Source organism: Anaeromicrobium sp. (assembly GCF_025210435.1).
Classification (GTDB): Bacteria; Bacillota; Clostridia; order Peptostreptococcales; family Thermotaleaceae; genus Anaeromicrobium.
The window spans coordinates 1-54265 of the sequence record NZ_JAOART010000072.1; the positions used below are offsets into that span (position 1 = coordinate 1).

Genomic DNA, 54265 nt, shown 5'->3' on the forward strand with positions numbered 1-54265 from the left:
TGAATCTTCGTATATAGGTTCATGAGTCATGTTGGAGTAGCATAGGATGTTGTGACGTTCCAGGGTTCCAAAGATTTTCAATATATTTTCCCTTAAAGGCAAGTTACTGTATAAAGAAATCTTAGTGTTACGAAATCTATATAGATTTATTATTTATAAATTTGCTTTATGTGGGCCTATTTGAGGAAAATATATTTGAATTTTTATCCATGTCAGTAGCCTGTCATATGCTAAAGTGTGAATTTTAAAACTAGGTTCACGTGTCATGTTAACTACCCCTTAGGATATGGTGACGCTGCAGATTCCTAAAATTCAAATATATTTATCCTTATAGGTAAGTTACTGTATTAATAAAGCTGAGTGTTGAAAGATCTATACTTTATTTTTCTACAATATTAACTATCCATTCTTTTTTTATTTCCCAAAGGGCAGCCTGTTTAACTCCAGAAATTACAATCTTTTCATCAAATAATCTACTCCAGCTTTTTTTGATTTTTGATTTTAACTGGGGATAAAAATTACTCATATAGGCGTCAAAATCATTTTCTATGTTGTATTTGGCCAATTCATCCGCAAATTTTTTTGCATCATCTTCATCCTTAGGTATATAGGAAAGATTTAATATTTTATTCCATTTTCCACTATCAAATAGTATGGCTTCATCCCTCTTTATTTCTAAGACTAAAACAACTGAGTCTTGAAAATGACCCACATATTTTGGGTCTGACCATGTCCAAATGGGAAATTCTGCTCCCTTAGGAGGAGGGAGTATAGATTGAGCATTTATTACAAACCAGTTATAGGCAGTGAGAAAAATTTTTGAAACTTTTTCGTATTTATTAGTTATGTATTCTTTTTTTACATGATATATACCCTCATTCATTATAGTATCTAGGACTATTTTATTTTGACAAGTCCACAACCTAATCACATCGTTACTCATGGTTTTATCCTCCTATAGTTTAATCTTCCTCGTATTGAATAATATCTATTATCCACTCTTTTTTTATCTCCCACAGGGTAGCTTGAGTAAGGTCACATAACCTAATGTTATGATCAAATAATCTATCCCAACTTTTTTTAATCTTGTCCCTAAGTAAAGGGTAAAAGTTTCCCTTGCTACTCATAATTAATGCAGATTCATCCTTAACACCGTATTTTTTAAGTTCTTTATTATGCTTTTTTTCATCCTCCCTATCTAGTGGCACATACCAATAATTTATAACATATCCCCATTTTTCTTGATCCGTAATGACTACATATTCCTCAGGAACTTCTAAATGAAGAACTACCGTATCTTCTGTAGGTTGGAGCATCATATTTTCTGTAGTAGATGACCAGATGGGATAATGGCAACCTTTCGGCAAAGGAACTATCTTTGATGCTCCTTGGGTATACCATTTATAAGCATTAAGATAAAAGGGAGAAATAGTATCAAATTTTTCTTTTATATATTCTTCTTTAACACGATATAGGCCCTGTTTTTTCAAGTCATTTAAGATTTCTTTATGCTGCCTAGTCCATAGTTGAATTTTTCCTTTGTTATGTTCATCCTTCACCTAAGGTCCCTCCTATTTATATTTTAAATAGATATTTTTCTGTAAATTCATTATATTTCATATAATCAGTATTATCAAATGATATAACAATTATGGAGAAAGTTTTTGTTAGAAATAAAAAAACTTAGAATATTACAGGGTGGACCTTAATATAATGTTGAGTAAGTAATGTTTTATATTTAGATAAAATGTTGAGATACATAAAGGAGGTACAAAGGTGTTGAGACAAAAAAAGGAAGTAGTTGCAATGGTTTTGGCAGGGGGACAAGGCTCTAGATTAAAAGAAATGACAAAAAACATTGCAAAGCCAGCTGTGGCCTTTGGAGGTAAATACAGAATCATTGATTTTACTTTGAGCAATTGTTCAAATTCACATATGGAGGCTGTTGGAGTTCTTACCCAATATGAGCCCTTTGAACTTAATGGTCATATAGGCAATGGCAGTCCCTGGGATCTTGACAGAATACATGGAGGTGTAAGTGTATTACCTCCCTATGTGGCACGAGATGGAGTAAGATGGTATAAGGGAACAGCAAATGCCATATACGAAAATATGGATTTTATTGATTCCTATGATCCAGAATATGTTCTCGTTTTATCAGGAGATCATATTTATAAGATGGACTATTCAAAGATGCTCAAATATCATAAAAAAAAGGGTGCAGAAGCCACCATATCCGTTATAGAAGTTCCCTGGGAAGAGACCTATAGATTTGGAATAATGAATGTGGATGAGAAGGGTAGAATTTACGAATTTGAAGAAAAACCTGAAAATGCCAAGAGCAACCTAGCTTCAATGGGAATATATATATTCAATTGGAAGATCTTAAAGAAATATTTAATAGAGGATGAGAAGGATGAACATTCTAAAAATGACTTTGGAAAAAATATAATTCCTAAAATGGTAGAGAGGGGACTTAAGGTTTATACATACAATTTCAATGGTTATTGGAAGGATGTTGGAACAATAGAAAGCTTTTGGGAAGCTAATATGGATCTATTAAAGGATGATAACAAGCTTAACTTATATGACCGAAAATGGAAGATTTATTCTGTTAACCCCCATACTCAACCTCATCATGTAAGTACCAGTGGACAGGTTGAAAATTCACTGCTAAATGAAGGCTGTATAGTCCATGGTAAAGTTAAAAGTTCCGTACTTTTTACAGGAGCATATGTAGGAAAAAATGCAAGGGTAATAGATTCAATAATTATGCCTGGTGCTAGGATAGAAGACCATGCAATCATTGAAAAGGCCATAGTTATGGAAGATGTAGTTATAAAAACTGGAAGGAAGATTGGGGATAAGAATTCAGATGTTGTTAAGGTAATAGATAAAAAATAAAATTTTACACAAATGGGTTTAAGGGGGAAATAGGATGAAAGATTTAATGGGAATAATTAATCTAAGCGAAAATGAAGAAGAAATTAAAGACATAACTTATAACAGACCCATAGCTACTGTTCCCATAGGGGGCAGGTATAGGGTTATAGATTTTACATTATCAAATATGATTAACGCAGGAATACATAATATATCCATATTTACTAGGGGGAAAAGTCGTTCTCTAATGGATCATATAGGTACTGGAAAACCCTGGGATTTAGATAGGAAAAATGATGGATTATTTGTTTTGAATCCTGTTTTTAATGTGAATAATGTTATTACCCATAGGGGTGATTTGGAGAATTTCAAAAATCATTTAGATTATATTAAATATAGCAATCAAGAATATGTACTTTTATCAAAAAGCTATATGATATGTAATATGGATTTTAGAGAAGCCTTTAAATATCACAAGGAGAGCTCAGCTCATATAACTATTATTTATAAAAAAATGACTAATAAGGATAAAAGATTTTTAGGTAGAAATATTTTAAACCTTGATGAAAAGGGAAGGGTTATGAGTATAGGTAACAATGCAGGTAACAGAAGGGAATATAACATATCTATGGAAATGTACCTAATGAAAAAGGAATTATTTTTAAATATTATTGAAGACAGTTTAACATTAGGTGATAGTGAATATATAAAGCAAGCCATATTTAAAAGAGTAGATACTTTAAATGTAAATGGGTATCCATACGAAGGATATTTGGCATGTATTAATTCCATTGAGAATTATTATGAAACTAGTATGGATATTTTAAATATGAATGTATCAAAGGAGCTATTTCACAAAGAAGGGCTAATATATACAAAGACAAAGGATGAACCGCCGGCCAAATATACACAGGATTCCCATGTTAAGAATTCTTTAGTTGCAAATGGTTGTATTATAGAAGGTACCCTTGAAAATTGTATAGTTGGTAGGGGAGTAAAGATTAAAAAAGGTGCTGTTGTGAAGGATAGTATTATTATGCAAAAAAGCATAATAGAGGACGGATCCCATATAAAAAACGCCATATTAGATAAGTATGTGCACATAACTGAAAACAAAATACTTGGTGGAGATAGAAAAAATCCATTAGTTATAAAGAAAGGAATAAGGATTTAATAATTAATAGGAGGATAAAACCAATGTTAAAAATACTTTATGTTGCTTCAGAAGCAGTACCCTTTATAAAAACTGGAGGCCTGGCAGATGTGGCTTTCTCACTTCCTAAGGCCCTTAAAAATATGGATGTGGATATAAGGGTAATAGTTCCAAAATACAAGGAAATAAAGGATGAATTTAAAGATAAGATGGAGCATATAACTAGTTTTCAAGTTCCCCTTTCCTGGAGAAGACAATATGCTGGAGTAGATTATTTAGAATATGAAGGAGTTCCCTTTTATTTTATAGATAATGAGGATTATTTCAAAAGGGATGGCATATATGGCCACTATGACGATGGAGAAAGGTTTTCTTATTTTTGTAAAGCTGTAATTGAATCCATGGAAAAAATAGGTTTCATACCAGATATTATACATTGTAACGATTGGCACACAGGGATCATACCCCTATTGTTAAAGGATCATTATAAAAAATATGGTAAATACAATCATATAAAAACTATTTTTACCATACACAATCTAAAATATCAAGGTGTATTTCCAAAGGAAATGTTAGAAGACGTATTAGGACTTGGAATGGAATATTATGATGAAGATGGTCTTGAATTCTATGGAGGAATAAATTTTATGAAAGGAGGTATTAAATATTCTGATTTAGTTACTACAGTAAGTGAAACCTACTCTAATGAAATAAAAGATCCTTTCTTTGGAGAAAGGTTGGATGGACTTTTAAGATATAGGGAAGATGATTTGTATGGCATAGTAAATGGAATTGATTATGAAATTTATAATCCCAATAATGATGAAAATATATTTGAAAAATATGATTTTAATTCTATAGAAAAAAAGGAAGAAAATAAAATTAGACTTCAAGAACAATTGAATCTACCTGTGAGAAAGGATGTTCCTATCATATCAATGGTTTGTAGACTGGCAAATATGAAGGGGCTAGATTTAGTGTTACATGTCTTAGAGGAATTATTATGTGAAGATGTGCAACTGGTCATATTAGGTACGGGCCAGGAAGAATATGAGTATAAATTAAAGGAATTTGAATATAGGTATCCTAAAAAACTATCTGCAAATATTCTTTTTAATGAGGAATTAGCCCATAAAATGTATGCAGCTTCAGATATGTTTTTGATGCCATCCCTATTTGAACCTTGCGGACTTGGTCAACTCATAGCTCTAAGATATGGAACTATACCAATGGTGAGGGAAACAGGTGGGTTAAATGATACTATTAAATCCTTTAGGGAAGATACGAAAGAAGGGAATGGTTTTAGTTTTACTAACTATAATGCCCATGATATGTTGTATACAATAAGAAGGGCTTTGAAATTTTATGAAAATAAAGAAGTATGGGGAAAAATTGTAGAAAATGCCATGAATCAAGAGTATAGTTGGAATAATTCAGCTAATAAGTATAAGGAATTATATTATAAAATATAATTTATAGATTTCTGATATATAAACTTGCTTTATGTGGGTTGATGAGGGGAAAAAGATTAAAAAATTAAGGAAGGAATCTTAATATGCTAGATTTAGATAAATATGCCTATGGGGGGAATGATTTAGGGGCCACTTGTTGTGAGAATTATACCATGTTTAAGGTATGGGCTCCAACTCAAGATAATATTAGGGTTATTGTTTATAATAATTATAGTGAAACCAAGGGTAGTATACATCCTATGAAAAAGGGAGAAAAGGGTATATGGCATCTAAAGTTAGATGGGAATCATAGAAATAAGTATTACAACTATATTCTAAAAGATGGTGAAAGGGTCACGGACCCATATACTAAAGGAGCTACTGCTAATGGTGAAAGGGGAATGATTGTAGATTTTAACTCATTAAATCCAGAGGGATGGAAGGAGCATAAAATTCCAAAGGTCATAAAATCATGCCAGTGTATAATATATGAAACTCATATTAGAGATTTTTCAGTCCATAAATCATCAGGTATGAAAAATAAAGGAAAATACCTTAGTTTATGTGAAGTGGGAACTAGAAATTCTTATGGCATGGCAACGGGGGTTGATCATTTAAAGGAATTAGGAGTTACTCATATACATTTATTACCCATATTTGATTTTGCCAGTGTGGATGAAAGAAAAAAAGATGGGTACAACTGGGGATATGATCCACATCTTTATAATGTACCAGAAGGGTCCTATTCTACTGATTCTTATGATGGAAGAAGGAGAATCTATGAGCTAAAAAAAATGATAATGACCCTCCATGAAAATAACATAAGGCTTATTATGGATGTGGTATATAATCATACCTATGAATTAGATAAATCACCCTTTAATATCCTTGTTCCAAAGTATTATTACAGAACTGATAAAGATGGGAATTTCACAAATGGTTCTGGCTGTGGAAATGAAATGGCCACAGAAAAATTAATGGTTAGGAAATTTATAATAGATTCTTTGAAATTTTGGGCTAAAGAATATAAGGTAGATGGATTTAGATTGGATCTTATGTCCCTTTATGATAAGGACACAGTTAAGGAAATTAAAGAAGAATTAAAAAAAATAAATCCTAGTATTTTAATTTATGGTGAACCTTGGACAGGAGGAATATCAGCTTTAGAATATGAAGATCAATTTAGAAAGGGAAGCCAAAGGGGCATGGAAATTGGCCTATTTAATGATGATTTTAGGAATGGCATAAAGGGAGATAACGATGGAACAGGTTTAGGTTTCATAAGTGGAGGATGGAACCTTGAAAATGAAATTAAAAAGGGGATTGTAGGAAGCATACATTATAGTGACGAAATATGGGGTTTTACAAAGGAACCTAATGAAACAATAAATTATGTTAGCTCCCATGACAATCTTACCCTCTACGATAAAATAGAAAAGGTGAAACCTTATGCTACTAAAGATCATAAGATTAAAATGAATAGATTGGCCCTATCCATAATTTTAACATGTCAAGGTATGCCCTTTTTACAGGGGGGAACGGAAATCCTTAGAACAAAATATGGAAATCACAATAGTTATAATGCTGGAGATGGGGTAAATGGTATAGATTGGGATAAAAAGGCTGAATATTTGGATACTTTTAATTATATAAAGGGATTAATAAATCTAAGGAAGAATCAAAAGGTCATGACCTTAGAGGAGGCTAAAGATATAAAAAAATATTTAACATTTATAGATTCTCCAAAGGGGTCTGTTGCCTATGTGTTAAATTCACCCTATGAAGGTGATTATAGGCATATATTTATTATACACAATGGAAACTTAGAAGAAATAACTATAACACTTCCAATTAAGGGTCAGTGGAAAGTAATAGGTAATGAATATGAGGTTAATGAATATGGAGTTTCAAAGGGAAATAAAACCTTTGTGGATCAAGTGAAGGTTAAGCCCTTATCAACATATATACTTGCGAATAAGTAAACGGGGGGGATTTAGATGGGAACTCATTTTAGGGGCTATTTGCCTCCTAGTTCCTTTGATATACATCTTTTTTATGAAGGGAAAAATTATAAAAGCTATGAGTTTTTAGGTGCCCATATAGTAGACTATAGGGGCATAAAAGGAGTAAGCTTTACCCTATGGGCACCAAGGCCTAAGGAAATAAGAGTAGTTGGGGATTTTAACAATTGGAATGGAGAAGGTTTTTCCATGAAAAAAGTTCATGATTCGGGTATATGGAATATATTCATAGGAGGAATTCATGAAGGAGACATATATAAATATGAAATACATACTATGGATGGTAGGGTCCTGTTAAAATCTGACCCCTATGGATTTTATTCGGAATTAAGACCAAATACGGCATCGGTAGTGATGAATTTAGATGATTACCATTGGAATGATGAGAAATGGATAAAAAATAGAGAGCTAAATCATAAGAGGCCTATGAATATATACGAATTACATTTAAGTTCTTGGAAAAGAAAATCAAATGGTGATTTTTATAGATATGCTGAAATAGCTGAGGAAATAATAGATTATGTAAAGGAAATGTCCTATACTCATATAGAAATATTGCCCTTAAATGAACATCCCTTTGATGGGTCTTGGGGATACCAAGGGACTGGGTATTATAGTATAACTAGTAGATATGGAGAGCCTAAAGATTTTATGTACTTTGTAGATAGATGCCACCAGGAGGGCATAGGAGTAATATTAGATTGGGTACCTTATCATTTTTGCAAGGATGAACATGGGTTATATAAATTTGATGGTTATGCCCTGTATGAATATGATGATCCCTTAATGGCAGAAAATATACAATGGGGTACTGGGTCCTTTGATTATACAAAGCCAGAGGTAATTAGTTTTTTAATATCAAATGGAATTTTCTTATTTCATATGTATCACATAGATGGCCTTAGGGTGGATGCCGTATCCCATATGATTAATCTAGATCATGGAAGCGAGAAAGGGGATTTTAAATTAAATAAATATGGCACAAAGGAAAATATTGAGGCCATAGAGTTTTTAAAAAGCCTTAATGAAGCTGTTTTGAAGGATTTTCCAAATGCTTTAATGATTGCTGAGGAATCAACAGCTTGGCCCTTAGTAACAGGTCCTACCCATCTAGGAGGATTGGCATTTAATTATAAGTGGAATATGGGCTGGATGAATGACATGCTAAGGTACATGGAAATGGACCCCATATATAGAAAATATCATCATGATTTAATAACATTTTCCTTTGTATATGCTTTTTCAGAAAATTTTATACTTCCTTTGTCCCATGATGAGGTGGTCCATGGGAAAAAATCACTTTTAGATAGGATGCCTGGAGATTATAATAATAAGTTTGGAAATTTGAGATTGTTATATTCTTATATGATAGGTCATCCAGGGAAAAAGCTATTATTCATGGGGGGAGAATTTGGACAATTTATAGAGTGGGATTATAAAAAAGAATTAGACTGGTGTTTACTTTCTTATCCTATGCATAAAAAGCTTAAAGATTTTGTAAAAGAATTAAATAGGTTCTATATTGAAGAAAAGGCCCTTTATGAAATTGACCATGAACAAGAGGGATTTTCTTGGATAGATCATCAAAATAGTGAGGAAAGTATTATAGCTTTTATGAGGAAGGGAAGGGAAAAGGGAGAATTTTTAATAATTGTTTGTAATTTTACTCCTGTAAAGAGGTGTGATTATAAAATAGGAGTTCCCTATGAAGGAGAGTATGAGGAAGTTTTTAATAGTGATTTGAAGGAATATGGAGGCTGGGGAGTTAGGAATGAAGGAATTATTAAATCAATGGATGAAAATTGGCACAATCAGCCATACTCCATTGAAGTGAAAATTCCACCCTTAGGAGCTTTGTTTATTAAGATGAAAAAGGAAAATAGTACTAGGGATCATTGTGATATTAAAAAAGTCTAATGATTTTGCTTAGAATGTGAAAGGAACGGACAGGGGCCGTTCTTTTTGTGTTGAAACTTGATTTACGTGAGCCTACTTCAGGAAAATATATTGAAAATTTTTTCCATCCAAGTCACCTGTCACATGCTAAAGTATGAATATTGAATATAGGTTCATGTTTCATGTTGACGTAGTAGATGATGTTGTGACGTTCCAGGATTCCAAAAATTTTCAATATATTTTCCTTTGTAGGCAAGTTACTGTATGGAGGAAACTTTATTTGATAAATTTATAAAAAATAGCGTAATTCTCACTTGGAAATGGTAATTCATATGTGGTAATATGGTTATATATAATGAACCTGTGGTTCAATATGTGAAACAAAAGTCAAGGAGGAGTTATAAGTGTATGAAATTGATTTAAATAGTGATATAGGAGAAAGTTTTGGTAATTATAAAATAGGATTAGATGAAGAAGTTTTAAAGTATGTTACATCTGCAAATATTGCTTGTGGTTGGCATGGTGGAGATCCAATTGTCATGGAGAAAACTGTAGAGATGGCTAGTGTAAAGGGCGTTGGTATAGGAGCCCATCCAGGATATTTAGATTTGATGGGATTTGGAAGAAGAAATATGGTAGTCCAACCGGATGAATTAAAGGCGTACATAAAATATCAGTTAGGAGCCCTTATGGCCTTTGCCATGGGTAAGGGGAAAAGAATTCAGCATGTAAAACCCCATGGTGCCATGTATAATATGGCTGCTAAGGAAGAAGATTTGGCAATGGCAATAGGTGAGGCTATTTATGAGGTAGACAAGGATATTATTCTTATGGGTCTTGCAAATAGTGAAATTATAAAAGCTGGGAAAAGGATTGGTTTAAAGGTTTGTAATGAAGTATTTGCAGATAGGGCATATAATCCAGATGGGACTTTAGTATCTAGAAGATTAGAAGGTGCAGTGATCCATGATAGGGATTTAGCCATAGATAGGGTCATTAGGATGGTTAAGGAAGGGAAGGTTACGGCCATAAATGGTGAAGATATAGAAATTAATCCTCAGTCAATATGTGTTCATGGTGATAACCCCCAGGCAGTTGAATTCGTTAAAAAAATCAGGCTAAGTCTAGAGAAAGAAAATATAAAAGTAAGGGCAATTTCAGAGTTTATTAAGTAGTAGGTATAGATTTACTATGTGGAAATAGGCTTTATTTGGGCCTATTTCAGGAAAATATATTAATATTTTATAATTAATTAGGGGGACGGTTCATGTATGAGGAGACAAAATATTTAGTATCAGGGGATAGAGCCCTGGTTATGGAATTTGGAGATGAAATAAGTGAAGAGATTAATAGGAAAGTAAGGGCCATGACCATAGGAATAGGGAAAGGGAATATAAAGGGAATAGGAGAGATAATACCCACATATCGTTCCCTCATGGTAAACTATAATCCTTTAGAAATAGATTATAAGAACTTATTAAAGGAGCTTAAAATCCTAGAGGACCAATTGGATAGTATACATATTCCTCCTCCTCAGGTAATGGAAATTCCCACATTATACGGAGGGCAGTATGGGCCAGATATGGATACGGTGGCAGATCATAATGGACTTACTTTTGATGATGTAATAAGAATTCATTCTTCAAGGGAGTATTTAATATATATGATAGGGTTTACTCCAGGTTTTCCCTATTTGGGAGGCATGGATGAAAGAATTGCCACTCCTAGATTAAAAAAACCTAGAATCAAAATCAGTGGAGGCACTGTAGGAATAGCTGGAGATCAAACGGGAATTTATCCCATAGATAGCCCTGGTGGATGGCAGTTAATAGGTAAAACTCCCTTAAAATTATATGATGTACATAGGGATACGCCTATTTTATTGGAGGCAGGAAATTATATTAAGTTTGTGCCAATTGATGAAAGGGAATATGAAAGAATAGAAAAGGAAGTAAAAAATAATTCCTATGAATATAACATATATCCTAAAGAAAGGAAGGACATATAAATGGGAAAAATAAAGATTATAAGCCCTGGATTTTTAACAACAATACAGGATAAGGGAAGATATGGATATGAGCAATTCGGTGTTCCTGTATCAGGGGTAATGGATAAATTTGCTTATAGAATGGCCAATATATTAGTTGAAAATAATGAGTCAGAACCAGTACTTGAGGTTACTATGTTAGGTCCACAAATAGAATTTGAAAGTGTAGAGACCATTTCCATTACGGGAGGAAATTTATCTCCTAAAATTAATGGTAGGGAAGTTTCCATGTGGACAAGTATAAAAGTTAATAGGGGAGATTTGTTGTCCTTTGGAGAAATAAAAGGTGGATGTAGAAGTTATATTGCATTTTCTAGTGGAATAGATATACCAGTTATTATGAGAAGTAAATCAACCTATTTAAAGGGAAAGATTGGCGGATATGAAGGAAGGCAATTAAAAACTGGAGATATATTAAATGTTCCATCAATAGGGAATAACTTTAAAAAGAAATTCATACCTGAGAAATATATCCCTAAATATAAGGGGCAGTTACATGTACGTGTGGTATTAGGGCCACAGGAAGATCACTTTACAAATAAAGGAATAGACACCTTTTTATCTAGTGAATATACCATAACCAATGAATGTGACAGAATGGGAATTAGACTCCAGGGAGGAGAGATTGAACACATGGATGGTGCGGATATTATTTCTGATGGAATTGGATTTGGAGCCATTCAAGTACCAGGCCATGGGAAACCTATTATTATGATGGCAGATAGGCAAACTACTGGTGGATATACGAAGATAGCCAATGTGATTAGTGCTGATCTTTATAAGATTGCCCAAGGTAAGCCTGGAGATAAAATAAGATTTGAAGAAGTTAGTGTGGAAGAAGCTCAAGGGATTTTGAGGGAAGAAGAAGAAAAGATAGATCTTATTAAAAAGGAATCTTTGTCTATTAAGATCATAAAGTCTAATGAATATGTTCTAAAGATCAATGGAAAAAGCTATAATGTGAAAGTTGAAGAAGTTCAATAAAAATTTATTATATTAATTATATAAGAAGAAATACCGAGGATTTTACCCTCGGTATTTAATATTTAAATTATTATCCTAGTTCCATCAAATTTTGTAAGACAAAATCCTTTGAAATCTTCATTATAGGTCTTCTTAAAATCGTGAAGGATACCAATGGCCACCGCTTCTCCTAACTTCATACCTTCAATTCCATCTGAACGCCAGTGAACACCAGCCGTATCACGACCAAGGGAAATATTAGAAGCAAGTTTGTTAAGTTCACCACCTATACTCAAGGGCTCACCTAAATATGGAAGCAATGATAAACCATCAGCACTAGCCACAACTGGATTAGGTATAATAAAATCTTCATTAAAGAAGGCCTTTAACATAGTAACACCTGCTCCTACAATAGAAGCATGACCAGCTGGATAGGATGTATGGGTAGGACAGCCTTCTGGATAGGCCATAGGAAGTAAATAGGTTCCATATTTATGAAAAACTTTAGGAATAGCCTTAGAGTTTAGTAATTCGGAATTAATAGGATAATTAGTCTTACCTATCAAATTATTATGGACACGACCTCCAAATTCTTCAGGACGCAATCGACGATGAACTAAAAACTTTTGAAACCAAGCGGCTTCAAGGGCTATCCTTGCTGACTTTCCAACGAAATCTAAAATATATGCAGCACCAAAGGTTACAAAGCCAACCTGAGTTTTTGAACATAAATAAGGATTTTCTTCACATAGGGCCCTTTCTCCAAAGCCTAATAAGATCAAACAAGCATTTAGTACACTTTGGTACGTAAAATCTCCATGAACCCACTCTCCCAAATCCCTACCACTTCGAATATAACGTGGTTTAGGGTCTAACTCAATTGGATTAGAAGGGGTTTCTCCATTTTGAATGTTTAACCATTCATCATAGGAAGTCATATAATCTTTTTTAGGTAAGGCTGTGGTATATTGTTGTTTAAGTTTTTTAGGTCCAAAGGGAACATCTATGGATAAAAATTGAGAAATAAAGGGACCAACTAAATCTCCTGGAGTATTACCACGAAATAATGTTTGTGGAGTAACCATACCACAATCCTTGGGCCCATGGTAATCTGAAAAATTGGACATATCATTGGCAGCCTCTTTGATTAAGCCATTAGTATCATATTCTGCAAAGGGTATATGACGAGTTAATGCTCTCCAATAATCTTCACCCATTTCACTGGCCATCCATGGACTACTAAAATTAGGTGGCACAGCCATTGTTAAATGATGTGAATTAGGGCCTTCTAAGTCAAAGGCATAGGAACCTTGAGGATTCACAAATTTACGAACACCACCTAAAGGTATGTGTTCAAACATTTGAGGATTACCCGTTGTTAGAGCCTTAATCCATATATTATAGGCACTCATGGAAACTTCACCTAGTTCATTGTGGGGCAGAGCCTTAGAGTAATTGGCAATTTTATTAGGGTATAGTTCTGAATCTCCATTACAAGGATGATTTGGAATAGGTAGATCCCTTTGGAAAGTGGCCGCATCTTCACGGATTTTGTATGCCTTTTGGCTATTTTGAAGAGAGGTCAATGGCCCTAGCTCACAGGAGTCACTTAAATATTTAGGTGATTTTTCTGTTTTACACATGTCCTCTACATGAACTTCATCCTTTTTCACTGTATCTTCTTCTATAATTTTAGCTTTTGATATACTATAATCATTTTCTTCATTTGGCATATCTGATTCAATAAACACGTTATACACCTTGTAACCTCCTTATGATAACCTAAGTAATAATTTATATAGATTTGGCAAATGGAAATAAGCTATAGGCGAGTTACTGTATGGGGAAAGCTTAGAGTTCATAAACCTATATAGTTATAGTATTAAAGAGTTGGGTATTATTGTGATTGTACTTATTGATTTTATTGAAAGTAAGTAAAAATATCTAGATATCAAACTTTACTTTAAAATAAAAATCATTATATGGATATTGTAATTTCATAGTATATTTTATTCACCATAGGCTAACTATGCTTATGAATTGAAAAAACTTACTCAAAAGAATATAATTAAACTACATGTTAATACAATTTTAATACAAAAGAGGAGGGATTACTGTTGAAAATAAGATTATTTTGTAAAAGTCAGTTAGAATTATCTCAAGCTATTAAAAACCTTATAGATAGTTATTGGGAAAATAAAATTGATGAAACCTCTTTGATTGAGCATGTACACAAAGCAATAGTAATCAATGAAGATAAGGCTTTTAAGGATGGCCAATATACAAAAGTATTACAATAAAGATACGAAAAGCGAAGACTAGAGTTGCTAGATAAAATTTAAAAAGATTAACAAATAGCAATTACGGGAAGAGGGGGATACTATGGACCAACCAAGAATATTGGACAATAAAGCACTTGGTAAAGTTGGAGATGTATTAAAAGAGAATTTAAGAAAGGGGTCAAAATTATCAGTAGTATCAGCATATTTCACAATATATGCTTTCAGGGAATTAAGAAAAGAATTAAGTAGAATAGAGGACATGAGATTGTTATTTGTAGAGCCAACCTTTACAAAACAGCAAAAGGAAGAAAAAAGAGAATTTTATATTAATAAAAATCATCGTGAAAAGCAACTTTCAAATAATGAATTTGAGATAAAAATTAGAAATAAATTAAATCAGAGTAGGGTAGCAAAAGAGTGTGCCAACTGGCTAAAGGAAAAAGCACAGATAAAGTCACTTATTAATCCTAATTCTGCTCATACAAAATTATTTCATATAAATAATAGAGAAGATGGATTGGTAATACAAGGAAGTTCGGATTTTACTACTGCTGGACTAGGATTCACTAATTCCACTAGAATGGATATTAATACTTGTATTAAAGGGAAAACGGCAACAAATCAAATGCTTTCATGGTTTGATGATATATGGAACAACGAATCTCTTGTAGAAGATGTAAAACAAGAAGTACTTCAACAAATGGAGACAATATATAAAGAGAACACTCCTGAATTTATTTATTTTATAACTCTTTATAATATATTTAATGATTACTTAGATGAGCTGAATGAAGATAATATTGTAAAAACTAAAACAGGATTTAAAGATACAAGCATATGGAATAAGTTATATAAGTTTCAAAAGGATGGTGTAATAGGGGCTGTTGATAAACTAGAAAAATATAATGGCTGTATCATAGCAGATAGTGTTGGTTTAGGTAAAACCTTTGAGGCATTAGCTATTATAAAATATTATGAATTAAGAAATTATAGGGTTTTAGTATTATGTCCTAAAAAATTAAGAGATAACTGGACCATATATACTGTAAATGATAAAAGAAACATTTTGGTTGATGATAGATTTAATTATGATGTACTTAATCACACGGATTTAAGTAGAGAAAAAGGTAAATCAGGAGAAATTAATTTAGAAACTATTAATTGGAGCAATTATGACCTAATAGTAATAGATGAATCACATAACTTTAGGAATAATGATGCCAGAAAAGACAGGGAGACTAGATATTCTAGATTAATGAATGAAGTTATAAAAAAAGGTGTGAAGACAAAAGTACTTATGCTTTCAGCAACTCCAGTTAATAATCGAATGAATGACCTTAAGAATCAAGTAGCATTCATAACTGAAGGTATTGATAGTGCATTTGAAGATGAAGGAATTGATAGTATTGAAAAAACATTGAGAAAAGCTCAAACTCTCTTTAATAGATGGATAGATTTACCTGATAATGAAAGAAATTTGGACAAATTCCTGGAAATGATGCGTTATGACTACTTTAAACTTCTCGATATAGTTACTATCGCTCGCTCAAGAAAGCATATAGAAAAGTATTATGATATGAAAGATATAGGGAAATTTCCAGAAAGATTAAAACCAGAAAATATTAAAGCAGATATTGATTTAAAAGATGAGTTTCCACCATTAAAAGATATTAATAAAAATATAAAAAGACTTAATCTTAGTGCTTACTCTCCACTGAAGTATGTGAAGAGAGAGAAAAGAGCAGAGTATAGTAAAAAGTATGATGTATCAGTTAGAGGTGGCACATCTGTATTCAAACAAACAGATAGAGAGCAAAGTTTAATTAATTTAATGAGGGTTAATCTTTTAAAAAGAATGGAGAGTTCAATTAATTCATTCGGCATGACTATAGCCAAGCTATTAAAACAAATTGATAGATTAGTTGAAAAAATTCACAATAAACAATTTCATTTTGATGCAAGTTTAAATATAAACGATATTCAGTTAGATGATGATTTATTAGAAGATTTATTGATTGGTAATAAGGTAAAGGTACTTTTACAAGATATTGACCTTATTAAATGGAAACAAGATTTAGAAGATGATAAAGAGAAGCTAGAAGACCTTTTGATAGAAACGGCTAAAATTAACTCTACACGAGATGCTAAATTAAAAATATTAAAGAATATTATTCAAAATAAAATAGAAAATCCAATTAACAATTCTAATAAAAAAATCATAGTATTCACAGCGTTTGCAGATACAGCTAATTATCTTTATGAAGAAATATCAAAATGGTCAAAGGAATATTTTGATGTTAATTGTGCCTTAGTAACGGGAAGTGGAAATAACCAGACAACAATGATTGGAATAAAGAAGGACCTAAATACAATATTGACTAACTTCTCACCTGTTTCAAAAGAAAGAGATAAAGTCAACAATCATGAGACAGATGAGATAGATATACTAATTGCTACAGATTGTATTTCCGAGGGACAGAATCTACAAGATTGTGATTATCTAATTAATTATGATATTCATTGGAATCCAGTACGTATTATACAAAGATTTGGCCGTATAGACAGATTAGGTTCTAAAAATGATGTTATACAGCTTGTAAACTTTTGGCCTAATATGGAGCTTGATGAATATATTAACCTAGAAGCTAGAGTAAGTGGTAGAATGGTGCTCTTAGACGTATCAGCAACAGGAGAAGAAAATATTATTGAACAAAGTGAAAAGAAAAAGATGAATGACCTTGAATATCGTAAAAAACAGTTAAAGCAACTTCAAGATGAAGTAGTGGATATTGAGGAGATGTCTGGTGGAATTTCTATTACAGATTTAACTATGAATGACTTTAAAATGGACCTGATGGAGTATATGAAAGAAAATGAAGATAGTTTAGAAAAAGCTCACTTTGGGATGTATGCTATATCTGAAATAGAAGATGAGTCTTTAAAAGACCAAATAAAACCAGGAATAATCTTTTGTTTAAAACAAGTTAGTAAAGTGGTTAAGGTAGAAGAAAATAATGCCTTATATCCATATTACATGGTTTATGTTTATGAAGATGGAACAGTAAGATATAACTATCTTCATACAAAGAAAATATTAGATTTTTATAAAAAATTATGTTCTGGTAAAAATCAAATATTAAGTGACTTAGTAGACACTTTCAATAAGGAGACAAATGATGGGAAGAACATGAATTATTATACTGAATTATTAGAAGAAGCTATCAATAGTGTAATTGGTAAAAAAGAAGAAAAAGGGATTCAAAGTTTGTTTACTAAAGGGGGAACAACTTTATTACAAGAGTCGATAAAGGGGCTAGAAGATTTTGAGTTAGTATCATTCTTGATTATAAAATAGGGGGATAAAATGTTTGATAAATTTATTAAAGAGCTTAATATTCCTGCTAAGTGTAGAGTAGGCAAGAAAATATTTAAAAAAGTCTTTTATGAGAATGCTAGTTTTAATAAAAAAGATAAAGAAATATTTACAGAAGAAATAAAGAGTATTGAATGGTTATTTTCATTAAAATCAGATACAATAAATATTCAGCCATATGTTGATGGGGATAAGGAATATGAAGAAATAGCCATTATTAAGGTAGATGTAATTTCATATAAAAGGATAAAAAAGATATGTGAAATTATTCAAAAGACAATACCTTACCCATTAATTTTAATATTTAATAGAGAGGACAAAATCTTGATAAGTGCTGCTTTAAAAAGAGTTAATAAGGCAGATGAAAGTAAAAACACAGTAGAAGAATATTTTTATACAGATTTGGTTGATTTGTCTAGCCCATCAGATGATGAAGAAAAGTTTTTACAGAGTTTAAATCTTAATAGTTTATCATTCACCAATTTTTATAACCTATATATGGATATCATCAATAGAATGAATTTACTTAATGTAACTAAATATGGAGAAAAATATGAAGTAGTTAGTGAGGAAAAGGCTAGAGATATTAAGAAAATATCTGATGAAATAGAAGAGACTGATAAGGAAATTATTGATTTGAGAAATAAGATGAAAAAAGAAGTAGGATTTAATAAAAGAGTGGAATTAAATATGAAAATTAAACAGCTTAAAGAACAAAGGAAAATTTTAATAGAAAAGTTGAAATAGAAAGGGAGAGCTAAGGTGGAGAGAATGGATGGAAAGAGTTTAGATGTTGTTAAGGACAATATTGATAAATTGAAAGATATATTTCCAGAGGTGTTTTGTGAAGACAAGGTTGATTTTGATAGATTAAAGGAAGTATTGGGAAAATATATAGAGGATAAAAATGAAAGATATAGCTTTAATTGGAATGGTAAATCAAAAGCTATAAGATTAGCTCAAGAACCTTCTATAGGAACGTTAAGACCAGTGAAAGAAGAGAGTAAGTATTGGGATAAGACACAGAATTTTTATATAGAGGGGGATAATCTTGAGGTATTGAAGTTACTACAGAAATCTTACTATAAGAAAGTTAAAATGATATATATTGACCCCCCATATAATACAGGAAAAGACTTTGTTTATCCTGATAACTTTAGGGACAATTTACAAAATTATTTAGAACTTACAGGTCAAGTAGATGAGGAAGGAAGAAAATTAGGTACAAATTCAGACACAAGTGGAAGATATCATACAGATTGGCTCAATATGATGTATCCTAGATTAAAGGTAGCTAAAAATTTATTAAAAGAGGATGGAATAATATTTATTTCAATTGATGAAATAGAGTTAAGCAATTTAGTTAAAATATGTGATGAGATATTCGGAGAATACAATCATGTAGCAGATTTTGTATGGCAAAAGAAAAAAGGTGGAGGTAATGATGCAAAACATGTTGCTGTAGAACATGAATATATAGTTATGTATGCAAAGAATGAAACCAAACTACATGATTTATTTGAACCTTATAAACCAGAATATTTAAAAAGATACAAAGAAGAGGATGAGAATGGAAAATTCTTTTGGGATACATTTAGACGTAAGTCAGGTAAACAATATTATCCAATAACATGTCCAGATGGAACTATACTGGAGTATGATGAAAATAATAATCCTATAAGCTGGTTACGTTCACAAAGTAGATTTATAGATGATTTGAGCAAAGAAGAAGTAAGATTTGTAAAAATTAGAGATAAATGGTCAATTCAGTTCAAGCAGAGACTGCCACAAGGGAAAAAGCCACGTTCAATTTTCTTTGAGGATTCTATTTGGGATAGTGAGGGAACAAATAGTGACGGAAGTAATGAACTATTAGAATTATTTAAATCTAATATATTTGACACACCAAAACCTGTAGCACTAATAAGCAAATTACTTGGATTTAATATACAAAAGAATGATATTGTGTTAGATTTCTTTTCGGGCTCGGGTACAGTTGCTCATGCTATACAAGAATATAATTTAATAAGTAAATCTAACGTAAAATATATTTTAATTCAGTTACCACAAATAATAGAGCCTAAGAATTTAATACAAAAAAATGCTTGTGAATATCTAGATTCTTGCAATAAGCCGCATCTAATTACTGAAATTGGGAAAGAGAGAATTAGAAAAGCGGGAGAAAAAATATTAGAAGAGAATAAGGATAAAGAAGGAATTGAGAATCTAGATATTGGTTTTAAAGTATTTAGATTAGATACTTCAAACATAAAAACGTGGGATGTGAACTTCGATAGTTTAGAAACAGGAATAGAGAAAATGGTTAATAATATCAAAAGTGATAGACGCCAAGAAGATGTATTGTATGAAATTTTATTAAAATATGGACTTGATTTAACATTACCTGTTGAAGAAATGAAGTTAGCTGATAAAACAGTATATTCATTTGGATATGGAGCATTAGTGATTTGCTTAGATAATGATATAACTTTAGAAGTTGTAGAAGAGATAGGTAAGTTCAAAGAGGATTGTGATACAGAGATAATGAGAGTTGTATTTAAAGATACAGGATTCAAGAATGATTCAGTGAAGACAAATGCAATGCAGATATTAAAGAGATACGGAATAGAGGATGTAAAAAGTATTTAGTAAAGGGGGGGGTGATGAATGAAATTAAAATTTGAACATTTAGATTATCAGAGTGAAGCGGTAGATGCAATAGTCAATATATTTGAAGGACAATCCATAAAGCGGTCAAACTTTTCTGTAGCTCCAGTAAAAAGAGGTAATCCTGACCAAATATATTATGATGATTATGGTAATCTTATTCAAGATAATAATAAGTACGATTTGGGTATAGGAAATAAATTAGATATTACCAATGATGAAATTCTTTATAATATTAAAGAAATACAACTGATTAATGGATTAGAACAAACTAAAAAGTTAAAAGAAAGTGATTACCACTTTTGTGTCGAGATGGAAACAGGTACAGGTAAGACCTATGTATACTTGAAGACTATATTTGAATTTAATAAAAAGTACGGATTTACAAAGTTTATCATAGTTGTACCTTCTATAGCTATAAAAGAAGGGACACATAAGAGTTTACAGATTACCGAAGAACATTTTAAATCCTTATATGACAATGTGATTTATGATTATTTTGCATATGATTCACAAAAGTTAGATCAGGTAAGAAACTTTGCCACAAGTGACAATATCCAAATTATGATAATAAATATTGATGCATTTAGAAAGAGTTTCACAGACCCTACAAAGGAGAGTAAAGCAAATATTATTCATAGGACTAACGATAGACTAAGTGGGTACAAACCAATAGAATATATCCAAGAAACTAATCCTATTGTTATTATTGATGAGCCTCAAAGTGTTGATACTACACCAAAATCAAAACAGGCCATTGCTTCATTAAATCCCCTTTGTACACTTAGATACTCTGCTACGCATAAAGAAAAGATGAATCTTATGTATAAATTGGATTCTGTGGATGCTTATGAGAGAAAGTTAGTAAAACAAATAGAAGTTGCTCATATTAGTGTGAAGGACAATCATAATAAAGCCTATATCAAACTAATTAGTGTGGACAATAAAAAAAGTCCTATAAAAGCAAAAGTTGAATTAGATGTTTTCAAAAATGGTAAAACAACAAGAGTACAAAAGACAGTCAAGCAAGGTGATGATTTGTTTGATGTATCAGGGGGAAGAGAAATATATAGTGGCTATATAATTAATGACATATACTGTGAAAAAGGCTCTGAATATATAGATTTTACAAGTAAACCTGATATTATAAGGTTGGGACAATCTATTGGTAATGTTGATAACGATGAAATAAAAAGAATGCAGATAAGAAAAACAATAGAAGAACATCTTAATAAGGAATTAAAATTAAAAAAAGAAGGAATCAAAGTATTAAGTCTGTTCTTTATAGATAAAGTTGCTAATTACAGATATTATGATGAAGAAGGAAATCGACAAAAGGGCAAATATGCTCTTATGTTTGAAGAAGAGTATAAAAATCTTATAAGAAAACCTAAATACAACACATTATTTAAAGATGTAGATATAGATATAGAAACAGAAGTAGAAGCTGTACACGATGGATATTTTGCAAAAGATAAAAAGGGAAAATTAAAAGATACTAAAGGGAATACTCTTGCTGATGAGGACGTATATAGTTTAATTATGAAAGATAAAGAGAAGCTGCTAAGTTTTACTTCAAAACTAAAATTTATATTCTCGCACTCTGCTCTTAAAGAAGGATGGGATAATCCAAATGTATTCCAAATATGTACTCTTAATGAAACAAAGTCAGAGATGAAGAAGAGACAAGAGATAGGTCGTGGACTTAGATTAGCAGTTGACCAAAATGGAGAAAGAAAATATGGTCATGAAATAAACACATTAACAGTCATGGCTAATGAGTCCTATGAAGATTTTGCAAAAGCTCTTCAGAAAGAAATAGCAGAAGAAGAGGATATCAAATTTGGAGTTATTGAAAAACATACTTTTGCTAATATTGCACGTAAAAAAGAAGATGGTAATTATGAATATCTAGGACAGAAATCTTCAGAAGCTATATGGAATGATTTAAAAGATAAAGGATATATAGATAAAGACGGAAAAGTTACTGATGGTTTAAAAAGAGATTTAAAGGATAACAAGGTAGAGGTAGCTGAAGAATTTAAAGAATCAAAAGATAAGATAGTTAGTATATTGAAAAAGGTAGCTGGAAATCTAAATATAAAAGATGCTGATAAAAGGGAAGAAATAGAACTTAACAAAGGTATATTTTTAGGAGAAGATTTTAAAAAATTATGGGATAAGATAAAATATAAGACTACTTATTCAGTTGAATTTGATACAGATAATCTAATAGAAAAATGTTCAGATGAAATAAAAAGAAATCTTAGAGTAGATAAAGCAAAATTAATATATGAGAAAGGACTACAAAAAATATCTGCAGCTGGGATAGAAACAAAAGAAGTAGTAAGAGAAGCATCAGTTTATTATGGTCATGACTATACACTTCCTGATATACTTACATATCTTCAAAATGAAACAAATTTAACAAGAAAAACATTAGTTAAGATACTAAAAAAATCAGATAGATTACAAGATTTTAAGAATAATCCACAAAAATTTATGGATGAAGTAAGTTTTATTATTAAGAATAAAATGAGACATCTAATTGTTGATGGAATTAAATATGAGAAAATTGGAGGTGAAGAATATTACTCTCAAGAATTATTTGAGGATAGAGAGTTGAAAGGTTATTTGAATGATAATATGATTGAAAGTGAAAAATCTGTATATAAATATGTAGTTTATGATTCAACGAATGAAAAGAATTTTGCACAAAGATTTGAAGATAATGAAAGTATCAAAGTGTATGCTAAATTACCTGATTGGTTTAAAATAGACACACCGCTGGGTACATACAATCCAGATTGGGCAGTTTTAGTTGATAAAGATGAAGAAGAAAAACTATACTTTGTATTAGAAACAAAAGCTAATATTTTATGGGAAGCATTACGTCCTAGTGAGGATGCTAAAATTCGATGTGGAGAAAAGCATTTTGAAGCATTAGGAAATACGGTGAAATTTAAGAAAGTTGATGATTTTAATGATTTTATTGAATCTGTGTAATAAGAATATGAAAAAATATAGTTTTTAATAAATTAGGGATGGAGATAATTTCATCCCTAATTTTATAAGTATTAAAACTGAATAATACTTTATTTAGGGAATGATATTTTTATGGTAAAATTAAATAGAAGTATGGGTTTTTCATTGAAATCTTTAACAATAAATATTGAAGGATTTAGGTATATTATAGAATATAAAGCAGTAGTACTTGAGAAAAAAGGAAAGTATAACTTCTAAAGGAAGGTGTTTTGGTTGATTAAGAGTTTTATCTTTGAAAATTTCAAAAGCTTTGCTCAGGCCACATTGGATATGGAACAACTAACAATTATGGTTGGAGCTAATGCGGGTGGTAAAACTAATGCTATAGAGGGGATTAAAATACTGTCAGAGCTTGTAACGGGCAGGGATATTTCGGATATATTAGACGGAACGAAAAACTCTAAAGGGTGGATTAGAGGGGGGAGTGAAGCTTGCCCAAGACTCAATTCTAATTATTTTGTGTTAGGGTGTATTGTAGGATATGATGAAAATACTGATTTAGAGTACAAAGTAAAGATTAAAGTAGATGAAAAAATTTATGTTAAGGAAGAAAGACTAGACAGGATTTCTTATACTGAAAAAGAGACTAGGAAGAAAAATATATTTAATACAAAGAATATTACAGAGTATGTGGGTGTTATAAGAGCTGAATATGATAACGGGAAGAGAGGACCAAATCCAATTATTGAGTGTATGGGTTTTTCTTCTGTAATTAGTCAGTTATCAACTAAAATACCTTTAAACGGTCAAATGGAGAAAACTATTGTTTCAGAGATTGGTCATGTTATTAAAAGGTTGAGAAATATATTGTTCTTTGATCCAGAACCAGCTAGGATTGAAGTATATTCAAGAATAAATGATGTTGAAATGAAGCCTGATGGTTCTAATTTGCCATCTGTTTTGAATCACCTATGCAAAGAGAAGGAAAAAAAAGAAAAAATATTAGATATAATGAGGTCTTTGCCAGAAAGTGAGTTTATAGATATTTCTTTTGATATAACATCAATTGGGGATGTAATGTTTAAGGTTGAAGAAAAAGTTGGAAAAAATAAATATGATATTGAAGCTGAAAAATTAAGTTATGGAACATTAAGGGCGTTATCAATAGTAGGAGCATTACTTCAAGGAGAAGAGAGGTCTATGATTATTATTGAAGAAGTAAATAATGGTATTCATCCGAGTCGAGCATCTAAACTTATAGATATTATATCCACCGTATCCCATGAAAGAAATATAGATACATTGATAACTACCCATAATACAGCTTTACTTAACGCAGTAAATAAGGAAAATTTACTAGGCGTTGTTATATGTTATAGAAATCTTTCATCAGGAAGTAGTAAATTTGTTTCTTTAGTAGATATAAATAAATATCCTCAATTAATGGCAAAGGGAAAATTAGGAGACTTATTAGAAAAAAATGAAGTTCACAAAGCAATAATCAATAAGAAAATACGAAAAAATCAATATGCTTGGATGGAGGAATAAATATGAATGTACATTTTATAGATACCTCTGTTTTAGTAAATATACTAGATATTCCAAATAGGAATTCCCATAGAGAAGTAGTATTAAAAGAATATGAGGGGCTCAAAAATAGCCAAACAGATACACTTCTTTTACCTTTAGCTACTATTATAGAAACGGGTAATCATATAGCACATATTCGTGACGGCAATATAAGAAGATCTAAAGGAAAAGCTATGGCACAAATGCTAAAAGATATGGCTAATGGAGTTGCTCCTTGGGATTATTATGAAGGTGAAATTACTAGAGACGATTTATTATATTTTTCAAAGAATTTTCCTGATATGGCCATGAAGGGAACTGGAATTGGTGATTTATCTATTGTATCAGCATATAATAAATATAAGGAATCTGTACCTGCTATAGGATTCATAAGAATATGGAGTTTAGATGGACATTTAGCAGCTTATGAAGAAAAAATGACTACAAAGCGAAGAAGAAAGAGATAGTATAAAAAAATCCCTTACAAGTGATTATGTAAGGGATTTTTAGCATATTTAGCATGGTAAAAACACCCTTAAATGAAATTTTATAATATTTCCTTGAAATTCTTTATCATAACTAATTCTCTTTATCAAAGTCAAACTCCTTTTATGAAAAAAAACTGCACATATGTGCGAGAAAAGTCGAGATTATGGGAAAAAAATCGATCATGTGATATGATTGGTTTATAGATAGACGTCTATTAATAACCTAATTTTGAGAGGAGACTTATCATGGATGTAATTATTTCTGGATTTATGATTTTTATCAATAAGTTTTTAGGTCAAGCACCTTTACTTTTAGGAAGTATAGTTTTCATTGGTTATTTATTATTAGGGAAAAAATGGTACGAGGCTTTACAGGGTTTCATTAAAACATTTGTAGGATTTAAAATTCTTCAAGTAGGGACAGGCGGTCTTGTAAGGACTTTTAGACCAATTATTACAAATTTATCGGCTAAATATGGGATTGATGCATTTGTTATTGATCCATACTTCGGGCAAACGTCTGCAACAGAGTTTTTGAATACAAGTAATTCATTATCGTTTGTTGGATATGTTATGTTAATAGCTTTTATATGGAACATTATTTTAGTAGCATTTAGAAAACAGACAAAGATTAGAGCATTATTTATTACTGGTCACATTATGTATCAGCAATCAGCAGTTCTCTTATGGGCTCTTTATTGGGTAATTGAAGGGACAACAGGCGAACCAGTATCTACAGCTTTGACAGTTGCAGTTGGTCTATTTTTAGGTACGTATTGGTCAGTTGGGTCTAATTTAATAATTGAACCTACTCAAGAGGTATCGGAGGGTTCTGGCTTTACAGTAGGGCATCAACAGATGTTTACAACATTTTTAACATATCATCTATCAAAGAAAATAGGTAATTCGGATAGTGATGTTAATACAATTAATGCACCTGGATTCTTATCTATTTTTAATGACAATATAGTGGCTAATGCATTGATTATGACTATGTTTGTTGGGTCAATTATGGTATTTATTGGTGCGGAATCTTTTGATTACAATAGAGATAAGTATTTTTTCGCAACATACATTTGGGAAACCTGTGCATATTTTGCAGTATACATCACAATAGTTTTAACAGGGGTAAGGTTGTTTGTTACGGAATTAACTAATTCATTCCATGGAATTTCAAATAAGCTTTTAAAAGGAGCTGTACCAGCTGTGGATTGTCCAGTTGTATTTGGATTCTCCCCACAAGGACCAATGTATGGTTTTATCTTTGGATTCTTTGGGCAGTTGATTGGTATCTTAATGCTAGTAGCAATAGGTTCACCAATTCTACTAATCGCAGGTTTTATTTGTCTATTCTTTGATAACGGAACATTAGCGGTATATGCTAATAAAGCAGGTGGTAGAAGAGCGGCTGCAATTATTCCTTTCATTTGTGGTTTGATTCAAGTATTTGGTTCTGCGTGGGTATTACAATACCTAGTTGGTCCACCTGAGGTTATTGGTTGGATGGGTATGATGGATTGGGCTACATTCTTTGCAGGTACAACTGTATTATCTAGTTATTTAGGAATTATTGTACCAATAGGATTAATTCCAATATTATTAGTTATTCCCCAGTTACAATATAGAAGATATAAAGAAACTTATTTTACGACAATGAGAGATCAATAAGCTATTTGCAAATATCATATTTTTAATAGAAGGAAGGCATAATAATGAGTGTTATAAATGAGATTACAAGAGAAAGTTGGATATTGAGTACTTTCCCAGAATGGGGAACATGGCTTAATGAAGAAATTGAAAACACTGTTGTTCAACCGGGAACATTTTCCATGTGGTGGTTGGGATGTACAGGCATATGGTTGAAAAGTGAAGGCAACTGCAATGTATTAGTGGATCTATGGGTGAAAACAGGAAAAACAACTAAGAATAAACCGCCAATGCCACCACATCATCAACATCGTAGAATGATTGGTGCATTGGAAATACAACCAAATTTAAGGAATATACCTGTTGTTATTGATCCTTTTAAAATAAAGGAAATCGATGCGGTTTTGGCTACTCATGACCACAAAGATCATATTGATGAGAATGTTGCAGCTGCTGTTTGTCAAAATACGGATGATTCTGTGAAATTCATTGGTCCAAAAGCTTGTACAGATCTTTGGAGAGAATGGGGAGTACCAGAAGCTAGATTAGTCACTTTGTTGCCAGGTGAGACTTATAAAGTGAAAGACATTGAAATTGTTGCTCTGGATTCATTTGACAGAACTGAATTAGTAACAGCACCAAAGGGCGTTGTTTTAAAAGACAAGATGCCATTAGATATGGATGAGAAGGCGTTAAACTACTTGTTTAAAACCCCTGGAGGTAGTTTATATCATAGTGGTGATTCCCATTACTCAAATTATTATGCAAAACATGGAAATGATTATAAAATTGATGTTGCCTTAGGATCCTTTGGAGAAAACCCTAGAGGAATGACAGACAAAATGACTGCTGAAGGTATTTTGAGAATGGCTGAATGTTTGAATACAAAAGTAGTTATTCCTATTCATCATGACCTTTGGACGAATTTTATGGCTGATCCAAAAGAAATCACTACTTTGTGGCATATGAAAAAAGATCGTTTGAAATATGGATTTAAACCATATATTTGGCAGGTTGGAGGTAAATTCACTTGGCCTAATGATAAAGATGATATGGAATACATGTATAGAAGAGGCTTTGAAGATGCCTTTGGTACTGAACCAGATTTACCATTTAAATCTTTGCTATAGATTTAAGGTATTTAAGAATAAAGGATTAATAATATAGAAAAATTGGAGGGTAATTATGAAAAAAATATTAGTAGCGTGTGGTAATGGAGTAGGGTCAAGTTTAATTGTTAAAATGAAAGTTCAAAAAGTATTTGCAGATATGAATATACCTTGTGATATCACTCATTCTAGCATAGGACAAGCAAAATCAGAAGCGAGTAAATTTGATTTCATAGTTATTTCAAAAATGTTTTTGAAAGAATTTGACAATGTAATTGGTCCAAAGGTAATTGGTCTTGTCAATATACTTTCTGAGGATGAATTAAAAGAAAAACTGATTGAGGCAATGGAATAAAAGTTAATCCCAAAAGAGGTGAGTTAATGGATTGTGAAGAACATCAATTGATACTTGATATTGCCGTTATGTATTACCTAGAAGATATGACTCAAAGTCAAATAGCAAAGGAAAAGTTAATATCGAGATCAAAGGTTTCTAGATTATTGAAAAAGGCAAGAAAAAAGAAAATAGTAGATATTAAAATCAATTATGATAGTGAAGCGTTTGATATGTTGGAAGCGAAAATTAAGAGTAATTTTGATGTGGAGACTGTAATTATAACGAAAACCTTAAAGAATGAAATGAAAACTTTAAAAGAAGTATGTAAGGTTGCCTCGTTAGAGTTAACTAATTATCTTAGAGACGATTTGACATTAGGCATCTCTTGGGGACGTCATTTGGGTATGACAGCCAAATATCTAGTTAATCATTACTACAATAATATAAGGGTAATAGAACTATTTGGTGCCATTAGTTATGATATGAACCAATTAGATTCCAATAGCGTTGGTAGGAAAATTTGCAATAAATTAAATGCAATACTGTACCCTTTACCTGCACCTGTATGTATATTTGAACCTGATGCAAGAGCCACAATTATAAATACACCTATCGTTAAAAATGCTCTTGAAAAAGCAAATGAATGTGATTTGATTTTAACGAGTATTGGTACTATGGATAATGATAACCTTCAAGTTCTATGGAGCAATTATCTAGGTGAAGATATTAAGGATTCAGTCAAAAAAAGTGGAGGAGTGGGCTTTATATTAGCCCGTTTCTTTGATAAAAATGGAAAGTTTATTGAGTGTGAAATCAATGATAGTGTTATAGGAATGAGTGTTGAAAATATTCATAAACAAAATATCTTTGCTATAGCTTCAGGAAAGCGAAAAAGTAGACCTATACTTGCTGCTTTAAGAGGTGGCCTTTTACAAACACTAGTAACAGACGAAGAAACGATTAGGAAAGTCCTTGAGTTACATGAGAAAGAAAAATATTAAAATTTGAAACTTTGAGATAGATTATGCAACGGGGGAAGATTTAATGAAGATAAAGAAAAAAAAATTAGGAGAATTAGAGCGAGTTTATGCAACTTGTATAATGGAGATTAATGATGAGTTGCATTATATTGTAGCATCTGAAGGTGCATCAGAATGTAGGGCAATCAAAGCGAATACATTGGAAGAAACTGTGATTTGGGATGCACCAGGGGGTACAATGAATATTATTCCAGTACCTGGTAGGAAAAACGAGTTTATTGCCACACAGAAATTTTTGCCAACTTTTAATTCAGCTGAATGTGAAATTGTTCATGCCATTTTAGATAAAGATAATAATTGGACAGTAACACCAATAATGAGGATTCCATATCTTCATAGATTTGACTTATTCATGATTGATGATGAATTACATTTGATCGGTGGTATGCTTTGTAATTCAAAGGCATTTAAAGAAGACTGGTCGGATCCAGGTCGCATAGTGACTGGTAAATTTCACGATGATTTAACAAAGGCCTTTGAACTTACCACAGTTTATGATGGCATTACAAAGAACCATGGATTTTGTGCTGGAAATTGGAAGGGCAAAAGAGCTTTTTTTATAACAGGTGTTGAAGGTATATTTATTGCCTATCCTCCAGAAAAGAAAACCGATGAATGGATTATAGAACAATTATTTGATCATGAGGTATCAGATTGTGCACTTTGTGACATTGATGGTGATGGTAATACAGAAATTGCTACAATTGAACTATTCCATGGCGATAAAGGTAAAATTTATAAAGAAATAGATAATCAATGGCAAGTGGTCTATGAGAGGGATTTTGAATTTGGCCATGTGGTTTGGGGAGGCATTATAGCAGGAAAACCAAGTTTTATCATAGGTGGTAGAAAAGGAACCATGGATCTTGTGTTATTCACCTATGATAAAGGAAAATTTGTTGAAACAGTAATTGATAATACAGGTGGTCCAAGTAATATTTCAGTTATAAATCTAGAAGATAAAGATGTAATCCTAGCTGCTAACAGACAAATAGGTGAATATGCAGTTTATGAAATAACAGTATAGAAAGTTGGGAAATTATGATTAATGGATTTAAATTGAGTAAAAATTATATTCAACTTATAGATAAAATTGAAAGTTGGCAAGAAGCGATTAAAGTATCTGCGCAACCGTTGCTAGCAAATGGAGATATTGAAAAGTCTTATATTGAATCGATGATTAACTCTGTTACAGAACACGGGCCATATATAGTCATAGCGCCTATGGTTGCTTTACCTCATGCAAGACCTGAAGCTGGAGCTAATAAAATGGCTTTTAGTGTTCTTAAATTAAATGAACCAGTATATTTTACTGAAGATAAAGATGAAAATTATAAAGCGAGTTTGTTAATAACTTTATCATGTGTCGATTCGGATTCGCATTTACAGATGCTTCAAGCACTTGTGGGTGTTTTATCTGATGAAGTTAAAAACAAGGCAATATTTGATGCATCTTCAGTTGATGACATATTGAGTATATTTAGTATCTAAGAGCAAAAAAATAAAGCATTAAGGGTATGCTTCCCAGCGTACCCTTTTTTAAAAGAGTAGTGTAAGGGTGTGATAATATGAGTCTTAAAGGCATAGCAGCTTCTAGTGGGATTGCCTTTGGTAAGGTTTTCAAATATGAAAAAAAAGAAATGGTTATAACAGATAAAAAGACAGAGAATAAGGAAGAAGCCTTTGGATTGCTTAAAAAAGCTATTGCTAAAAGCGAACAGGAGCTGGTAATCATAAGGGATGAAACAATCAGAAGAATTGATGAGGATCATGGTATGATTTTTAATGCCCATATTCAGATTCTTAAGGATCCTGAACTATACAGCCAAACGGTTCAAAAAATTGAATCTGAGCATCTGAATCCTGCAGCAGCATTTAAAGCCGTATCCGAACAGTTTGCAATGATATTTGACATGATGGACGATGCTTATATGAAAGAAAGAGCATCAGATATCAGAGATGTATCAGAAAGGGTACTGGCACATATCTTGGGGGTTGAACTGGTAGATTTTAAACAAATCAATGAACCTGTTATTGTGGTTGCGCAAGATTTGACACCATCGGATACAGCTCAATTGGATAAGGATTTAGTTGAGGGTTTTATCACTAATATAGGGGGAAGAACCTCCCATAGTGCTATTATGGCAAGAACATTGGAAATTCCAGCCATTGTAGGAACAAAGACTATCATGGATGATGTAAATCATGGTGATATAGTAATACTAGATGGATTATCAGGGATTGTTGAAATCAACCCGAGTAAAGATCTAATTGATGAATATAAAAGAAAAGCAAAATCATATGAAGATCAAAAGAGAACATGGGCCATGTTGAAGGAGGAGGCCACAGTAACAGCCTGTGGACACCATGTGGAACTGGCTGCCAATATTGGATCTCCCAAGGACCTTGAAGGGGTAATGAATAACGGCGGTGAGGGTGTGGGACTTTACAGAACAGAATTTTTGTACATGGATTCAGATGATTTTCCCACAGAAGAGAAGCAGTTCGAAGCCTACAAGTCAGTTCTTGAAGGGTTGAATCCTAAACCTGTTGTAATTAGGACATTGGATATTGGTGGAGATAAGGAACTGAAGTATATGGATATGCCCCATGAATTAAATCCTTTCTTGGGTCACAGAGCAGTGAGACTTTGTTTCGAAAAGAAAGAGATGTTTAAGACCCAACTAAGAGCTCTTCTAAGAGCAAGTAACTTTGGCAATCTTAAGATCATGTTTCCGATGATTGCAACATTAGAAGACTTTAGGCAGGCAGAGCGTATTTTAGAAGAAGCAAAGGCCGAACTCATTTCTGAAGGACAAAATGTGAGTGAGAATTTGGAAGTAGGGATTATGGTGGAAATACCTGCAGTGGCACTACTAGCTGATCAATTCGCTAAAAAAGTAGATTTTTTCTCAATTGGCACAAATGATTTGATTCAGTATACCTTTGCAGCGGATAGAATGAATGAAAGGGTATCATACCTCTATCAGCCGTATAATCCATCATTACTGAGATTAATTAAACTTGTGATTGATGCAGCACATAGTGAAGGCAAGTGGGTTGGTATGTGTGGTGAGATGGCAGGAGATGAGATTGCCATTCCGTTACTTTTAGGATTGGGATTGGATGAATTTTCCATGAGTGCATCGAGTATTTTACCAGCAAGGGATATTATTAAAGGCCTAACAAAGACTGAGATGGAAACATTGGCAAGTGAGGCACTCATGAAAGATACAAATGAAGCCGTTATAAAATTAGTAAAAAAGACATTGGGGGGAAAATAAAATGGTAGTTAAGAGTTTTCGAGTTATAGATCCTGCGGGTATACATGCAAGACCTGCATCAATATTGTCACAAAAGGTAATGTCATACAAAGGAGATGTGAAAATCAAGTTTGCTGAAAAAGAAGGAAACTTGAAGTCCATTATGTCAATTATGGCTTTGGGTATTAAACAAAATAGTGAGTTTTCAATTGCGGTTGATGGAGAGGGTTCGGAAGAAATGTTATTGTCGTTGGAATCCACATTAGTTGAAAATAATATTGTAAAATAGAAGTAATCCATGGCTTTATGTCAAATGTTAGAGGTGTTAGTATTTATCTAGATATTTGAAGGTAAGATAGAAACGGCTAAGAAAATTATTAAAAAAATCATGAATTAATTGATAGAATAGATTCATAATATAAAATAGGTCATAGCTATGCTATGACCTATTTTATATTATGAATAATTCACTAAGGTAGCCACTATTTATTTTTCAGCAAAGGGATTTTAGAAATTAGACGGATTTTCTTAAATAGTTTTGAAGTAGATGAAACTAGTACTACCCCTATTGCTATGGAACCAGCCACAAATATGGTATCACTGCCAGTTTTGGCAGCACTGTAAAAATCATTGTTTATAATATCTAGCATGGTCAAGTACATACCATAACCTGGAACTAGAGGAACAATACCTGGGATTATAAATACGGTGACAGGCTTTTTGTTTGTTCTTGCAAATATTTCTCCTAATAGACCTATTACAGTGGCTCCTATAAAGCTTGATAAGGAAGCTGAATTAGTTATACCATTTAAATAGGTGTATAATGTCCAACCAATACTTCCCGTAATAGATCCGTATAAAATATCTTTTTTAGGAACATTAAAAAATATACAAAATCCCATTGTTGCTAAAAAAGAGTAAATAAAGTGAAGATATAAACTCATTAGAATGCACCTCCAAACCAGTGAACCCATAGTTGGAATACTATACCTATTCCAACGGCTATACATATGGCTGTGAATATGGCCTCAAATATTTTTGCAAGACCTCCTAGTAAATCCCCCGATATAAAGTCCCTAAGACCATTTGTAAAGGATACTCCAGGAACTAGGGGCATAATGGACCCAACTATTATCATATCTAAACTTTTCCCTATTCCAATGAAAGTAAATATTATGCCAAGTAGGCCTATGGTAGAGGATGCTAGGATTGTGGATAAAAAAGAAGTATCACTTATCTTATCTATTTGATCTGCCATGTATATAGATATCATGGATATTATAAATGCAGATACAAAATCTAGAAATTCACCACCAAATATAAGTGAAAAGAAACCACCTATAACCCCCGTAAAGAAAACTCTCATTAGAAGAGGATACTTAGCTGTCTTATCTATCTGTTTTAATTGAGATAGGGCTTTGTCCACTCCTATAGTAGAGTTCACGTAATCCCTTGAAAAATCATTTACCATAGATACCTTATGAAGGTTTAGTGTTCGATTTTTAATTCTTTTGATAAAACTTATACCATCCATCCTATCATCTGATACAAATATTCCTGTAGGTGTCACAAAAGCATTTACATGCTTTATATTTTTTGATGTACATATTCTGATTATAGTATCTTCAACCCTATATATTTCTGCTCCATTTTTAAGCATTATTTCTCCAGCGTAAAGAGCTATTCTTAGTATGCCTTTCTTTTCTGTTATAGTCATGATGTCACTCCTTATTCCTTTGATCTTAGATATATTTAAAGTGGATTATCATAGAATTATATAAAATCAAATCTATTACTTAAATAAAAGACACCTCCAAATGAAATATCAGAGGTGTTTTTTATCTGCTCATGGTAAAACTTTAGTCAATACTCTTTTATCTACACGTTAAATCTAAAGATAATTACATCTCCATCTTTAACTATATAATCCTTACCTTCAAGTCTAACTAATCCCTTTTCCTTAGCAGCTGCCATAGAACCAGATCCTACTAGATCATCAAAGGCGATAGTTTCTGCACGGATAAATCCTCTTTCCATATCAGTGTGAATCTTTCCTGCTGCCCCAGGAGCCTTAGTTCCTATTTTGATAGTCCAAGCACGGACCTCTTGAGGTCCAGCAGTTAAGAAACTCATAAGTCCTAATAATCTGTATCCAGCCTGTATAAGTCTATCTAGTCCTGACTCTGATAATCCTAGTTCCTCTAAGAACTCAGCCTTTTCATCATCTTCAAGTTGAGAAATCTCTTCCTCTATTTTAGCACATACTATAACTACTTCTGCATCTTCAGTTTTAGCATGTTCTTTAACCTCTTTAACCATGTGATTTTCTTCACCTGAGATTAAATCATCTTCAGATACGTTAGAAACGTAGATGATAGGTTTATATGATAGAAGATTAAATCCCCTAACCATTTCCTTTTCATCATCTGTTAGATCAAGAACACGAGCTGATTGTCCATTTTCTAATACTTCTTTAACTCTTTCTAATAATTCAACTTCAGCCTTTAATGACTTATCTGACTTTAAAAGTTTTTTAGCTTTCATAAGTCTTCTATCTATAATCTCAATATCTGAGAATATTAATTCAAGGTTGATAGTTTCAATATCTCTAAGAGGTCCTACAGAACCATCCACGTGTACTACGTTTGGATCTTCAAAACATCTTACTACATGTACTATAGCTTCAACCTCTCTAATGTGAGATAAAAACTTGTTTCCAAGACCTTCACCCTTAGAAGCTCCCTTTACAAGTCCTGCAATATCATAAAATTCAATTGCAGTAGGAACTAATTTTTTAGAATCGTATATTTTTCTAAGTACCTCTAGTCTTTCATCAGGAACTGAAACAACTCCCACATTAGGATCTATCGTACAAAATGGATAATTTGCAGATTCTGCTCCTGCCTTAGTTACTGCGTTAAATAATGTACTTTTACCTACGTTTGGTAAACCAACTATACCTAATTTCATTCTATTTATCTTCCTTTCAAATTCGTTCTACGACATATTCATACAAATTAGATTATAACCCATATAAAAAACTAGTTCAACAACTATAAGGCATATGAAAAAAATAAATTAGTTAATTTCCTGAGGAATTTGGAGGATTTTCAAGGAATGGTGAGGGAGCATATTAAACATATGTAAGCGATTCTATAACGAAGAAAATGATTTAAATAACCAGTGAAATGACTAATTTATTTTTGAATATGCCTAAGGCATATGAAAACAATAATTTAAATATAAATATAGTAGGGGGTGTAGTATGGTTAAATATATTTTATCCTTTGTCCTTGGAATAGTTATAGTAGGACTTATGGAATCCTTTGGAATTGTTGAAAGATATTTTATTATTTTTTTTACTATAAACTTGTTTTTATTAGTAAAAAATATGGGAAAAATTAAGATGAAAAAACTTATATGCATGATAGTTTGTATTAGTTGTGGTTTTATTATTACTAGCTATTGTTCCTTTCGTTTAGCATATGATAGTGGAGGAGAGACTATAAGAGCTACATTTAAATATAAGGAAAAGACTGCCGTATTATTAGTTTTTGAGGGAGAGCCTAAAAAATATAATTTGCCCATACTTTTAAAAAATATAAAAGGAGATAAAAGATTTAAACCTATACTTACCACACCTTTTAAATTATATAAGAGAAAGAGAATATATGAACGTATGGGAAATAGCAATTATGAACAGATTTGTAATAATATATATTTAAAATTAGTTAACAGATTAGGGAAAGGATATGATGTGTTTTTAGGTTACTCTAAAAATACACCCTATTATGAAGAGTTAATTAATAAGAAAATATTTAAAAATAATTATAAAAGAATAATAGTAGTTCCTATAGCACTAACAGAGTCAAAGGTCTATTACAATACAATTAATAACATATCCATGAAAGAGGCCTATTATAAGGATTGTGAATTTAAGTTTGCTAAACCTCTTTACTCTAGTAAAAATGTAGTTTTAAGTATTATTAGAAGTATTAATAATAGGCAAGAGGGATTAGATAAAAATAAAATAGGAATAATTTTATTAGGAGAGGCTTCTAAAAATCTAGAGAATAAATATGTGGAACATAGAAGTATAAAAGAAGAAGGGGCCTTGGTGAAGAAAATAAAAAAGGGATTAGTGAATCTTGGTTATGATGAACGAAAAATTTTATATGGTTTTGATTATCCAAATGGGCAACATATGGAAAAATTGTTAATTCAACTTCAGCAATATGGAATAGAAAAAATATTTATTGTAAATACTGGAGATATTGTAGATACTATTAATAATCAGTATATAGTTCATAAAATTATTAATCATGCCAATAATATGGAAGAGATTGAATCCTTGTATATTAAGGGTTGGGGAGAAGATGATCTGTTAATAGAAGCCATAGAATTTAAAATTAGGTCAATTAATGTTGAAAAATGGAACTAGAAACATTAAAATATTCATATATATGGATATGATGGTAAATTTTAAATATAATACTGTATAGTAGGACTTATTGAGGAGGGGTATGTTTGCCAAATTTATACAAAAGCACCATGAGTAAAAATGTAAATTTACATATTATTAAAACTAAGAAATTCAAAACTAATCTAATAAATGTTTTTCTAAAAAGACCCTTGAGACAAGATGAGGTGAGTAAAAATGCCTTACTTACCATGGTATTAGGTAGGGGTAGTAAAAACTATCCTAATACAAAGGTATTGTCAGAAGAACTTGAAAATTTATATGGGGCAGCCTTTGTATGGGATACGGCTAAAAAGGGTGAGAAAAATATCATTAGAATTGCTTTTCAAATGGTGAATGATATGTATGTTAAGGATGATCATGTATTTAAAAAGGGACTTAGCATATTAAATGACTTTATTAATAATCCATTGGTAGAGAATAACAAATTTAATGAGGAATATGTGAAACAGGAGAAGAAAAATTTAATAGAGCGTATTGAAGCTCAAAAAAATGATAAGATGAGATATGCTTATGATAGGTGCATAGAAGAAATGTGTAAGGGAGAACCCTTTGCCCTTAGTGAGTATGGAAGTGTTGAGGATGTGAATAAGATCACACCTGAGGAACTTTATAGTCACTATGAGGATATAATAAAATCTTCTGAAATAGACCTATGTGTAGTAGGTAATGTTAAAAAAGATGAAATTGAAAAGATTATAGAAGAAAATTTGAAATTTAATGTAGATAGTGTGGTTCCTGTAAAAAGGGAAAAAATAAGTGGAGCTAGAGAAGAGGTACAAGTAGTTACAGATGAAATGGATATAAATCAGGGAAAACTAACTTTAGGTTATAAAACAAATGTGGCCTATGAAGATAAGTTATATAATCCTTTAGTAGTTTATTCATCCATATTAGGTGGAGGAGTAAACTCTAAGTTATTTAAAAATGTACGTGAAAAAGAGAGTCTTTGTTATTATGTTTTCTCTAGAATAGAAAAGTTCAAATCCTTAATGTTTATAGGGTCTGGCATTGAGTTTGATAAATACGAAAGGGCCATAGAAGTAATAGGTGAGCAAATAGACAGTATGAAAAAGGGAGATTTTAATGAGGATGACATTATAAGTGCTAAGAATTCAATCATTACTTCTGTTAGATCTATGACTGATAGTGCTGGAATGCTTTCTGATTTTTATTATACTCAAAGTATAAGTAAAACTAACGATTCTATTGAAGAAATCATAGAAAAAATAAGAAGGGTAAGTAAGGAAGAAATAATTGAAGTAGCAAGTAAAATTCAACTAGATACTATATACTTCCTTAAAAACAAAGGGGAGGAAAAATAATGGAGAATAAAATAATACAAAGTTCCATATTAAAAGAGAGTATGTCCTATAAAAAGTTAGACTGTGGACTTGAAGTTTATTATATGCCAAAGATGGGATATAGTAAGCAGTATGCCATCTTTGCTACTAAGTACGGATCTAATGATAGTAATTTCATAATTCCAGGAGAAGGAAAAGAGACCCATGTGCCTGATGGTATAGCCCATTTTCTTGAGCACAAACTCTTTGAAGAAAAGGAAGGAAGTATATTTGATAAGTTTTCGGAATTAGGTTCAAATGTGAATGCCTATACAAACTTTACTTCAACTTGTTATTTATTTTCATGCACAGATAGATTTTATGAAAATTTAGAACTTCTTATGAACTTCGTTCAAAGTCCATATTTTACAGATGAAAATGTGGAGAAGGAAAAGGGAATCATATCTCAAGAGATACGTATGTATGATGATAATCCTGGTTGGAAAGTATTTTTCAATGCTCTACGTGCCATGTACCATAATCATCCAGTAAAAATTGATATAGCAGGTACTGTGGAGAGTATTACTAAAATAACTAAAGAAGACTTATATAAGTGTTATAATACCTTTTATAATTTAAATAACATGGTTGTCTTTGTAGTGGGAGACCTTGAAGAAGACAAAGTATTTAAAACTATAGAGGATAATCTAAAGGAAGATCATACTTTAGGAGACATAAAGAGGATTTATCCTAATGAACCAAATAGTGTAGTTAAGGAAATTATAGAAGAAAAATTAGATGTATCTATTCCACTTTTTAATGTATGCTTTAAAGATTGGGATGTGGGCAAAGATGGAAAGGAACTTTTAAAAAAGGAAATAAGTACAAAGATATTATTAGATATGCTATTTGGAAAAAGTTCTAAGCTTTATTCTAAATTATACGAAGAGGGACTTATTAATGATTCCTTTGAAGCAGATTACACAGGAGATATTGATTATGGACACTCTATGGTTGGTGGAGAATCAAAGGATCCTAAATTAGTTAGGGATAAAATTATGGAGTATGTGAAAAAAGTGAAGGCAGAAGGTCTTTGTGAGAAGAGCTTTGAAAGGGTTAAGAAGAAGTTGTTAGGAAAGCATCTAAGTTCATACAATTCTGTAGATAATATAGCTACTACATTTATTGCTTATAAGTTTAAGAATATAAATATGTTTGATTATATGGAAGTATTAGAGAGTATGGATTTTAATTATGTTAATAAAAGATTTAAAAATCATATAAAAGAAGAGACTAGTGCTTTATCTATAGTTAGTCCAAAGTAAATTTGTAAATATGGATACTATTGATTATAATTAAGTAGATGGTTGTCAGAATTTCTGACAACCAAATTTTAATGCAAGGGGTGACAGTTATGGATCCAGTAGCTTTTTATGCATTCGGCATAGGTATTAGATGGTATGGTATTTTAATAGCTTCAGGAATACTTTTAGGAACACTTATAGCTATTAGGCGTGCTAAAAGAGTTGGTATTAATGAAGAAAATATATTAGACATGTTGTTATTTGCAGTGCCTGCCTCTATAGTAGGTGCAAGAGCCTATTATGTATTATTTAATTGGGAATATTATGCAGGGGATTTTTACAAGATAATAAATGTAAGACAGGGTGGCCTTGCCATACACGGAGGTGTGATAGGAGGAGCATTGGTTGCATATTTATATTGTAAAAGTAAAAATATTTCCTTTCCTAAGATGGCTGACATATGTGCACCAAGTTTGATTTTAGGCCAAGCCATAGGAAGATGGGGGAATTTTATAAACCAGGAAGCCCATGGTGGACCTACAGATTTACCCTGGGGAATAATAGTAGATGGAGTAAAAGTTCACCCAACCTTTTTATATGAATCCCTATGGAACTTCATGGTCTTTGGAGTATTACTTTGGTATGACAAAAGGAAAAAATTCGACGGAGAATTATTTCTTTTCTATCTAATGTTGTATTCTGTAGCAAGATTTTTTATAGAGGGCTTAAGGACTGATAGCCTAATGTTTGCAGGTATGAGAGTGGCTCAATTAATAAGTATTGGGGCAATAGTACTGTCTGCTGTAGTAGTTTATCTAGTAAGAAAAAAGAAATATAATGATATGATATAAAAGAAAGATGAAAAAAATGGCAGAAAATTCTTGAATCGAATTGACATTATATGTAATTTGTAATATCATGTTTCTGTGCTATTTTTATCACGAAAAAACCACAAAATTTCTGTTGAAATCAGGGAGGAAATATAATGTCAAAGCGTGATATTGAGAATTTAAGATGTAAATTGTATAATTTGATTAAAAATAGGTCAAGTTATGACGAAATTTACAAAGCCAGTACAGATTTAGATGAAATGATAGTTTTATATTATAGAAAATTGGTTATATAAATTACAAAGTCTTTAAGAATAAATCTTAAGGGCTTTTTTTTTATTATTCTATCCACTTTACTCCACCCTATAGAAAAAAAAGCTGAAAGCTAGGGATTTTCATGGGGGAGGGAAGTGGATGAGATTTTTTCATATATAAACTAAAGGGGAGACTAAATACCTAAATTTATAATAAAAACAACATAGGTGGAGGGGCAAGTATTAAAAATAAAAGGGTTGTATATGAGATTTACCAATGGGTAGATGTGAAATTATAGTATTTCTTTTCTATGTATTTTCGTATGAAAAATATTTCTATTTAATAGAAGGAATTTAACATTTATGATAGAATTAATTATAACGTGGTAAAAAGTGGTGCGCAGTGGAGGGGTTTCCCAAAGAAGGGGTGGAAATGTGTTTATAGGTGAACATTTTCATACAATTGACTCAAAGGGCAGGATGATAGTTCCTTCTAAGTTTAGAGACGAACTTGGAGAATCTTTTATAGTTACAAAGGGACTAGACAACTGTTTATTTGTGTATCCCCAAAATGAGTGGAAACAATTTGAAGAAAAACTAAGAACTCTACCCCTAACAAGTAGAGATGCAAGGGCATTTGTAAGATTATTTTTCTCAGGAGCTACTGAATGTAGTTTGGACAAGCAGGGAAGAATTAACTTACCAGCTAATCTAAGACAGCACGCTAAAATTGACAAAGAAGTTGTAACAATAGGAGTTTCTACGAGAGTAGAAATTTGGAGTAAGGAAGAATGGAACAGATATAATGATAGCGAAGAGCTAAGTTATGATGCAATAGCTGAAAAAATGGTGGAACTAGGGATTTAAATAAAAGAATAGACAATGGTAGATAATAATCATAAAAGAAATGAAAGCAGGTGATACTTTTGGAATTTAATCATGTGTCTGTACTACTGAAAGAAACGGTAGATAATTTAGAAATTAAACCAAATGGTATATATGTGGATGGTACTCTAGGTGGAGGTGGTCATTCTTCATATATATGTGAACAACTATCTAAAGAGGGAAGTTTAATTGGTATAGATCAGGATAAGGATGCCTTAAAATCCGCATCTAAGAGATTAGAAGCATATGAAAATAATAAAATTTTTGTACATAGTAATTTTTCCAATATTAAAAATGTGTTAGAGGAACTTGAAATAGATAAAATAGATGGAATGATACTAGACCTAGGAGTATCTTCATATCAGTTAGATGAAGCACAAAGGGGTTTTTCATATCAGCAGGATGCACCACTTGATATGAGAATGAATAGGGATGTGCCATTTACTGCATGGAATGTGGTAAATGAGTATGAGGAATCAGAAATATTTAGAATCATAAAAGAGTATGGTGAAGATAGGTGGGCTAGTAGAATTGCCAAGTTCATAGTTAAGGAGCGAGATGAAAAAAGTATAGATACAACAATAGAACTTGTAGAAGTTATAAAAAAGGCAATTCCAGCTGCTGCTAGAAGGGAAGGGCCTCATCCAGCAAAGAGGACTTTTCAAGCCATAAGGATTGAAGTTAATAATGAATTAGGAATTATAGAAAATACCATAAAGGATGCTGTAGAAAAATTGAATAAGGGTGGTAGACTTTCTATTATCACTTTCCACTCCCTAGAGGATAGAATAGTTAAAAAAACTTTTAAAGAATTGAGTATTGCATGCACTTGCCCTCCTGAGTTTCCCATGTGTATGTGTGGAGGTAAAGCTAAGGTAAAAAGAATAACTAAAAAGCCCATATTACCATCAAAGGAAGAAATTCATGTAAATCCACGTTCAAGAAGCGCTAAATTAAGAGTAGCCCAAAAACTTTAATGTTCTAAAAAGTAAAGAAGGTGAATAAGTTGTTAGTAGCAAAACGTAAGTATAGTTATTCTGAGGAGAATATTCCCCAAAGGGAAGAAAAGAAAAAAATAGAGAAAAAGATAAATAGAAAAAATAAAAAAGGCAATAAATTATTTTTTTATAAAGTGCAAACTATAGTTACACTCTTGATTACTGCAACTTTTTGCGTGGGGATACTGGCAGGTTATGCGGAAATTAGTAAATTAAAATATGAAGTGAATAATTTGGTGAAAGAATCAAAGAAAGTTCAATCTGAAATAAACAGACTAAAGGTGGAAGTTGATAAGGTAAAGAGAAGTAATTTGATAGAAGAGAAGGCAACTGCCACTTTAGGAATGCAATATCCAGAAAAAAGACAAATGGTATTCTTAGAAGTGGATGATCTTGATCTGAAAAGAAATTTAGAGAAAAACACTAAAATTGAAGAAAAAGCCACTTTTATGGATCGTGTTAAGGGGACTATGGGCAAGATGATAACTAGTATAAAAGGCAATTTTAACATTTAGTAGGGGGGAAACTTAAATTGGCAATACCCAGCATTACAAATAAAAAGAGACTAGTCTTATTATTGTTTTTATCTAGCTTAGCTTTACTTCTACTAGTATTTCGTCTTGGGTGGATTCAAATTGTAAAAGGTGAAAGATATAGGGAAATGGCCCAAGTACAACAAACTAGAGACATTCCTATTCCTGCTAAAAGAGGAATAATCTATGATAGAAATGGAAAAGAATTAGCCATAAGTGCAAGTACATATACTGTATGGGCAAGACCAACGGAAGTGACTAAATCAGGTAAAGGTTATGAGATAGCAGCTAAGTTGGCTGAAATCCTTGGAGAAAGTGAAGAGGATATAAGGAAAAAAGTTACTAAGAAAAATACAAATTTAGTAAAAGTTAAAAAGTGGATAGAAAAGGAAATAGCAGATAGCATAAGGGAGGCTGGCTTAAAGGGCATATCCATAGCAGAAGATAATAGAAGATATTATCCCTTTGGAAACTTTGCATCCCATGTGATAGGCCATACTACAGATGATAATATGGGCCTATCAGGAGTTGAACTAAAATATGATAAATACTTAAGTGGTTTACCTGGTAGATGGATAAAAAATACAGATGCAGCAGGAAGACAACTTTATTATGGGACGGATAAGTATTATGAAGCTGAAAATGGATTAAATGTGGTTTTAACCATAGATGAAATAATTCAACATTTTACAGAAAAGGCCCTTAATAATGCATTGGCTAAAACAGAGGCGAAAAGAGTATTTGGAATAGTTATGGACCCTAAAACGGGAGATGTGCTGGCCATGTCAGTTAAACCAGACTATGATCCTAATAATGCAAGAACTCCACTAGATGAAAATCTAAAAAGGGAGTATGATGTGGCTGATAGCAAAGAAAAATCCAAAATTTGGAATAAAATGTGGAGAAATCCAATAATCAGTGACACATATGAGCCAGGATCAACCTTCAAACTTATAACATCAGCAGCAGGTCTTGAAGAAGGGGTGGTAGATCCTAATTCACCCTTTAATTCACCAGGTTATACTATTGTAGCTGGACAAAGATTAAAGTGTTGGAGATATTATAGACCCCATGGTCATCAAACCTTTACAGAAGGTGTTCAAAACTCCTGTAACCCAGTTTTTGTTGAAGTTGGTCAAAGATTAGGGGTAGAAAAATATTATGAGTATTTAGATGCCTTTGGATTTACTAATACTACAGGTATTGATTTACCTGGTGAAGGAAGGGCCATAATACAAAATAAAAATATAATAGGACCTGTTGAACTTGCCACCATATCATATGGTCAAGGAATATCGGTTACTCCCCTTCAATTAATGAGTGCCATTTCGGCTGTGGGAAATGATGGTAAACTTATGAAACCTAGGATAGTAAAAGAGTTAGTTGATGATGAGGGGAATGTAATCCATAGATATGAACCTAACATGGTTAGACAAGTAATATCTGAAAAAACGGCTACCGAATTAAGGACTATAATGGAAAGTGTTGTTTCAAAGGGGTCTGGGAAGAAGGCCTATATACCAGGATATAGAGTAGGTGGAAAGACGGGGACAGCAGATAAAGTAATAGATGGAAGGTATGCAAAGGGGAAAACCTATTCATCCTTTGTTTCACTGGCCCCTGCAAATGATCCAAAGTTAGCTGTTTTAGTAGTAATAGATGAACCTCAGGGAGTTAGATTTGGGAGTTTAACTGCCGCACCAGCCGTAGGAGAAATATTAAAGGATTCCCTTAGATATCTTGAAGTAGAACCTCAATTTAATCAGGAAGAAGTTAAAGAATATGAAAGGGTGGAAGTATCTGTGCCAGAGATAAGAAACCTTCCACTAAAGGAAGCGGCTAAAGTTTTAAGTGGAAAGAATCTTAGATATGAGACTGAACCTATGGAAGTTGAAAATTCTGATGTTACTATTATAGATCAGTTTCCAAAGCCTGGAGCTAAGGTGTTAGAAAATTCGGTCATAATATTGTACTTGAAAAAGGAATAACTTAAAACTTAGGTAAATCCTATATTTATTAACAATCTAAACCTAAAATGTATATAAATTGTGTTATAATTAGAATAAATGAAAAATAATTAAGGCAACTTAAGTCGAAGTTATATCACTTTGATTTAAGTTGCCTTTTCGTGAGTTTTGTTTATAATCATAATTTGACGTCTATAATACTAAGGATATATTTTCCCTTGTAGGCAAGTTATTGTGTGGCGGAAAATTTAGAATTTATAATTTAATAAATATCTGCAAGTGAATAAAAATAATTTCCATGAGGGGTGTAGTTTATGAAATTAAAAGATATAATTAATGAGATAGATCTAATAGATATAAGTGGAGAATTAAATGTGGGAATAAATAATATTTGTTATGATTCTAGGAATGTAAAAGAAGGGGATTTATTTGTGTGTGTGAAAGGATTTAAAGTGGATGGACACAAATATGTAGATTCAGCTATGAAAAAAGGGGCGAAGGCCTTTATTGTAGAGGATGAAGTGAAAATAGATGGGGTGACTGTGGTAAAAGTTTCTAATTCTAGAAAGGCTATGGCAAAAATTGCATCTAACTTTTATGGTGATCCCACAAGGTCAATGGAAGTTATAGGTATCACAGGGACTAATGGAAAAACTACCATTACATACTTAATTAATAGCATTTTAGACAGTAAAAATATAAAATCTGGAATTATAGGAACTATAGGTCATAAAATATTAAATAAGGAGTATAAAGCTAATAACACTACACCAGAAGCCTTTGAGTTACAAAAAATGTTTAATGAAATGAAAAATGCAGGTGTCCATGTGGCTGTCATGGAAGTTTCATCCCATTCAATAGAGTTAGATAGGGTAGATAATGTTAATTTTTCCATAGGTATATTTACTAATTTAACAAAGGATCATTTAGATTACCATAAAGATATGGATAATTACTATGAAGCTAAGAAAAAACTATTTTTTATGACCAATAAAGCTAATATAATTAATGTGGATGATTCCTATGGCAAAAAATTGGCAAAAGAGTTAGAATCTAGCCATGTTGAGACTATCACCTACGGAATAGATAGTGAATGTCATATAAGAGGAACAAATATAGGTATAACACCACAGGGGGCTACCTTTACATTAGTCACCCCTAAATATAGTGGAGAAATTAACTTAAATACACCTGGCAAGTTTTCCATATATAATGGATTAGCAGCAGCTAGTGGAGCTTACGTTTTAGGATATTCTTTTGAGGATATTAAAAGGGGACTAGAAAATAATAAAGGGGTTTCAGGGAGATTTGAAAAAGTAAATAATTCTAAGGGGTATAATGTTATTGTGGATTATTCCCATACACCAGATTCTTTGGAAAATGCATTAATAACAGCTAAAGAATTTACTCAAGGAAAGATAATAACAGTATTTGGATGTGGTGGTGACAGGGATAAAACTAAGAGGTCTATAATGGGAGAGATAGCAGGAAAACTATCCAATTATGTGATTATAACTAGTGATAATCCAAGAAGTGAAGAACCAAATAGTATTTTAGATCATATAGAAGAAGGAATTGAAGGTACTAATTGTGAATATAAAAAAATAGTAGATAGGAAAGAAGGTATAAGGGAGGCTATTAAAAGGGCAAATAAGGATGATATAGTTTTAATAGCAGGAAAGGGTCATGAGACATATCAAATATTAGGAAATGAGACCATAGACTTTGATGACAGATTAGTGGCCAAGGCCATTATTGAGGGGGAAATGTAGATGGAAATTAGTATAGGTGAAATAATTAAATGTACTAATGGTCAATTAATTGAAGGTAATACAAGGGAAGAGATTAAAAGAATATCTACGGATTCTAGAGATATAAAGGAAAATGATATGTTCATAGCCCTAATTGGTGAAAACTTCGATGGGCATAAATTTTTAAAATCTGCAGCCAGTAAAGGAGCTAAAACCCTATTGGTAAGTCAGTATAAAAACCACATAGAAGGGGTAAACGTAATAAAAGTAGAAGATACCTTAAAGGCAATGGAAGAAATTGCTAAATACTATATTTCAAAATTTCATATTTTGAAAGTGGCTGTAACAGGTAGTACAGGAAAAACTACTACTAAAGATATGATATATAATGTTCTTAGGAAAAAATATAAAGTATTAAAGAACAAGGGAAATTTCAATAATCATATAGGTCTTCCTAAAACTGTATTTGAATTAGACAGTACCTATGAAGCTTGTATACTTGAAATGGGTATGAGTGGATTTGATGAAATAGATTTGTTAGCAAATATAGTAAGACCCCATATAGGAGTAATAACTAATGTGGGATTGTCCCATATAGAAAGGCTAGGGTCACAAGAAAATATATGTAAGGCCAAGATGGAAATTAAAAATTATTTTAATGAAAAGGATATGTTAATACTAAATGGTGATGATAAATTCCTATGTAATATAGAAGGGGATAAATATAATGTTTTAAAAGTTGGATTAAATAAAGATATGGACCTTAGAGGAGAAATAAAAAAAGATCTAGGTCAGGATGGAATTCTATTTAGTGTAATCTATGAAACTAAAACCTATGACTTTAGACTAAATGTGGCTGGGATACACAATGTTTACAATGCCATGAGTGCCATAATGATAGGGATTATAGAAGATATACCTATGGACAAGATAAGGGAAGCCATTTCTGAATTTGAAAGTGGCAACATGAGATTAAATATAAAAGAAAATGGTGAAATATTAATTATAGATGACACCTATAATGCCAGTCCAGATTCTATGGAAGCTGGAATCAATGTACTAAAAAATGTTGGGAAAAATAGAAAAATAGCCATATTAGGAGATATGCTAGAAATGGGCGAATATGCTAAGGATGCCCATGAAAATGTAGGTTATAGGGTAAGTGAAGAGAACATAGATGTATTAATAGCCGTTGGAAATGACGCAATCCATTATAAGACTGGAGCTATGAAAAAGGGGATGGGAAGTGATAAAACTTTCTTCTTTAAAAGTAATCAAGAAGTGATGGAATTTTTAAAAGACTTCCTTAAGGAAGATGACACTTTTCTCATTAAAGGCTCTAGGGGAATGAAAATGGAAGAACTAGTAAAATATTTGCAAGAGAGGAGATAAATAGATGAGTTATTTACAAATGATTATAGTTATGGTGGCATCATTTTTTATTACTTTAATATTAGGACCAATTTGTATACCAATTCTTAGGAGACTTAAGGTGGGACAAAGCATAAGAGATGAGGGGCCAAAGTCTCATATGAGTAAATCTGGAACTCCTACCATGGGTGGGATAATGATGGTTTTGGCAGTGCTAATAACCACATTAACAGCAGGTTTATCTGGAGAACAAATGAAGGATTTGTATGTGATGCTATTTGCTACTATATCATTTGGACTGATTGGGTTCATAGATGATTTTATAAAGGTTGTACTAAAGAGAAATTTAGGATTAAGAGCATACCAAAAGTTAATTGGTCAAGTGTTAATAGCCCTTATATTGGCCATTTACTTTTTGAAAACTTCCAGTTACAAGGCCAATATATATATACCTTTTATTCATACTAGCATAGATTTTGGCATGTTATATATACCTTTTATAGTTGTATTTGTTGTGGGAACAACTAATAGTGTGAATTTAACAGATGGATTAGATGGATTAGCTTCAGGAGTAACTTTAATAATATCAGCCTTCTTTAGTTTAGTGGCTGTTAAAATGGGAATGCCTAGTGTGGCCATATTCTGTGGTGCACTAACAGGGGCATGTTTAGGTTTTTTAAGGTTTAATGCACATCCTGCGAAGGTGTTTATGGGAGATACGGGTTCAATGGCTCTAGGTGGTGCTATTGCAGCAGTTAGTATACTTACTAACTTAACTATGATAATTCCAATTGTAGGTGGAATATATTTTATGGAAGCCCTATCTGTTATTATACAAGTAGCTTCATTTAAACTTACAGGTAAAAGGGTATTTAAAATGAGTCCCCTTCATCACCACTTTGAATTATGTGGATGGAAAGAAACAAAGGTAGTAATTGTATTTTGGTTAGTTACTTTTATCTTATGTATGATTGGATTGTTTGGAATTAGAATATAATCAGATAGAAAGCAGGTGTTTATAATGGATTTAAGAGGTAAAAAAGTACTTATTGTGGGTATGGGAAAATCAGGTATAGCTACTGTTAATACACTATCAGAACAGGGAGCTATAGTTTATACTTATGATAAAAAGACTAAAGAAGAATTAAAGGATATATTATTAAAAATTGATGAAAATAAAATAGGAAAAATCTATGATGAATTTCCAGATAGTAAAGAGTTTGACCTAATAGTATTAAGTCCTGGTGTTCCTACTGATTTAGATTTTATAAAAGAAGCTAAATCAGGTAATGTGGAAGTTATAGGAGAATTAGAACTTGCTTATAGGCTATGTAAGGGGACTTTTATAGGAATAACAGGAACTAATGGAAAAACTACTACTACAGCTTTAACGGGAGAAATATTTAAAAATGCTAAAAAGGATACTTATGTGGTAGGAAATATAGGGGTGGCGGCCATATCAAAGGCACCTTTGGCTAAAGGCACTTCCATGATGGTTACAGAAGTAAGTAGTTTTCAATTAGAGAGTATCAAAGACTTTAATCCTCACATAGGAGCCATATTAAACATTACACCAGACCACTTAAATAGGCACAAGACCATGGAGAATTACATAAATGCTAAGGCTCATATATTTGAAAATCAAGATGAAAATGATTATGTAATACTTAATAAGGATAATGAAGAGACTTATAAGCTGGCAAGTAAGTGCAAATCAAATGTCATATTCTTTAGTAGAAAAGAAATTCTACAAGAGGGTGTATATGTGCATGATGAACATATAATGGCAAAAAAAGATAATATGGAATATGAAATTTGTAATATTTCAGATTTACAAATTCCAGGAACCCATAACTTAGAAAATGCCCTTGCAGCTACAGCCATATGCCTTTGGGCTGGAATAGATGTTCAATATATTGAACAAACATTGAAAGAATTCATGGGAGTAGAACATAGAACAGAATTTGTTAGTGAAATAAATGGGGTTAGATATATTAATGACTCAAAGGGAACTAATCCTGATGCATCCATAAAAGCTATAGAAGCCATGAAAAATCCCATATTATTAATAGCAGGAGGTATGGATAAGGGAAGTGATTTTACTGAGTTCATAAGTTCCTTTAAGGGAAAAGTTAAAAATATGATTTTACTAGGAGAAACGGCTGAAAAAATAGAGGAAACGGCCAAGGAAAATGAATTTTATAATATAACAAGAGTAAAAGATATGAAGGAAGCTGTAAAAACTGCAAGTACCATGGCAGTAAGTGGTGATTGTGTATTATTGTCACCTGCTTGTGCAAGTTGGGATATGTATAAGAGTTACGAAGTGAGGGGAAAAGATTTCAAAGAATGTGTTCTAAACTTAAGGAGGTAAAAGAGTATGGCTAAAAGAAAATCAAGCGACTTTACTTTACTATTGCTAGTTCTAATATTGGTAGTAATAGGAGTTATTATGGTTTTTAGTTCTAGCCATTACTATGCCCTTACCAAACTACATGATTCTTACTATTTTCTTAAAAGAGAACTTCTATGGGCTACTATAGGACTTATAGGAATGACATTTACTATGAATTTTGACTATTTCAGATATAAAAAATTAGCACCATATGCCTTTGGTTTGAGTATAGTACTTTTATTATTAGTATTAACACCACTAGGAAAGGAATTTAATGGAGCCAGGCGATGGATTGGGATAGGTAGCTTTACCATAATGCCAGGAGAAATAAGTAAAATTTGTGCCATAATATTTGTGGCATCTAGTTTATCTTCTATGGGAGATAAAATAAAGAAGTTCTTACATGGAGTATGTCCATATATACTTATAATAGGAATATATATGGGACTCATATTACTTCAACCTAATATGAGTACGGCAGTAACCATAGGGGCAGTAATTGCCTGTATGATGTTTATTGCAGGCATGAGATGGTTCCATGTTATAGTAATGGGCATGGGAGGATTTTTTGCTCTTGGAGCAATGGTTGTGGCAGCTCCCTATAGAATGAAGAGATTAACGGGATTTTTAGATCCATTTAAAGACCCAATGGGAACAGGATATCAAGTTATACAATCCCTATATGCATTAGGTTCAGGAGGCTTATTTGGAGTTGGATTAGGAAGAAGTATGCAAAAATATTTATATATCCCAGAACCTCAAAATGATTTTATTTTCGCCATAATAGGGGAAGAACTAGGGTTTATTGGGTGCATGGTAATTATTATACTATATGTGCTCTTAATATGGAGAGGAGTTAGAATTGCCATAAATGCACCAGATACCTTTGGATGTCTATTAGCATCAGGGATTACATCAATGGTTGCAGTACAGTGCATAATAAATATTGCTGTTGCCACATCGTCCATGCCAGTTACGGGTATGGCCCTACCATTTATAAGTTGGGGAGGGAATTCTCTTGCTATATTTATGGCATCAGTTGGAATATTGCTAAATGTTTCAAGGTATTCTAATTTAGATAGGAGTTGACGTAATGAAGGTACTAATTACAGGTGGAGGCACTGGAGGACACATATATCCAGCTATTGCCATTGCAAATAAGATAAAAGGTGAAATCAAAACAGCTCAAATACTATTTGTAGGTACAGAAAAGGGACTAGAAAGTGAGTTGGTTCCAAAGGCAGGTTATAATCTAAAGACAATAAAGGTAAGCGGATTCAAAAGAAAAATTTCATTGGATACGGCAAAATCAGCAGTTGACTTGGCCTGTGGTCTAAAGGATTCCATAAAGGTCATCTTAAAATTCAAACCAGATATTGTCATTGGAACGGGTGGATATGTATGTGGACCTGTAGTATTCATAGCTTCTATGCTTAATATTAAAACAGTTATTCATGAACAAAATGTCATACCAGGAGTAACTAATAAAATATTGGGTAAGTTTGTTAATCGGGTTTTGGTAAGCTTTCATGAGTCTAAAAAGTATTTTAATAATGATAAAAAAGTCTATCTTACAGGAAATCCAATTAGAAAGGATTTTATAAAAATAAGTGAGGAAAGTTCTAAAGAAGAAATAGGAGCTAAAGAAGATGAGTTTGTAGTATTGTCCTTTGGAGGAAGCCGTGGTGCTGAAAAAATAAATAACATTATGGCTAAAGTTATAGAAAGAACCCATAAGGATAAAAAAATAAAAATAATTCATGTAACGGGAAGTAGACACTATAAAGAGGTAATGGACTTTTTTAAAGAAAAGGGTATAAATAAGGACGTTAAGGACTCTGTAAAAGAGTATATATATGATATGGCAAAATATATGGGAGCGGCAGATTTGGCCATATGTCGTGCAGGAGCCATAACTTTAGCTGAAATAACAGCTATGGGAATACCTTCTATTTTAATACCATCTCCTTATGTTACTAATAATCATCAAGAGCATAATGCAAGAGTATTAGAGGATAAAGGAGCAGCCATATTAGTTAAAGAATCTGAATTTGATGAACATGTTATACTTAATAATATATATGAACTATCAAAACAAAAGGATAAATTGAATACCATGGCTAAAAAGAGTAGGGAGATAGCAAAACCAAATGCTACTGATATAATTTATTCTAATATATTAGAAGTATTAAAATCATAAAATTTTCCTATCTATGGGAACACCTTCGAGATTAATGCATAAAATGATTAATATATTAGGTATTGTGCGTAGCTTAATTTTTATATGAAATATTTGTGAAAAACTCGGAGGTGTAATTTATGAGCCGACTGCTAGTAAAAGGCCAAAATAAATTAAATGGAGAACTGGCAATAAAGGGAGCAAAAAATGCAGTTTTACCTATTTTGGCTGCTACTATTTTAAACGAAGGTGAAAGTATCTTATTTGATGCACCTCATCTTAGTGATGTTGATGCTATGATTAATATATTGAAATCCATAGGTTGTAAAATAGAATTTGAAGATTCCGTAATGAAAGTTGATACTAGTAATTTAAGTTCCCATGAAATTCCAGAACACTTAGTAAGAGAAATGAGATCATCCATATTTTTAATGGGCCCCATGTTGGCCAGGTGTGGAAAGATAAGGATAAGTTACCCAGGTGGGTAACAAAACTTGTGGGTACAAATTGATTGTTTCATATACATGAGTATTTTCATGAAAGCTTAAATGGAAAGAACCTAGAGGGTTCTGTTAATTTTTAAGGAAAATATGGACAAGTTAAATACGTTGGTTAAGAAAATCCAGATTCTTGAGCCAGCGTATTTTCTTTTTGTGTTCAAGGGTGAGAATATTCTATAAATATAATTAGAAATAAGAGTTGTTTGGTATATAATATAAGTATAGATTTATTGGTTGTAAATTTGTTTTATACAGTAACTTGCCTATAAGGGAAAATATATTGAAAATCTTTGGAACCCTGGAACGTCACAACATCCTATGCTACTCCAACATGACACATGAACCTATATACGAAGATTCA

At 32.0% G+C, this 54265-nt stretch carries 45 protein-coding genes; 39 read left to right on the forward strand and 6 right to left on the reverse strand.

The annotated features are described in order from the left end of the window. Window positions 1–379 precede the first annotated feature (379 nt). Both N4A57_RS08760 and N4A57_RS08765 read right to left on the reverse strand, forming a co-directional pair. Complete coding sequence (locus N4A57_RS08760) at window positions 380–943, reverse strand: DUF3841 domain-containing protein (RefSeq protein ID WP_293657611.1); 564 nt, start codon at window positions 941–943, stop codon at window positions 380–382. Between the two features lie 19 nt (window positions 944–962). Next, window positions 963–1559 carry a DUF3841 domain-containing protein gene (locus N4A57_RS08765; protein ID WP_293657613.1) on the reverse strand — a complete coding sequence of 199 codons (597 nt, stop codon included), beginning with the start codon at window positions 1557–1559 and terminating at the stop codon, window positions 963–965. Between the two features lie 217 nt (window positions 1560–1776). On the opposite strand from N4A57_RS08765, the gene N4A57_RS08770 reads away from it, so the two are divergent. From N4A57_RS08770 to N4A57_RS08805, 8 genes are all read left to right on the forward strand, one after another. Next, window positions 1777–2904, forward strand: coding sequence for a glucose-1-phosphate adenylyltransferase (locus N4A57_RS08770; protein ID WP_293657615.1), 1128 nt, complete (start codon window positions 1777–1779; stop codon window positions 2902–2904). A gap of 34 nt (window positions 2905–2938) precedes the next feature. Next, window positions 2939–4057 carry a glucose-1-phosphate adenylyltransferase subunit GlgD gene (gene glgD / locus N4A57_RS08775; RefSeq protein WP_293657616.1) on the forward strand — a complete coding sequence of 373 codons (1119 nt, stop codon included), beginning with the start codon at window positions 2939–2941 and terminating at the stop codon, window positions 4055–4057. Window positions 4058–4080: 23 nt separating this feature from the next. Beyond that, window positions 4081–5508, forward strand: a complete 1428-nt coding sequence (glgA, locus tag N4A57_RS08780; RefSeq protein WP_293657617.1) for a glycogen synthase GlgA — start codon at window positions 4081–4083, stop codon at window positions 5506–5508. 83 nt (window positions 5509–5591) lie between these two features. Then, window positions 5592–7469 (forward strand): type I pullulanase, encoded by a 1878-nt coding sequence (gene pulA, locus N4A57_RS08785; RefSeq protein WP_293657618.1) that lies wholly within the window; start codon window positions 5592–5594, stop codon window positions 7467–7469. Window positions 7470–7484: 15 nt separating this feature from the next. Then, window positions 7485–9425, forward strand: coding sequence for a 1,4-alpha-glucan branching protein GlgB (glgB, locus tag N4A57_RS08790; RefSeq protein WP_293657619.1), 1941 nt, complete (start codon window positions 7485–7487; stop codon window positions 9423–9425). 383 nt (window positions 9426–9808) lie between these two features. Next, complete coding sequence (locus N4A57_RS08795; protein WP_293657620.1) at window positions 9809–10579, forward strand: LamB/YcsF family protein; 771 nt, start codon at window positions 9809–9811, stop codon at window positions 10577–10579. A gap of 92 nt (window positions 10580–10671) precedes the next feature. Further along, window positions 10672–11412, forward strand: a complete 741-nt coding sequence (gene pxpB, locus N4A57_RS08800; RefSeq protein ID WP_293657621.1) for a 5-oxoprolinase subunit PxpB — start codon at window positions 10672–10674, stop codon at window positions 11410–11412. Then, window positions 11413–12435 carry a biotin-dependent carboxyltransferase family protein gene (locus tag N4A57_RS08805; RefSeq protein ID WP_293657623.1) on the forward strand — a complete coding sequence of 341 codons (1023 nt, stop codon included), beginning with the start codon at window positions 11413–11415 and terminating at the stop codon, window positions 12433–12435. Between the two features lie 62 nt (window positions 12436–12497). Here N4A57_RS08805 and N4A57_RS08810 read toward each other — a convergent pair whose 3' ends face one another. After that, the gene (locus N4A57_RS08810; RefSeq protein ID WP_293657625.1) at window positions 12498–14174 is read right to left on the reverse strand and encodes a vanadium-dependent haloperoxidase; all 1677 of its coding nucleotides are present in this window, start codon (window positions 14172–14174) and stop codon (window positions 12498–12500) included. Window positions 14175–14531: 357 nt separating this feature from the next. Here N4A57_RS08810 and N4A57_RS08815 point away from each other — a divergent pair, with 357 nt between their 5' ends. The 15 genes from N4A57_RS08815 (at window position 14532) to N4A57_RS08885 (ending at window position 33463) form a co-directional block, all read left to right on the forward strand. Beyond that, window positions 14532–14714 carry a TIGR04540 family protein gene (locus N4A57_RS08815; protein ID WP_293657626.1) on the forward strand — a complete coding sequence of 61 codons (183 nt, stop codon included), beginning with the start codon at window positions 14532–14534 and terminating at the stop codon, window positions 14712–14714. A gap of 82 nt (window positions 14715–14796) precedes the next feature. Continuing rightward, window positions 14797–18051, forward strand: a complete 3255-nt coding sequence (locus tag N4A57_RS08820; RefSeq protein ID WP_293657627.1) for a helicase-related protein — start codon at window positions 14797–14799, stop codon at window positions 18049–18051. 9 nt (window positions 18052–18060) lie between these two features. Next, the gene (locus N4A57_RS08825; protein WP_293657629.1) at window positions 18061–18816 is read left to right on the forward strand and encodes a DUF4391 domain-containing protein; all 756 of its coding nucleotides are present in this window, start codon (window positions 18061–18063) and stop codon (window positions 18814–18816) included. Window positions 18817–18840: 24 nt separating this feature from the next. Next, entirely contained in the window at window positions 18841–20718 is a 1878-nt protein-coding gene (locus N4A57_RS08830) for a site-specific DNA-methyltransferase (RefSeq protein ID WP_293657662.1), read from the forward strand. An 18-nt stretch (window positions 20719–20736) separates the two neighbouring features. After that, the gene (locus tag N4A57_RS08835; RefSeq protein ID WP_293657630.1) at window positions 20737–23742 is read left to right on the forward strand and encodes a type III restriction-modification system endonuclease; all 3006 of its coding nucleotides are present in this window, start codon (window positions 20737–20739) and stop codon (window positions 23740–23742) included. A gap of 252 nt (window positions 23743–23994) precedes the next feature. After that, complete coding sequence (locus N4A57_RS08840; RefSeq protein ID WP_293657632.1) at window positions 23995–25269, forward strand: AAA family ATPase; 1275 nt, start codon at window positions 23995–23997, stop codon at window positions 25267–25269. A gap of 2 nt (window positions 25270–25271) precedes the next feature. Then, window positions 25272–25757, forward strand: a complete 486-nt coding sequence (locus N4A57_RS08845) for a hypothetical protein (RefSeq protein WP_293657634.1) — start codon at window positions 25272–25274, stop codon at window positions 25755–25757. A gap of 267 nt (window positions 25758–26024) precedes the next feature. Beyond that, entirely contained in the window at window positions 26025–27446 is a 1422-nt protein-coding gene (locus N4A57_RS08850; RefSeq protein ID WP_293657635.1) for a PTS ascorbate transporter subunit IIC, read from the forward strand. A gap of 44 nt (window positions 27447–27490) precedes the next feature. Further along, entirely contained in the window at window positions 27491–28555 is a 1065-nt protein-coding gene (ulaG, locus tag N4A57_RS08855; protein ID WP_293657636.1) for an L-ascorbate 6-phosphate lactonase, read from the forward strand. Between the two features lie 55 nt (window positions 28556–28610). Further along, a complete protein-coding gene (locus N4A57_RS08860; RefSeq protein ID WP_293657637.1) occupies window positions 28611–28889 on the forward strand; it encodes a PTS sugar transporter subunit IIB in 279 nt (92 codons plus the stop codon). Between the two features lie 26 nt (window positions 28890–28915). Then, window positions 28916–29872 (forward strand): sugar-binding transcriptional regulator, encoded by a 957-nt coding sequence (locus N4A57_RS08865; protein WP_293657638.1) that lies wholly within the window; start codon window positions 28916–28918, stop codon window positions 29870–29872. Window positions 29873–29915: 43 nt separating this feature from the next. Then, window positions 29916–30938: a hypothetical protein gene (locus N4A57_RS08870; protein ID WP_293657639.1), complete on the forward strand. Its 1023-nt coding sequence runs from the start codon at window positions 29916–29918 to the stop codon at window positions 30936–30938. Window positions 30939–30952: 14 nt separating this feature from the next. Next, a complete protein-coding gene (locus N4A57_RS08875) occupies window positions 30953–31402 on the forward strand; it encodes a PTS sugar transporter subunit IIA (RefSeq protein ID WP_293657640.1) in 450 nt (149 codons plus the stop codon). Window positions 31403–31479: 77 nt separating this feature from the next. Beyond that, a complete protein-coding gene (gene ptsP / locus N4A57_RS08880) occupies window positions 31480–33195 on the forward strand; it encodes a phosphoenolpyruvate--protein phosphotransferase (RefSeq protein ID WP_293657641.1) in 1716 nt (571 codons plus the stop codon). Window position 33196: 1 nt separating this feature from the next. Beyond that, window positions 33197–33463, forward strand: coding sequence for an HPr family phosphocarrier protein (locus tag N4A57_RS08885; protein ID WP_293657642.1), 267 nt, complete (start codon window positions 33197–33199; stop codon window positions 33461–33463). Window positions 33464–33656: 193 nt separating this feature from the next. On the opposite strand, the gene N4A57_RS08890 is transcribed toward N4A57_RS08885, so the two are convergent. The 3 genes from N4A57_RS08890 to ychF all read right to left on the reverse strand — a co-directional run bounded on the left by N4A57_RS08890 (window position 33657) and on the right by ychF (window position 36144). Further along, entirely contained in the window at window positions 33657–34118 is a 462-nt protein-coding gene (locus tag N4A57_RS08890; RefSeq protein ID WP_293657643.1) for a threonine/serine exporter family protein, read from the reverse strand. Further along, the gene (locus tag N4A57_RS08895) at window positions 34118–34891 is read right to left on the reverse strand and encodes a threonine/serine ThrE exporter family protein (protein ID WP_293657644.1); all 774 of its coding nucleotides are present in this window, start codon (window positions 34889–34891) and stop codon (window positions 34118–34120) included. Before N4A57_RS08895 ends, N4A57_RS08890 begins: the two co-directional genes overlap by 1 nt. Window positions 34892–35052: 161 nt before the next feature. Further along, the gene (gene ychF / locus N4A57_RS08900) at window positions 35053–36144 is read right to left on the reverse strand and encodes a redox-regulated ATPase YchF (protein WP_293657645.1); all 1092 of its coding nucleotides are present in this window, start codon (window positions 36142–36144) and stop codon (window positions 35053–35055) included. 295 nt (window positions 36145–36439) lie between these two features. Here ychF and N4A57_RS08905 point away from each other — a divergent pair, with 295 nt between their 5' ends. The 16 genes from N4A57_RS08905 to N4A57_RS08980 all read left to right on the forward strand — a co-directional run bounded on the left by N4A57_RS08905 (window position 36440) and on the right by N4A57_RS08980 (window position 53892). Beyond that, window positions 36440–37615: a hypothetical protein gene (locus tag N4A57_RS08905; RefSeq protein WP_293657646.1), complete on the forward strand. Its 1176-nt coding sequence runs from the start codon at window positions 36440–36442 to the stop codon at window positions 37613–37615. An 86-nt stretch (window positions 37616–37701) separates the two neighbouring features. Next, a complete protein-coding gene (gene yfmF / locus N4A57_RS08910; protein WP_293657647.1) occupies window positions 37702–38979 on the forward strand; it encodes an EF-P 5-aminopentanol modification-associated protein YfmF in 1278 nt (425 codons plus the stop codon). Further along, a complete protein-coding gene (yfmH, locus tag N4A57_RS08915) occupies window positions 38979–40262 on the forward strand; it encodes an EF-P 5-aminopentanol modification-associated protein YfmH (RefSeq protein WP_293657648.1) in 1284 nt (427 codons plus the stop codon). Before yfmF ends, yfmH begins: the two co-directional genes overlap by 1 nt. Before the next feature lie 89 nt (window positions 40263–40351). Further along, complete coding sequence (gene lgt, locus N4A57_RS08920; protein ID WP_293657649.1) at window positions 40352–41092, forward strand: prolipoprotein diacylglyceryl transferase; 741 nt, start codon at window positions 40352–40354, stop codon at window positions 41090–41092. 134 nt (window positions 41093–41226) lie between these two features. After that, entirely contained in the window at window positions 41227–41367 is a 141-nt protein-coding gene (locus N4A57_RS08925; RefSeq protein WP_293657650.1) for an aspartyl-phosphate phosphatase Spo0E family protein, read from the forward strand. 393 nt (window positions 41368–41760) lie between these two features. Beyond that, window positions 41761–42192, forward strand: a complete 432-nt coding sequence (mraZ, locus tag N4A57_RS08930; RefSeq protein ID WP_293657651.1) for a division/cell wall cluster transcriptional repressor MraZ — start codon at window positions 41761–41763, stop codon at window positions 42190–42192. A 59-nt stretch (window positions 42193–42251) separates the two neighbouring features. Further along, on the forward strand, window positions 42252–43187 hold the full coding sequence (rsmH, locus tag N4A57_RS08935) for a 16S rRNA (cytosine(1402)-N(4))-methyltransferase RsmH (RefSeq protein WP_293657652.1): 936 nt from the start codon (window positions 42252–42254) through the stop codon (window positions 43185–43187). A 29-nt stretch (window positions 43188–43216) separates the two neighbouring features. Next, on the forward strand, window positions 43217–43723 hold the full coding sequence (locus tag N4A57_RS08940) for a cell division protein FtsL (protein ID WP_293657653.1): 507 nt from the start codon (window positions 43217–43219) through the stop codon (window positions 43721–43723). Between the two features lie 17 nt (window positions 43724–43740). Beyond that, window positions 43741–45729, forward strand: a complete 1989-nt coding sequence (locus N4A57_RS08945) for a stage V sporulation protein D (RefSeq protein ID WP_293657654.1) — start codon at window positions 43741–43743, stop codon at window positions 45727–45729. Window positions 45730–46022: 293 nt separating this feature from the next. After that, window positions 46023–47480 (forward strand): UDP-N-acetylmuramoyl-L-alanyl-D-glutamate--2,6-diaminopimelate ligase, encoded by a 1458-nt coding sequence (locus N4A57_RS08950; RefSeq protein WP_293657655.1) that lies wholly within the window; start codon window positions 46023–46025, stop codon window positions 47478–47480. Then, window positions 47481–48851: a UDP-N-acetylmuramoyl-tripeptide--D-alanyl-D-alanine ligase gene (locus tag N4A57_RS08955; RefSeq protein WP_293657656.1), complete on the forward strand. Its 1371-nt coding sequence runs from the start codon at window positions 47481–47483 to the stop codon at window positions 48849–48851. Window positions 48852–48855: 4 nt separating this feature from the next. Further along, window positions 48856–49827 carry a phospho-N-acetylmuramoyl-pentapeptide-transferase gene (gene mraY, locus N4A57_RS08960; RefSeq protein ID WP_293657657.1) on the forward strand — a complete coding sequence of 324 codons (972 nt, stop codon included), beginning with the start codon at window positions 48856–48858 and terminating at the stop codon, window positions 49825–49827. Between the two features lie 24 nt (window positions 49828–49851). Continuing rightward, on the forward strand, window positions 49852–51204 hold the full coding sequence (gene murD, locus N4A57_RS08965) for a UDP-N-acetylmuramoyl-L-alanine--D-glutamate ligase (RefSeq protein ID WP_293657658.1): 1353 nt from the start codon (window positions 49852–49854) through the stop codon (window positions 51202–51204). Between the two features lie 6 nt (window positions 51205–51210). Beyond that, entirely contained in the window at window positions 51211–52314 is a 1104-nt protein-coding gene (gene spoVE / locus N4A57_RS08970; protein WP_293657659.1) for a stage V sporulation protein E, read from the forward strand. A gap of 4 nt (window positions 52315–52318) precedes the next feature. Next, on the forward strand, window positions 52319–53425 hold the full coding sequence (gene murG / locus N4A57_RS08975) for an undecaprenyldiphospho-muramoylpentapeptide beta-N-acetylglucosaminyltransferase (RefSeq protein ID WP_293657660.1): 1107 nt from the start codon (window positions 52319–52321) through the stop codon (window positions 53423–53425). 119 nt (window positions 53426–53544) lie between these two features. Then, window positions 53545–53892, forward strand: a complete 348-nt coding sequence (locus tag N4A57_RS08980) for a UDP-N-acetylglucosamine 1-carboxyvinyltransferase (protein ID WP_293657661.1) — start codon at window positions 53545–53547, stop codon at window positions 53890–53892. The last annotated feature ends 373 nt before the right edge of the window (window positions 53893–54265 follow it).

Excerpts from the sequence above, each read along its gene's own strand:
- N4A57_RS08760 (WP_293657611.1), bottom strand. The coding sequence starts at position 943 with ATGAGTAACGATGTGATTAGGTTGTGGACTTGTCAAAATAAAATAGTC.
- glgD (WP_293657616.1), top strand. The coding sequence starts at position 2,939 with ATGAAAGATTTAATGGGAATAATTAATCTAAGCGAAAATGAAGAAGAA.
- glgA (WP_293657617.1), top strand. The coding sequence starts at position 4,081 with ATGTTAAAAATACTTTATGTTGCTTCAGAAGCAGTACCCTTTATAAAA.
- pulA (WP_293657618.1), top strand. The coding sequence starts at position 5,592 with ATGCTAGATTTAGATAAATATGCCTATGGGGGGAATGATTTAGGGGCC.
- glgB (WP_293657619.1), top strand. The coding sequence starts at position 7,485 with ATGGGAACTCATTTTAGGGGCTATTTGCCTCCTAGTTCCTTTGATATA.
- pxpB (WP_293657621.1), top strand. The coding sequence starts at position 10,672 with ATGTATGAGGAGACAAAATATTTAGTATCAGGGGATAGAGCCCTGGTT.
- N4A57_RS08805 (WP_293657623.1), top strand. The coding sequence starts at position 11,413 with ATGGGAAAAATAAAGATTATAAGCCCTGGATTTTTAACAACAATACAG.
- N4A57_RS08820 (WP_293657627.1), top strand. The coding sequence starts at position 14,797 with ATGGACCAACCAAGAATATTGGACAATAAAGCACTTGGTAAAGTTGGA.
- N4A57_RS08825 (WP_293657629.1), top strand. The coding sequence starts at position 18,061 with ATGTTTGATAAATTTATTAAAGAGCTTAATATTCCTGCTAAGTGTAGA.
- N4A57_RS08830 (WP_293657662.1), top strand. The coding sequence starts at position 18,841 with ATGGATGGAAAGAGTTTAGATGTTGTTAAGGACAATATTGATAAATTG.
- N4A57_RS08835 (WP_293657630.1), top strand. The coding sequence starts at position 20,737 with ATGAAATTAAAATTTGAACATTTAGATTATCAGAGTGAAGCGGTAGAT.
- N4A57_RS08845 (WP_293657634.1), top strand. The coding sequence starts at position 25,272 with ATGAATGTACATTTTATAGATACCTCTGTTTTAGTAAATATACTAGAT.
- N4A57_RS08850 (WP_293657635.1), top strand. The coding sequence starts at position 26,025 with ATGGATGTAATTATTTCTGGATTTATGATTTTTATCAATAAGTTTTTA.
- ulaG (WP_293657636.1), top strand. The coding sequence starts at position 27,491 with ATGAGTGTTATAAATGAGATTACAAGAGAAAGTTGGATATTGAGTACT.
- N4A57_RS08860 (WP_293657637.1), top strand. The coding sequence starts at position 28,611 with ATGAAAAAAATATTAGTAGCGTGTGGTAATGGAGTAGGGTCAAGTTTA.
- N4A57_RS08865 (WP_293657638.1), top strand. The coding sequence starts at position 28,916 with ATGGATTGTGAAGAACATCAATTGATACTTGATATTGCCGTTATGTAT.
- N4A57_RS08870 (WP_293657639.1), top strand. The coding sequence starts at position 29,916 with ATGAAGATAAAGAAAAAAAAATTAGGAGAATTAGAGCGAGTTTATGCA.
- N4A57_RS08875 (WP_293657640.1), top strand. The coding sequence starts at position 30,953 with ATGATTAATGGATTTAAATTGAGTAAAAATTATATTCAACTTATAGAT.
- ptsP (WP_293657641.1), top strand. The coding sequence starts at position 31,480 with ATGAGTCTTAAAGGCATAGCAGCTTCTAGTGGGATTGCCTTTGGTAAG.
- N4A57_RS08885 (WP_293657642.1), top strand. The coding sequence starts at position 33,197 with ATGGTAGTTAAGAGTTTTCGAGTTATAGATCCTGCGGGTATACATGCA.
- N4A57_RS08890 (WP_293657643.1), bottom strand. The coding sequence starts at position 34,118 with ATGAGTTTATATCTTCACTTTATTTACTCTTTTTTAGCAACAATGGGA.
- N4A57_RS08895 (WP_293657644.1), bottom strand. The coding sequence starts at position 34,891 with ATGACTATAACAGAAAAGAAAGGCATACTAAGAATAGCTCTTTACGCT.
- ychF (WP_293657645.1), bottom strand. The coding sequence starts at position 36,144 with ATGAAATTAGGTATAGTTGGTTTACCAAACGTAGGTAAAAGTACATTA.
- N4A57_RS08905 (WP_293657646.1), top strand. The coding sequence starts at position 36,440 with ATGGTTAAATATATTTTATCCTTTGTCCTTGGAATAGTTATAGTAGGA.
- yfmH (WP_293657648.1), top strand. The coding sequence starts at position 38,979 with ATGGAGAATAAAATAATACAAAGTTCCATATTAAAAGAGAGTATGTCC.
- lgt (WP_293657649.1), top strand. The coding sequence starts at position 40,352 with ATGGATCCAGTAGCTTTTTATGCATTCGGCATAGGTATTAGATGGTAT.
- N4A57_RS08925 (WP_293657650.1), top strand. The coding sequence starts at position 41,227 with ATGTCAAAGCGTGATATTGAGAATTTAAGATGTAAATTGTATAATTTG.
- N4A57_RS08950 (WP_293657655.1), top strand. The coding sequence starts at position 46,023 with ATGAAATTAAAAGATATAATTAATGAGATAGATCTAATAGATATAAGT.
- N4A57_RS08955 (WP_293657656.1), top strand. The coding sequence starts at position 47,481 with ATGGAAATTAGTATAGGTGAAATAATTAAATGTACTAATGGTCAATTA.
- mraY (WP_293657657.1), top strand. The coding sequence starts at position 48,856 with ATGAGTTATTTACAAATGATTATAGTTATGGTGGCATCATTTTTTATT.
- murD (WP_293657658.1), top strand. The coding sequence starts at position 49,852 with ATGGATTTAAGAGGTAAAAAAGTACTTATTGTGGGTATGGGAAAATCA.
- spoVE (WP_293657659.1), top strand. The coding sequence starts at position 51,211 with ATGGCTAAAAGAAAATCAAGCGACTTTACTTTACTATTGCTAGTTCTA.
- murG (WP_293657660.1), top strand. The coding sequence starts at position 52,319 with ATGAAGGTACTAATTACAGGTGGAGGCACTGGAGGACACATATATCCA.
- N4A57_RS08980 (WP_293657661.1), top strand. The coding sequence starts at position 53,545 with ATGAGCCGACTGCTAGTAAAAGGCCAAAATAAATTAAATGGAGAACTG.